The 57671-nt window shown below is 40.3% G+C and carries 56 protein-coding genes and 1 pseudogene (2 of these 57 cut by a window edge); 25 read left to right on the top strand and 32 right to left on the bottom strand.

Features of this window, described 5'->3' with window-relative positions; translation table 11 throughout:
* The 3 genes from RMZ42_RS17990 to RMZ42_RS17980 all read left to right on the top strand — a co-directional run.
* Nucleotides 1–1948, top strand: partial view of a ribonuclease R family protein gene (locus RMZ42_RS17990; RefSeq protein WP_322672662.1) — the 3' portion only. Its footprint begins 113 nt before the window's first position; 1948 of the gene's 2061 nt are visible here — the last part of the coding sequence; its start codon lies off the left edge, out of view; its stop codon occupies nucleotides 1946–1948.
* Between the two features lie 58 nt (nucleotides 1949–2006).
* Nucleotides 2007–2978, top strand: coding sequence for an alpha/beta hydrolase (locus RMZ42_RS17985; RefSeq protein WP_322672661.1), 972 nt, complete (start codon nucleotides 2007–2009; stop codon nucleotides 2976–2978).
* 362 nt (nucleotides 2979–3340) lie between these two features.
* Nucleotides 3341–4183, top strand: a complete 843-nt coding sequence (locus tag RMZ42_RS17980; RefSeq protein ID WP_322672660.1) for a 2-isopropylmalate synthase — start codon at nucleotides 3341–3343, stop codon at nucleotides 4181–4183.
* A gap of 74 nt (nucleotides 4184–4257) precedes the next feature.
* On the opposite strand, the gene RMZ42_RS17975 is transcribed toward RMZ42_RS17980, so the two are convergent.
* From RMZ42_RS17975 to RMZ42_RS17965, 3 genes are all read right to left on the bottom strand, one after another.
* On the bottom strand, nucleotides 4258–4590 hold the full coding sequence (locus tag RMZ42_RS17975; protein ID WP_322672659.1) for a hypothetical protein: 333 nt from the start codon (nucleotides 4588–4590) through the stop codon (nucleotides 4258–4260).
* An 82-nt stretch (nucleotides 4591–4672) separates the two neighbouring features.
* A complete protein-coding gene (locus RMZ42_RS17970; protein WP_322672658.1) occupies nucleotides 4673–5020 on the bottom strand; it encodes a hypothetical protein in 348 nt (115 codons plus the stop codon).
* A 104-nt stretch (nucleotides 5021–5124) separates the two neighbouring features.
* A complete protein-coding gene (locus RMZ42_RS17965) occupies nucleotides 5125–6723 on the bottom strand; it encodes a B12-binding domain-containing radical SAM protein (protein WP_322672657.1) in 1599 nt (532 codons plus the stop codon).
* A 328-nt stretch (nucleotides 6724–7051) separates the two neighbouring features.
* Here RMZ42_RS17965 and RMZ42_RS17960 point away from each other — a divergent pair, with 328 nt between their 5' ends.
* Nucleotides 7052–7765 (top strand): hypothetical protein, encoded by a 714-nt coding sequence (locus RMZ42_RS17960; protein ID WP_322672656.1) that lies wholly within the window; start codon nucleotides 7052–7054, stop codon nucleotides 7763–7765.
* An 8-nt stretch (nucleotides 7766–7773) separates the two neighbouring features.
* Here the strand turns inward: RMZ42_RS17960 and RMZ42_RS17955 are convergent, their stop codons facing one another.
* From RMZ42_RS17955 to RMZ42_RS17945, 3 genes are all read right to left on the bottom strand, one after another.
* Nucleotides 7774–8727: an NAD(P)-dependent oxidoreductase gene (locus RMZ42_RS17955; protein WP_322672655.1), complete on the bottom strand. Its 954-nt coding sequence runs from the start codon at nucleotides 8725–8727 to the stop codon at nucleotides 7774–7776.
* Between the two features lie 202 nt (nucleotides 8728–8929).
* Nucleotides 8930–9991: a uroporphyrinogen decarboxylase gene (gene hemE, locus RMZ42_RS17950; RefSeq protein ID WP_322672654.1), complete on the bottom strand. Its 1062-nt coding sequence runs from the start codon at nucleotides 9989–9991 to the stop codon at nucleotides 8930–8932.
* A gap of 365 nt (nucleotides 9992–10356) precedes the next feature.
* On the bottom strand, nucleotides 10357–11040 hold the full coding sequence (locus RMZ42_RS17945) for a PEP-CTERM sorting domain-containing protein (protein WP_322672653.1): 684 nt from the start codon (nucleotides 11038–11040) through the stop codon (nucleotides 10357–10359).
* 807 nt (nucleotides 11041–11847) lie between these two features.
* Here RMZ42_RS17945 and RMZ42_RS17940 point away from each other — a divergent pair.
* Nucleotides 11848–12585 carry a hypothetical protein gene (locus RMZ42_RS17940; RefSeq protein WP_322672652.1) on the top strand — a complete coding sequence of 246 codons (738 nt, stop codon included), beginning with the start codon at nucleotides 11848–11850 and terminating at the stop codon, nucleotides 12583–12585.
* Between the two features lie 33 nt (nucleotides 12586–12618).
* Nucleotides 12619–13242, top strand: coding sequence for a hypothetical protein (locus RMZ42_RS17935; protein ID WP_322672651.1), 624 nt, complete (start codon nucleotides 12619–12621; stop codon nucleotides 13240–13242).
* 106 nt (nucleotides 13243–13348) lie between these two features.
* Here the strand turns inward: RMZ42_RS17935 and RMZ42_RS17930 are convergent, their stop codons facing one another.
* The 7 genes from RMZ42_RS17930 to dacB form a co-directional block, all read right to left on the bottom strand.
* Nucleotides 13349–14668, bottom strand: coding sequence for an ABC transporter substrate-binding protein (locus tag RMZ42_RS17930; RefSeq protein WP_322672650.1), 1320 nt, complete (start codon nucleotides 14666–14668; stop codon nucleotides 13349–13351).
* A gap of 52 nt (nucleotides 14669–14720) precedes the next feature.
* Nucleotides 14721–15023: a glycosyltransferase gene (locus tag RMZ42_RS17925; RefSeq protein WP_322672649.1), complete on the bottom strand. Its 303-nt coding sequence runs from the start codon at nucleotides 15021–15023 to the stop codon at nucleotides 14721–14723.
* Nucleotides 14995–15366: a glycosyltransferase family 4 protein gene (locus RMZ42_RS17920; RefSeq protein ID WP_322672648.1), complete on the bottom strand. Its 372-nt coding sequence runs from the start codon at nucleotides 15364–15366 to the stop codon at nucleotides 14995–14997. The genes RMZ42_RS17925 and RMZ42_RS17920 overlap by 29 nt, the downstream gene beginning before the upstream one ends.
* Nucleotides 15367–15439: 73 nt before the next feature.
* Nucleotides 15440–16099, bottom strand: a complete 660-nt coding sequence (locus RMZ42_RS17915; RefSeq protein ID WP_322672647.1) for a glycosyltransferase family A protein — start codon at nucleotides 16097–16099, stop codon at nucleotides 15440–15442.
* 230 nt (nucleotides 16100–16329) lie between these two features.
* Nucleotides 16330–16674 (bottom strand): FkbM family methyltransferase, encoded by a 345-nt coding sequence (locus RMZ42_RS17910; RefSeq protein ID WP_322672646.1) that lies wholly within the window; start codon nucleotides 16672–16674, stop codon nucleotides 16330–16332.
* Between the two features lie 130 nt (nucleotides 16675–16804).
* A complete protein-coding gene (locus tag RMZ42_RS17905) occupies nucleotides 16805–17707 on the bottom strand; it encodes an LD-carboxypeptidase (RefSeq protein ID WP_322672645.1) in 903 nt (300 codons plus the stop codon).
* Between the two features lie 29 nt (nucleotides 17708–17736).
* A complete protein-coding gene (dacB, locus tag RMZ42_RS17900) occupies nucleotides 17737–19206 on the bottom strand; it encodes a D-alanyl-D-alanine carboxypeptidase/D-alanyl-D-alanine-endopeptidase (RefSeq protein ID WP_322672644.1) in 1470 nt (489 codons plus the stop codon).
* 213 nt (nucleotides 19207–19419) lie between these two features.
* On the opposite strand from dacB, the gene RMZ42_RS17895 reads away from it, so the two are divergent.
* Together RMZ42_RS17895 and RMZ42_RS17890 are read left to right on the top strand one after the other, a co-directional pair.
* Nucleotides 19420–20022, top strand: a complete 603-nt coding sequence (locus RMZ42_RS17895; RefSeq protein WP_322672676.1) for a hypothetical protein — start codon at nucleotides 19420–19422, stop codon at nucleotides 20020–20022.
* A gap of 514 nt (nucleotides 20023–20536) precedes the next feature.
* Nucleotides 20537–21895, top strand: a complete 1359-nt coding sequence (locus RMZ42_RS17890) for a sensor histidine kinase (protein WP_322672675.1) — start codon at nucleotides 20537–20539, stop codon at nucleotides 21893–21895.
* A gap of 44 nt (nucleotides 21896–21939) precedes the next feature.
* Here the strand turns inward: RMZ42_RS17890 and RMZ42_RS17885 are convergent, their stop codons facing one another.
* The 5 genes from RMZ42_RS17885 to RMZ42_RS17865 all read right to left on the bottom strand — a co-directional run bounded on the left by RMZ42_RS17885 (nucleotide 21940) and on the right by RMZ42_RS17865 (nucleotide 26013).
* Nucleotides 21940–22464, bottom strand: a complete 525-nt coding sequence (locus RMZ42_RS17885; protein WP_322672643.1) for a hypothetical protein — start codon at nucleotides 22462–22464, stop codon at nucleotides 21940–21942.
* Between the two features lie 8 nt (nucleotides 22465–22472).
* On the bottom strand, nucleotides 22473–23660 hold the full coding sequence (locus tag RMZ42_RS17880; protein ID WP_322672642.1) for an AAA family ATPase: 1188 nt from the start codon (nucleotides 23658–23660) through the stop codon (nucleotides 22473–22475).
* A 93-nt stretch (nucleotides 23661–23753) separates the two neighbouring features.
* A complete protein-coding gene (locus tag RMZ42_RS17875; protein ID WP_099101175.1) occupies nucleotides 23754–23972 on the bottom strand; it encodes a type II toxin-antitoxin system HicA family toxin in 219 nt (72 codons plus the stop codon).
* Nucleotides 23973–23974: 2 nt separating this feature from the next.
* Nucleotides 23975–24319, bottom strand: coding sequence for a type II toxin-antitoxin system HicB family antitoxin (locus RMZ42_RS17870; protein WP_322672641.1), 345 nt, complete (start codon nucleotides 24317–24319; stop codon nucleotides 23975–23977).
* Nucleotides 24320–24411: 92 nt separating this feature from the next.
* Nucleotides 24412–26013: an alkaline phosphatase gene (locus RMZ42_RS17865; RefSeq protein ID WP_322672640.1), complete on the bottom strand. Its 1602-nt coding sequence runs from the start codon at nucleotides 26011–26013 to the stop codon at nucleotides 24412–24414.
* Between the two features lie 259 nt (nucleotides 26014–26272).
* On the opposite strand from RMZ42_RS17865, the gene RMZ42_RS17860 reads away from it, so the two are divergent.
* On the top strand, nucleotides 26273–27175 hold the full coding sequence (locus tag RMZ42_RS17860; RefSeq protein ID WP_322672639.1) for an ABC transporter ATP-binding protein: 903 nt from the start codon (nucleotides 26273–26275) through the stop codon (nucleotides 27173–27175).
* Between the two features lie 2 nt (nucleotides 27176–27177).
* On the opposite strand, the gene RMZ42_RS17855 is transcribed toward RMZ42_RS17860, so the two are convergent.
* Entirely contained in the window at nucleotides 27178–27858 is a 681-nt protein-coding gene (locus tag RMZ42_RS17855; protein WP_322672638.1) for a tetratricopeptide repeat protein, read from the bottom strand.
* Between the two features lie 650 nt (nucleotides 27859–28508).
* On the opposite strand from RMZ42_RS17855, the gene RMZ42_RS17850 reads away from it, so the two are divergent.
* On the top strand, nucleotides 28509–28835 hold the full coding sequence (locus tag RMZ42_RS17850) for a YbjQ family protein (protein ID WP_196528493.1): 327 nt from the start codon (nucleotides 28509–28511) through the stop codon (nucleotides 28833–28835).
* Nucleotides 28836–29192: 357 nt separating this feature from the next.
* Entirely contained in the window at nucleotides 29193–29825 is a 633-nt protein-coding gene (locus RMZ42_RS17845; RefSeq protein ID WP_322672637.1) for a hypothetical protein, read from the top strand.
* Nucleotides 29826–30056: 231 nt separating this feature from the next.
* On the opposite strand, the gene RMZ42_RS17840 is transcribed toward RMZ42_RS17845, so the two are convergent.
* Both RMZ42_RS17840 and sufR read right to left on the bottom strand, forming a co-directional pair.
* The gene (locus tag RMZ42_RS17840) at nucleotides 30057–30317 is read right to left on the bottom strand and encodes a hypothetical protein (RefSeq protein ID WP_322672636.1); all 261 of its coding nucleotides are present in this window, start codon (nucleotides 30315–30317) and stop codon (nucleotides 30057–30059) included.
* Between the two features lie 87 nt (nucleotides 30318–30404).
* Nucleotides 30405–31088 (bottom strand): iron-sulfur cluster biosynthesis transcriptional regulator SufR, encoded by a 684-nt coding sequence (gene sufR / locus RMZ42_RS17835; RefSeq protein WP_322672635.1) that lies wholly within the window; start codon nucleotides 31086–31088, stop codon nucleotides 30405–30407.
* Between the two features lie 410 nt (nucleotides 31089–31498).
* Here sufR and sufB point away from each other — a divergent pair, with 410 nt between their 5' ends.
* The 7 genes from sufB to RMZ42_RS17800 all read left to right on the top strand — a co-directional run bounded on the left by sufB (nucleotide 31499) and on the right by RMZ42_RS17800 (nucleotide 38348).
* A complete protein-coding gene (sufB, locus tag RMZ42_RS17830) occupies nucleotides 31499–32938 on the top strand; it encodes a Fe-S cluster assembly protein SufB (RefSeq protein ID WP_229459601.1) in 1440 nt (479 codons plus the stop codon).
* 89 nt (nucleotides 32939–33027) lie between these two features.
* Nucleotides 33028–33819: a Fe-S cluster assembly ATPase SufC gene (gene sufC, locus RMZ42_RS17825; protein ID WP_322672634.1), complete on the top strand. Its 792-nt coding sequence runs from the start codon at nucleotides 33028–33030 to the stop codon at nucleotides 33817–33819.
* Nucleotides 33819–35189 carry a Fe-S cluster assembly protein SufD gene (gene sufD / locus RMZ42_RS17820; RefSeq protein WP_322672633.1) on the top strand — a complete coding sequence of 457 codons (1371 nt, stop codon included), beginning with the start codon at nucleotides 33819–33821 and terminating at the stop codon, nucleotides 35187–35189. Before sufC ends, sufD begins: the two co-directional genes overlap by 1 nt.
* 15 nt (nucleotides 35190–35204) lie before the next feature.
* Nucleotides 35205–36467: a cysteine desulfurase gene (locus RMZ42_RS17815; protein ID WP_322672632.1), complete on the top strand. Its 1263-nt coding sequence runs from the start codon at nucleotides 35205–35207 to the stop codon at nucleotides 36465–36467.
* Between the two features lie 268 nt (nucleotides 36468–36735).
* A complete protein-coding gene (locus RMZ42_RS17810) occupies nucleotides 36736–37365 on the top strand; it encodes a Uma2 family endonuclease (RefSeq protein WP_322672631.1) in 630 nt (209 codons plus the stop codon).
* Nucleotides 37366–37604: 239 nt separating this feature from the next.
* Nucleotides 37605–37829 (top strand): hypothetical protein, encoded by a 225-nt coding sequence (locus tag RMZ42_RS17805; RefSeq protein ID WP_322672630.1) that lies wholly within the window; start codon nucleotides 37605–37607, stop codon nucleotides 37827–37829.
* Between the two features lie 90 nt (nucleotides 37830–37919).
* Entirely contained in the window at nucleotides 37920–38348 is a 429-nt protein-coding gene (locus RMZ42_RS17800) for a hypothetical protein (RefSeq protein WP_322672629.1), read from the top strand.
* A 97-nt stretch (nucleotides 38349–38445) separates the two neighbouring features.
* Here RMZ42_RS17800 and RMZ42_RS17795 read toward each other — a convergent pair.
* Nucleotides 38446–38781 (bottom strand): annotated as a pseudogene (locus RMZ42_RS17795) (hypothetical protein); the annotation flags it as partial.
* Nucleotides 38782–39337: 556 nt separating this feature from the next.
* On the bottom strand, nucleotides 39338–39820 hold the full coding sequence (locus RMZ42_RS17790; RefSeq protein ID WP_322672628.1) for a tetratricopeptide repeat protein: 483 nt from the start codon (nucleotides 39818–39820) through the stop codon (nucleotides 39338–39340).
* Nucleotides 39821–40061: 241 nt separating this feature from the next.
* Between RMZ42_RS17790 and RMZ42_RS17785 the strand changes: the two genes are divergently transcribed.
* Both RMZ42_RS17785 and RMZ42_RS17780 read left to right on the top strand, forming a co-directional pair.
* A complete protein-coding gene (locus RMZ42_RS17785; RefSeq protein WP_409882213.1) occupies nucleotides 40062–40217 on the top strand; it encodes a hypothetical protein in 156 nt (51 codons plus the stop codon).
* 530 nt (nucleotides 40218–40747) lie between these two features.
* Entirely contained in the window at nucleotides 40748–41152 is a 405-nt protein-coding gene (locus RMZ42_RS17780; RefSeq protein WP_322672627.1) for a DUF2294 domain-containing protein, read from the top strand.
* Here the strand turns inward: RMZ42_RS17780 and RMZ42_RS17775 are convergent.
* Together RMZ42_RS17775 and RMZ42_RS17770 are read right to left on the bottom strand one after the other, a co-directional pair.
* Nucleotides 41133–41516, bottom strand: a complete 384-nt coding sequence (locus RMZ42_RS17775; protein WP_322672626.1) for a response regulator — start codon at nucleotides 41514–41516, stop codon at nucleotides 41133–41135. The two genes, RMZ42_RS17780 and RMZ42_RS17775, sit on opposite strands and share 20 nt — an antisense overlap.
* Nucleotides 41517–42015: 499 nt before the next feature.
* Nucleotides 42016–43320: a CCA tRNA nucleotidyltransferase gene (locus tag RMZ42_RS17770; protein WP_322672625.1), complete on the bottom strand. Its 1305-nt coding sequence runs from the start codon at nucleotides 43318–43320 to the stop codon at nucleotides 42016–42018.
* Nucleotides 43321–43406: 86 nt separating this feature from the next.
* Between RMZ42_RS17770 and RMZ42_RS17765 the strand changes: the two genes are divergently transcribed.
* A complete protein-coding gene (locus tag RMZ42_RS17765; protein ID WP_118167283.1) occupies nucleotides 43407–43655 on the top strand; it encodes a Ycf34 family protein in 249 nt (82 codons plus the stop codon).
* 32 nt (nucleotides 43656–43687) lie between these two features.
* Here RMZ42_RS17765 and RMZ42_RS17760 read toward each other — a convergent pair whose 3' ends face one another.
* On the bottom strand, nucleotides 43688–43858 hold the full coding sequence (locus RMZ42_RS17760) for a hypothetical protein (RefSeq protein WP_322672624.1): 171 nt from the start codon (nucleotides 43856–43858) through the stop codon (nucleotides 43688–43690).
* A gap of 97 nt (nucleotides 43859–43955) precedes the next feature.
* Here RMZ42_RS17760 and RMZ42_RS17755 point away from each other — a divergent pair, with 97 nt between their 5' ends.
* Nucleotides 43956–44102 (top strand): hypothetical protein, encoded by a 147-nt coding sequence (locus RMZ42_RS17755; RefSeq protein ID WP_322672623.1) that lies wholly within the window; start codon nucleotides 43956–43958, stop codon nucleotides 44100–44102.
* A 160-nt stretch (nucleotides 44103–44262) separates the two neighbouring features.
* On the top strand, nucleotides 44263–44919 hold the full coding sequence (tsaB, locus tag RMZ42_RS17750; protein WP_322672622.1) for a tRNA (adenosine(37)-N6)-threonylcarbamoyltransferase complex dimerization subunit type 1 TsaB: 657 nt from the start codon (nucleotides 44263–44265) through the stop codon (nucleotides 44917–44919).
* Nucleotides 44920–44950: 31 nt separating this feature from the next.
* Here the strand turns inward: tsaB and RMZ42_RS17745 are convergent, their stop codons facing one another.
* Nucleotides 44951–45868: an AEC family transporter gene (locus RMZ42_RS17745; protein ID WP_322672674.1), complete on the bottom strand. Its 918-nt coding sequence runs from the start codon at nucleotides 45866–45868 to the stop codon at nucleotides 44951–44953.
* Between the two features lie 102 nt (nucleotides 45869–45970).
* On the opposite strand from RMZ42_RS17745, the gene RMZ42_RS17740 reads away from it, so the two are divergent.
* On the top strand, nucleotides 45971–46774 hold the full coding sequence (locus RMZ42_RS17740; protein ID WP_322672621.1) for a M15 family metallopeptidase: 804 nt from the start codon (nucleotides 45971–45973) through the stop codon (nucleotides 46772–46774).
* An 80-nt stretch (nucleotides 46775–46854) separates the two neighbouring features.
* Here RMZ42_RS17740 and RMZ42_RS17735 read toward each other — a convergent pair whose 3' ends face one another.
* The 3 genes from RMZ42_RS17735 to mrdA (RMZ42_RS17725) all read right to left on the bottom strand — a co-directional run bounded on the left by RMZ42_RS17735 (nucleotide 46855) and on the right by mrdA (RMZ42_RS17725) (nucleotide 52113).
* On the bottom strand, nucleotides 46855–47892 hold the full coding sequence (locus RMZ42_RS17735; protein ID WP_322672620.1) for a serine hydrolase domain-containing protein: 1038 nt from the start codon (nucleotides 47890–47892) through the stop codon (nucleotides 46855–46857).
* A gap of 193 nt (nucleotides 47893–48085) precedes the next feature.
* A complete protein-coding gene (gene mrdA / locus RMZ42_RS17730; protein WP_322672619.1) occupies nucleotides 48086–49924 on the bottom strand; it encodes a penicillin-binding protein 2 in 1839 nt (612 codons plus the stop codon).
* A 341-nt stretch (nucleotides 49925–50265) separates the two neighbouring features.
* Nucleotides 50266–52113 (bottom strand): penicillin-binding protein 2, encoded by a 1848-nt coding sequence (gene mrdA, locus RMZ42_RS17725; protein WP_322672618.1) that lies wholly within the window; start codon nucleotides 52111–52113, stop codon nucleotides 50266–50268.
* 309 nt (nucleotides 52114–52422) lie between these two features.
* Between mrdA (RMZ42_RS17725) and RMZ42_RS17720 the strand changes: the two genes are divergently transcribed.
* Nucleotides 52423–53550: an ABC transporter ATP-binding protein gene (locus RMZ42_RS17720; RefSeq protein ID WP_322672617.1), complete on the top strand. Its 1128-nt coding sequence runs from the start codon at nucleotides 52423–52425 to the stop codon at nucleotides 53548–53550.
* A gap of 98 nt (nucleotides 53551–53648) precedes the next feature.
* On the opposite strand, the gene RMZ42_RS17715 is transcribed toward RMZ42_RS17720, so the two are convergent.
* Nucleotides 53649–55547, bottom strand: a complete 1899-nt coding sequence (locus RMZ42_RS17715) for a PAS domain S-box protein (RefSeq protein ID WP_322672616.1) — start codon at nucleotides 55545–55547, stop codon at nucleotides 53649–53651.
* A 315-nt stretch (nucleotides 55548–55862) separates the two neighbouring features.
* Nucleotides 55863–57671, bottom strand: the final stretch of a protein-coding gene (locus RMZ42_RS17710) for an AAA family ATPase (protein ID WP_322672615.1). The gene runs 3975 nt beyond the window's last position; the window shows 1809 of its 5784 coding nt (coding positions 3976–5784); its start codon lies off the right edge, out of view; it ends in the stop codon at nucleotides 55863–55865.

The raw sequence follows: 57671 nt of genomic DNA, 5'->3' as shown, positions 1-57671 counted from the left end.
CCACAGCCTCGCGCCTAGACAAATAACCTATACAGTTACCAAAGAGACTTATAAGGCTTCTGAAATTGCCAGCTTTTTGGAGCAGATCGAGCCTTATTTAGACCCATCTAGTTTAGAAGTGGCTTGGGAATTACTGGTTGAAGATGGGGAAACAGTTACCCCAGACCAAATGGCGAATCTGCTATTTTCAGAATCAGCCGCGCCTGCTTGTTACGCCGCCTATTGCTTGTTATCAGACGACAAACTTTATTTCAAGCAAAAAGGAGACGCTTACGAGCCGAGAACTGCTGCTCAAGTGGCAGAACGCAAGCACCAACTAGAAGTAGAGGCACTAAAAGCTAAAGGACAGCAGGAATTTTTAACTCGTGTAGAGCAGGCGCTCAAAGGTGAAGCAGTAGAATGGCAGCGCCACGATCGCCAGCGTTTAGAAGGACTAGAAAAATACGCAGCGCTAATAGCTGACACCGTGCGGACGGGGGTTAATTATGACTCGTTGGCTCGCGCTTATCCGCCCAGCGCTCCAGTATTAGAAACTATGACCATGCTGGGGCGGCCCACAACACCCCAAGGAGCCTTTCAACTATTGGTGGATTTGGGTTGCTGGAGTCCTTATGAAAACTTGTTCCTGCGTCGTTCTTCAATTCCGATTCAATTTCCTCATAAGGTATTAGAAGTGGCGCAACAGCGTTTGGATTTCCCGCCGATTGACTCAGATACAAACCGCCTTGATCTGACTCACCTGAAGGTTTACACCATTGATGATGAAACTACCACAGAGATCGACGATGGTCTAAGTTGGGAAGTACTGCCTGATGGACGGGAACGGTTGTGGGTGCATATCGCCGATCCCACTAGATGGTTAGTACCGGAAGATGAATTAGATTTGGAAGCCAGAAAGCGCGGTAGTACAGTCTATTTGCCGACGGGAATGATTCCCATGTTTCCAGAAGTGTTGGCAACTGGGCCAATGAGTCTGATCCAGGGAAAGGTTTGTTGCGCCCTCAGTTTCGGGATTATTTTAGGGACAAGTGGGGGAGTAGAAGATTACAGCATTCATACCAGCTTGATTAAGCCGACTTATCGCCTCACCTACGAAGATGTAGATGAAATGCTGCAATTACGGGTGCAAGCAGAACCGGAAATTGCTGCGATCGCCACTTGGGCACAGCGGCGCAAAGCTTGGCGTTACGCTCAAGGGGCAATTAGCATCACCATGCCCGAAGCGACGATCAAAGTCAAAGGTGAGGAGATCCACATTGATATCTTGGACGATTCCCCATCGCGGCAATTGGTAGCAGAAATGATGATTGTTGCCGGTGAAGTTGCGGCTCGTTATGGTAAAACTCATAACATACCTTTGCCATTTCGCGGTCAACCGCAACCAGAATTACCTCCAGATGAGGAATTGCTTCTACTTCCAGCCGGATTTGTTCGCGCTTGCGCCATGCGTCGTTGTATGCCCAAGAGTGAAATGAGCATTACGCCTTTGCGTCATGCTGGTTTGGGCTTGGATACTTATACTCAAGCAACTTCTCCCATCCGCCGCTACAGTGACTTACTCACCCACTTTCAAATTAAAGCTCATTTGCGGGGTGAAGTTCTGCCATTTTCCGCAGATCAACTTAAAGAAGTGATGATGACTGTCACCAGCATCACCCAAGAGGTGACGATGGTGGAACGCCAAACTAATAGATATTATGCTCTAGAGTATTTACGCCGTCATCCAGAGGAAACTTGGGATGTAACAGTATTGATGTGGTTGCGAGAAGACAGTAACTTAGCTCTAATTTTGTTAGAAGATTTGGGCTTGCAGTTGCCAATGGCTTTCAAACGTTCTGTGAAGTTGGGCGAACAGATAGTGGTGAAAGTTAGCCACGCCGATCCACAAAAAGATATGATCCAGTTTCAAGAAATAATTTATCAAGAAGCTCAAACAGCGGCGAATTAACTACATAAGCTACGCTATAAAAAACTCCAACCACTGCACCCGTCATCAAACAAGAGGAATGATGCAAGCAATAAATCATCGCTTGATTGAGACTAACGGCATCAAAATGCATATTGCTGAACAAGGTCAAGGAAACCTTGTAATCCTATGTCATGGCTTTCCAGAATGCTGGTACTCTTGGCGACATCAGCTTGTAGCCCTTGCAGAAGGTGGATTCCATGTTGTTGCGCCCGATATACGTGGTTACGGGCAGACAGACCAACCAGAGTCAGTTGAGGCATATAATATATTGGAGCTAACTGGCGATATCGTTGGGCTGATTCATGCTCTCGATCAAGAACAAGCCATCATCGTCGGGCACGATCAAGGTGCAACTTTAGCTTGGCATTGTGCGTTGTTACGTCCAGATTTGTTTAAAGCGATCGCTTTACTAAGTGTCCCTTATCGCGCTAGAGCCTGGGAAAGTAGACCGCCAACAGAAATGCTAAAACGGATGTCGGGTGAGCAAGAGTTTTATATGTTGTATTTCCAGGAACCTGGTAAAGCAGAGGCAGAACTAGAAGCTAACGTTCGTAAGTCTCTTCGCATGATGCTCTATTCTGCCGCCGGGGATGCACCTCCTGAAGAAAGATGGCGGTTTGTGTTCGACAAATCAGAAAAATTTCTAGACACTTTAACAGAACCAGAGCAGCTTCCGAGTTGGTTGAGCGAGCAAGACCTTGATTTTTTCACCCAAGAGTTTGAGCGAACCGGATTTCGAGGCGGGTTGGCTCGATATCGAAACCTGGATAGAGATTGGGAACTCACGCGCTTTTTGAGTGGCGCAAAGCTCCAACAACCTGCTTTGTTTATTGGGGGAGAGTTCGATGCAGTCGTAACGAGAAATCGAGAACTCGTTAACAACTTAGAAAAAACAGTGCCGAACTTGAGAAAAAAGCTATTGCTGCCAAACGCCGGACATTGGATTCAGCAGGAACAACCTGCTGAGATTAATCGGTTGCTGATCGAGTTTTTAACGAACCCGGCATAACCAATCTCTTGCAGCAGGCAAAGTTCCTTCGTCTATCGTTTAAGTTCTTTCGCAGCCGCTACTGATGTTTGACTCTGAGTTTGTAAGTAATGTGAGTTCGGGACAAGCTCAAAGCATGATTTTATCGTTGGCTGAAACTCCTATTGCTTCGTATAACTAGCAGTAAAATCGTTTTAACCCGAACTGAGGTTAACTACTTTGTCATTCGTAATACTTGCCAGAAGCTAGTATTATCAATTACGAATCATTTTAACCTTGCTCCAATTCCTGTCGGTTACGATATCAGGTACATTGAATGAGGTACTAGTTATGATGTCTAGCAGAATTGCATTTGAAAAAAGCGATCGCTATCTCTAGCTAATATGTCAGAAAATAATCACAAAATAATTATTTTTGATACCACCATGCGTGATGGAGAATTGACGCCTGGGGTAAAAATGAATTTGCAACAAAAAATCATCATCTCCCAACTGCTTGAAGAAATGGGAGTAGATATTATTGAAGTTGGTTATCCAGCAAGTTCTGAAAAAGATTTTGATGAAGTCTTTAATATTTCTAAAATTATTAAAAATTCTATTATTTGTGGGCTAGCTAGTTCCAATTCAGATGAAATAATCATTCTTGCTGAAGCAATTAAACCAGCAATCAGAGGTAGAATTCACACTTATACTCCGGTAAATCTGAAAAATCAGTCTAAATTAACCAAACAAGAAGTATTAGCAACAATCAAAGAGAGTGTTTCTCTAGCACGCAATTACTGTGATGATGTAGAATGGAGCGCTTTTGATGCTCCCAGAAGTGAGCCAGATTTTTTGTGTAAATCTATTGAAACTGCAATCAAGAGTGGTGCTACTACTGTTAGTATTCCTGATAGCTTAGGTTTGGCATCGCCAGAAGAGTTTTTGCAACTTCTGCAAATGATTTTTAATCGAGTGCCCAATATTAACGAAGTTGTAGTTTCAGTACACTGTCATGATGATTTGGGCATGTCGATAGATAATTCACTCATTGCTTTAAGTTGCGGCGCGAGGCAAATTGAATGTGCAATTAATGGTTTGGGTGCGAGGAAAGGTAATGCAGATTTAGCGAAAGTTGTAACAGAGGTTTTAAAACAAGACAAGTATCAACTTGAAATTAACACTTTGTTAATCAGTAAAGCAGCAGAGCTAATTTTTGAAATAACTGGGATTGCAAAAGCAAAATAGTTTTTATAGGGTGTGTTACGCCAAAGGCTAATGCACCACTTGACTGAATTAAGAATTATTGATGTTTATCTTTGCTATGATCGCGGCTTTTCTGGCATAGGATGAGATGATGGTTGGACAACTTCATTACCTGGGTCTACTGCCTCTGCTCCTCTTGAAGCTTGTCTTATAGCATGAGATGATGGTTGGACAACTTCATTACCTACCAAGATATTGGTATTAGTACTGTTATTCAAACTATTCACTAGTTTTCTACGAAGTGACTCTAAAAACATAGTATCATTACCAAGATCGGAAGCTTCGTCCTCATCGATATCTTCGATTTGATTGAGTCGTTCTTGATATTTCTCAATCAGGCCATCGATGGCTTCAATGATAAACTTTATGTCCTTAAACGACAGATTCATTGTAATTTACCTACATAAAATAGCTTTATGCCACAAAAAATTCAACTAAATTCAAAATAAAAAATTTATAATTTTGTTAGCATTAACTTATTTTATAAAATAATTCATCTACCAATTTCAAGGCTGCTTTGTATTCATCTATCAACATCGCTCTAGAAGGTTTCCATAACCAGTGGTTATCGTGGTCATTTACCAATTCTATTTGCTCTGGAATTTCAGTATTGGATTCTAATTTCCACCAGTTTTTGCCATATCCTTGAGTGGTAAATGTTGATACCCCTCCGGGCGATGTCCCGTCTGGTAAAGTAGTCATGACCCAGACTTGACCATCTTTATTATAGGTGGCAATATCTTTATTAGGTCTAACATTCTCCATTCTAGGAGAATTAGCATTACCTTGCCGATAGAGTGCGATTGGTGTTTTTGCCATTCAGTAAGTGTCAATTTATGACTATCATACTTTGAATAGCATACTGGTTTTAATAACGGCTAATAAGTAATTTTTTCACTTTTACCTATTAACCGTTACTACATTTAACTAACTACTGCTTCAGCTTTTTCCTCAGCTTTTTCCTTAACTAGCACATAAGGCGTTTCTACACCTTGTGCTAAATATTCAGCTAGCTGACTTTCAATTTGATCGCGGACAATTTGGCGATACTCTAGAAAATGTTCGTTATGGGCACAAACGGCGATGTAATGTTCAATAACTCCAGGGTTACGTTTGAGAATGCTAAATAAATGATGCCAGAATTTCCAACGGGTTTCCCGTTTGATTCCTTGTCGCCAAATCACAATCAGCAACGCTTTTATAACTACCCACTCTGGCATTTTCGCTGGCGCTTTCCAACTCGGCAAGCCCATCATCAAGAAGCAGCGATAGGTACGATCCAAATATTGTACTGGGTCGTATAAAGTACAGAATGCCTCAATATATTCTCTGGCTAGTTCTTCCAGGGGACGAGTGGGCAGGAAGTTCATCAATGTTGTTTGGTTGATGTTTCCATCTTGATTTTCCCGTAATCTTCCTTCTTTTTTCAGGCGATGCCAAAGCGCAGTGTTAGGTAACGCTTGCAACATGGCAAAGGTAGTTGAGGGAATTGCTGCTTGTTCAGCAAAGCGGACAATGCGATCGCCTGCGCCTGCTTTTTCGCCATCAAACCCGATAATAAACCCAGCCATTGGGCGCAATCCCGCTTTAGTAATAGTTTGCACTGCCTCAGTTAGAGAACTGCGAGTATTTTGAAACTTCTTAGTCATTTGCAAACTATCCTCATCCGGTGTTTCGATTCCCAAAAACACCGCCGAGAAACCGCACTCAACCATCAACTCCAACATTTCTGGATCTTGTGCTAAGTCAACTGAAGCTTCCGTATCAAATCGGAAGGGATATTTGTGTTCTGCCATCCAGACTTTTAACTCTTTCAGCAACAACTTTACATTTCGCTTGTTGCCAATAAAGTTGTCATCCACCATGAACACACCCCGCCGCCAACCCAATTCATAGAGGTAATCTAACTCTGCTAAAAGTTGGGCTGGGGTTTTGGTGCGTGGTTTGCGCCCGTAGAGAACAATAATGTCGCAAAATTCGCACTGGAAGGGACACCCGCGCGAAAATTGCACCGACATCATGTCATAAGCGTTCAATTCTAATAAATCAAAACGGGGTATTGGTGTACTGGTGACATCAGGTTTTTCTGTGGCGCGGAAAGTGCCAGATGTGTCTCCCCTTTTTATTGCCTCAATAAACATGGGCAGCGTGATTTCCCCTTCATCCAGAATCAGAAAATCTGCGCCAACATTTTCAACTTCGTGAGGTACAGAGGTGGGGTAGGGGCCGCCAACTGCGACTAACTTGCCACGTTTTTTTGCTTCCTGGATTTGTTCAAGTAAATCTTGCTTCTGGACAATCATCGCAGAGAGGATTACTATATCTGCCCATGCCCATTCTGCTTCTGTTGCTGCACGGATGTTGCGATCGACCAGCTTGAATTCCCATTCTTGGGGCAAAATCGCGGCTACTGTTACTAAACCCAGAGGTGGTAATAAAACCTTGCGATCGACTAACTCTAGGATTTTTTCATAAGACCAAAAGGTTTTGGGAAATATTGGATACACTAACAAGATTCGCATGTAGTATCAATCCTCACACTTTGATTGTTATCCCACTCTAACGAAAATAAAGAGTTATTGACTTTTTATTAAAGTTGTTTTATTTTACCATTCATATTTTTAACTCAAATGGACGACTAGTACAGCACAGCGTAAATCCAACCACCATCTCAATTAACCAGACAAGTTGCTCTGAGCAACTGGTTAAAGGTAGGTAAACTTTCGCCACAGTTTACTAGGATTTCCTTAAAAAGACTCCCACATATATAAGAATTATTGTCATTTAGCTGTATCGTGAAAAGAGAAGCAAATTAGAAAACAAGTGTAGGCTTCCGAATAAATCAATCAGATGATCGCACAATGGCTCTCAAAAGCTTTTGCACAAAGTTTCAGGATTCTCCTTGCCGTTACATTTGTCAGTACTACATTTCCTGTGGTTGCATCCGAAGATAAATCTAGTTCTAGTAATCAACGTAATCTCCTTCAAACTGAGATTACACAGCAGGATCTCAAAATCATCGATCGATTAGTAGCTATTGCTGAACGCAACTCAGCCCAAGTGCTGGAAACAAAAGCTGCAATGGGATTGAATGCTTTTAGAGATGTCTTAGCTATCGAATTATCTCCGGCTCTAAGTACGATCTCAACATCACCGGATTCCCCATCTGAGCGCTCAAACAGTTTTTCCTTAACCGTTACAGTTGACCCGATTAAATTCATTAGTACTTTTGGGCAGCTTCCTGTTTTGCAAGCTCGTTGGAAGGAAGCTAGACAGCAAAAAAGATTAGCTATCGTGCAATATTATGTTGCCTATCTCCAAGCCCGTCAAGCAGCTTTAATTGCCACTTATCAAATACAAAAAATTACTGGAAGTTCTGACATTGCCAATCTTTATTCCCAAACAAGTTTTCCTAAGAATGTCAATCATCTTGCTAATCCTGATTACGTTGCAGCTGCAACGTCTTTGTTAGAAGCAAACACACGCGAACGATTGACATTGGAAGAATTGGCAGCTTGTGTCGGCTTATCTTCGCAAGAAATGACCGCTATCATTAGCAAATAATAGATATTTCATACACGTTTAACACCGCTAATTTTCAAAACATCACTCATGGTTGCACAATAATTTGGCAAGCCGAAACTATCGGGATTGATGAATTTTTCGTATGTAAAATGTCGATAGTTCATACAAAACCGATCCCAAGCGGCCATGCGAATGCGGAATAGAACAATAATCAAATTAGCCAATGCTATAGATATGGGAATACGAAAGTAAATCTTTTTGCCCAGATAAGCACAAACTTCTTCCACTGCTTGATTAGCAGTTAATGGTGCTTGACCTAAAACAAGCCTACGTGGTTGATTATCTTTAGCAGGACGATCGATCAGATATCGCACAACAGTGGCAATGTCTCGTCCGTGGATAAAGTGAAAACTGCCATCTGCTTCTAAAAAGCGAATCAAATTGATATATTTTGTCACTTCTGCAATACCAGATGTGACAGCAGAATCAGGTTTATTCGCATCACCGCCGAATACTACAGTGGGAAAAACTGTGGTAATTTTGGGTGCGATCGCCAATTTTTCTTTTTTCTCTAAACACTCATATTTAGAACGGATATAATCTGTCCCAATTTCCCCGGCTTCTTTTAATGGTTGATTGTAGCGATCCAAAACGCTAGCTGTCGAAAAATAAATTACCTGTTGGCAACGTTCTGGATCTAACAGTTCCAGTAACTCTATAGTCTTGACGACATTAATATCAAATGTTTGCTCGCCACCCCAAGCTGTGGCTGTGAGTACGGCTGTATCAATTGTGTATAGCAAATCGGCAAACTGGCGAATATTTTGCATATCACCTTGCAAAACGTTGATACCTGAACGAGCATTAGTATCAACTTGCAGTTTGCTTGGGTTCCTAACTAGTAGATACAGTTCGTGATTTGTTTCTTTAATTAAGGCTTCTGTTAAATAATGACCTACACAACCACTTGCACCAGTCACTAAAATCCGTTTCTGGCTCATAATAAGATTTTAATAAGTTAGGAGTTAGGAGTTAAGAGTTAAGAATTAAGTTAAAAGTTCCCTATCAGGAGTTATTTATAAAGTTAGGAGTAAGAAGTGAGGAGTTAAGAATAAAAGATAACTTTGTACCTCGCAACTCATAACTTGCAACTCATAACTCATAACTCATAACTCATAACTCATAACTCATAACTCATAACTCCTAACCCTTAACTCCTGCAAGATTCAATTCCTTTGCAGTTTCAAAAAAGAAAGCGACATTTTCTTCTGGAGTTTCTGGTAAAACACCGTGACCAAGATTGAGAATATGACCCCAATTACCGGCTTTGCGAACCGTATCGAGGATGCGATCGCGAATAAACTGTTTAGAGCCGAATAACACGCCTGGGTCAAGATTTCCTTGAACTTTCATTTGCTTACCCAATCTGGCTCTTGCATCTGCCATATCCACTGCCCAGTCTACACTGACAATATCAGCGCCAGATTGTCCCATTCTTTCCAACACACCCGCACTACCGCTAACTAGCAAAATCAAAGGTGTATCGGGATGGGTTTGCTTGACTTGCTGGAAAACTCGCTGCTGATAGGGCAGAGCAAAAGTATCATAATCTTGAGGACTCAATTGACCCGCCCAAGAATCGAACATTTGCACAACTTGAGCGCCAGAGTCAATTTGGTAGCGGGCATAGATGGCGATCGCATCTGCTAATTTAGCTAATAATTGATGCAGTATCACCGGGTCTGAAAATGCCATGTTTTTGATGATGGAGTAGGTTTTAGAACCTTTTCCTTCAACTGCATAAGCTGCTAATGTCCACGGCGCACCCACAAAGCCTAACACCGTTGATTTGTCGCCTACTTCCGAACGTAGCGCTTGCAATATTGTCTTGATAAATGGTAGAGCTGCTTCTGGTTCTAAAGGATGCAGACGTTCAATTTGTTCTTGAGTGCGGAGGGGCGAGTGAATGATTGGCCCTTTACCTTCGGCAATATCCATGTCAATGCCCAAACCAGGTAATGGGGTGACAATATCAGAAAATAAAATTACTCCGTCTGGTTGGAAAGCTCTCCAGGGTTGCAAGGAAACTTCAATTGCTACATCTGGAATTTCGGAGCGATCGCGAAACGAAGGATACTTTTCTCTTAAGTCTCGATATGCTTTCATATATCGTCCCGCTTGTCGCATCATCCATACAGGGGGACGATCTACTACTTCACCACGAGCAGCCCGTAAGAGATGAGGAGTCGTTGAATAAACACCCATTTATTACTTCATCCTATTTATGCCACTGTTTAGCTTATCATTCTGGGATTACGCTTTTCCAGCAGGTTTTCAGGAAAAGGTGAATAGCAGGGCATAATAGTAATATTTTATAATATTTTGATTATTGGATATAAGCGCTCGGTTGGCTTGACTACAGTATTAATGCCAGCAAGCGCTACAATTTATTGTTTTTTTTTGGCTTATCCCATGAAATTATTGCTTTGAGTCCTAAGTAGAAATACATTTTTCACTTCTGGATCGAGGGAACGGATGAGGAAAACTGCATAACAAATAAAAATGTGTCTCTATGCCATATATAGATAGAGACACATCCTTAAGGTTTTTCAACAGGAATCTGGATAAATTTATCCTTTCAGTGCCACTTTCTTTTGTGAGCGTTTGAAGACCGACATCATACCACAAGCACCTATTGCTAACACACCTAATATTGCATTAGGTTCAGGAACGCTGGCTAGTCTATAGGCGTGGTTATCTGTTTCAAAGGCAACGCCATTTGAGCGCATCACAACTCGGTCAAATGTTTCTCCTGTATCAGCTACAAGATTGATAAACATATTAGCTTGAGAGCTAGTCCAACTACCATTAGCTATAGCAGTTGGCACATCTGCACCACTAAAAGTCTTTAATAACTGATCGCCTTTGTAAATGTCAACAAAGTTATAATCATCTAATGAACCTGCATAAAAACCGAAGTAATTAACAGCTTCTTTGAACTTAATATTGACCAAACCACTGTCGCCTGCAACATTACTACCTACTGGAGCAATTGTTAGAAATTTGGTGTTATCCCCATAAGGTGAGGCGTATTGACTAGATACGCTACCTTGAACAATGTTACTAGTAATATTAGAGTAAGTAACAAATCCATTAGGATCATTTGCTGTGCCATCGTCAAAGGTGACAGTTTTGGCATCAGCGTAGCTAGAAAATGGTCCACTATTGACTTGCAGAGTTACCGCACTAGCTGGATTCGCACTCATAACCACAGCAGTCATTCCGAGTAAAGCCAAAGAGATTTTTTTCAGCATTCTAGTAATAAACCTTGAAAAAGACAAAGATAATTAAGATTGAACTTTTCTTGAAACCTAGCTATGAAAAACTGGGTTCATTACTCCAACAAATTAGAAAAAATCACAAAGATTATTAGGCCTTTATATATGACTTTTGTTGGGTAAAACAAGCTCGAATATATAAGTTGAGCTTGATACTTTGTAATCCTATTTTGATTTTTATAACTCGCAAAAGATACGGTGTATATACTAAAATATTTTTAAAGATTAAGTGAAGGTTATTGTGCAATTGTAGTAGGCAGTACAAACACATCTAAATTACTCTCGATCGCAACCAAGGTTAAAAACCAACAAAAAATCACTATTTACCATTTGGTTTAGTTTCTCAGGCTCAAAGCGATGTCTACGATGGGCTACCCCAATACGGTTCGGTTAACAAATTTATCTGTTGAGGTAAGCTTTTGAGGCAGGGGGAGAAGAGAGGCAGGGGAGGAAGAATTAACTTTTTTCCTCCTCTGCAACGCCAGCCTCCCCGGTCTCAAGAGCTTATCCAAACCGTATTGTGAGCTACCCCTAAATCTTTAGCAGTAAGAATAGGTTAATGAGATTCTATTGAGAATAGACCGTTATTATTGACATAAGATTCTCGCCTTGGGGAAGTGGGGAGTGGCGAGTGGGGAATGGAAAATAAAGACTGTGATTGAGAAATAGAGTAAAACAAGAATCAATATTTAATTGAGGATTGGCCAAACAGGGCATTAGTTAATTCTCCCCCTGCTTCCCTATCTTTGCGATCTCCCTTTTCCCTCACTCCCCTAACTTCTTATGCAAACTGACTCTAACAGTTCCGATCGTGTTGCATCTGCTAATAATGAGCCTAATCCAGGAAAGTATTTGATTCCGCGATCGCAGCGACAGAGGTTCTTTATTCAGTTTACCGTAATGACCCTCATCGGATGGGTTGTCGGTGGCGTTGCCAGTATCGCTTTAGAGAAAATTATTCTCCAAAGTCTCTCATCTAACGTTGCTAATCAACCACAAACATGGAGCATTTTGGTTAGAAGTCTTAGTAACGTTGTATTTGCCGTGATTTTCGCTGCTGACCAAGCTCTTGTGCTTTACCGATATTTACCGGGTTGGCAGTGGCTATTTGCTACTAGTGTCGGTTGGCTAATTGCCAACGGCGTTTCTACAGCCTGGATTAACTACATTTCAACCATTGCCTCATCATCTTCTGAAGATACTTTGATTTTTGGATTTTTGTCTGCGATCGCATATATAATTTCTGGAATTTGGCTAGGGATTTGCCAATGGCTGGTGTTGAGGCGATATACAGCAGGCATTTGGTGGTGGAATTTTTTACCCTCAATCTCTTTTTTCTGGATTACTATTTTGGTTTGGTTGCTTTTTATTATGCAAAATTTGATTCCAGAAACCTACCGTACTCCCATACTATATTGGAGTGGACAAGGACTGACAGCAGCGATTTTAGGAGCCATACCAGCAATTGGTTTGTGTACATTAAAAAGAAATTTACATCCCAAAACTGGAGTTTCTTCCTGACTTTTATCGATATATTCTATAACCTTAATATTTATGACTCGCCCGCGCATTCTCCAACCCGATCAAAGTTATACATTTAGTAAGTATTTTGAATTACCATATACTCCAGCAGATATCTTGGCGGAACTGGGATGTAGTTACGAACGCGCATCGCTACAACTACCACAATATTCAGGCGTAATTGACTATTTAGAATTTTTGCAGCGTTACTTACGGCGCAATATCATGCGCGTAAATCCTATCAGTGAAGCTGCAAAACGTGAAGTTTTAATTGCTCCTATTTTGTTGGAAATTTGCGACCAAACGCAAACTCAACTAAACATTGAGTACCCCATTAATGTTAGCGAACAACTCAAAGGGAGTTTTGATTACTATATTTCATCTTCCAATTCCCTGTTAGTAGTCGAAGCCAAGCAATCCGATTTAAGCTGGGGATTTACTCAACTTGTAATTGAATTGATAGCACTCGACCAATGGACAGATTCGCAAACACCAACTTTGTACGGTGCTGTAACAAATGGAGAAGATTGGCGATTTGGAATATTTTATCGGCAAGATAAACGGGTCATGCAAGATATCAAACTTTATCGCGTTCCAGAAGGTTTGGAAGAATTAGTGCGAGTGCTTATAGGAATTCTTACCAATGCTGGTAGTTAATTACAATAGTTTTCTTTTCTATGAAGTACAAAGCTACAGGTTTGGAGGCAGAAGGCAGCCCCTATAGGACTTCTAGTTAAAAAACAGCACTCACCACTAGTTCTATTTATTTGTCATCCCAAATCAAATCTAAACGCTCTTGTGCTTTCTTGAGGGCTTTTTCAGCAGACTCTCCTAGTACCGTCGCTTCTATAGCTCGACCAAGACTCTCAGAAAGACGGCTATATCCAGCAATTATTGGTTGAGAATGTGCCACAGGTAACTGGTCAAAAAACACTTTTAATACTGGTTTTTCATTAATGAATTGCTGATAAGCTTTGCTTTGAGCCGATGTAAGGGTAACTGGCAAAAAACCCGTCCCTATACTCCATTCGGTTTGGAATTCCTCACTCAAAACATACTCTAAAAATTTGAATGCTGCTTGCTCTCTTACTGGTGTGGTCTTCATTACAAAAAAATTTCCAGTACCTGTGACTGTAGCAGCTTTGACACCTGCTGGTATGGGTAATACCTGATGATCGACCTCAGATTTCATGATTAATGTCCAAGGGCCTGTGATTTGCATTGCAACACGACCTGTAAGAAAAGCTTCCTCTTCATAACCTCGTTCTGGGGCAGAAAGCATTACTGAACCATCTTTTATCAGGTCTTGCCAGAATTGTAAGGCCGCGATCGCACCCGCATTCGTTAAATTGGGGCGATTATTAGTTACAACCTCTCCTTCTGCACCAAATAAAAACGGGAACCAACTAAATACAGTCCATCCTCCTTTTCCTAAAGGCAGTAACATACCATACTGTTCGGGGCGGCCATCCCCATTGCGGTCTATAGTTAATTTTTTGGCAACTTGTCTCAATTCATCCCAAGTCTTGGGTAATTCTGTAATTCCCGCAGCTTCAAAAAGTTTAGGACGGTAAAAAATACCAATATTACTGGTGTGCATTGGCACTGACCAAATGTGACCATCTAACTGCATTTCTGGCAATAAGTTAGGTCTAATGTCTGACTTGAGGGGCGATTTATCCAACCAATCTTCTAAAGGTCGAAGTGCCCCTAATTCCACAAATTGACCTGTATATTCAGGATGGAATGACAGCAGGTCTGGTGGTACATTGGCAACCACTGATGTCAATATTTTTGGTAATTGAGGTTCACTCTCAAAGATAGATTGTACCTGAATATCAGGATGAGTTTGATTAAATTTATCTACTAGTTTTTGAAATATATCTCGATTTGCAGGGGGATTAATAGCTTGCCATAGTGTCAGATGAATTACCCCATCTTCCTTTTGTCTTATCCCCTGACAACTAGATAAGAATATCAGACACAAACTTAGAATTATTCCTAAAATAAAAAACTGCCGAGCCGAATTTATCAAGTAACACCATAAATCTCTAATTCTCTTAGCTAAAAAGTTAGTATTCATACAAATTTTTTAGATATAAACATTAGTAAAATAGTATATTATTCAATTATACTCATTTTGAAATAATTTGCTTTCTTAAAACTTCTAATCTTTCAGCACAGCTAGCCGCACTAAATAATTGTGCAATTTTTTCAGAGCATTCAATCTTCTCTTGAGGAGTTTTTATATGGTCAATAATAGCTTCTGCTAACGCATCTACATTACTTGGTGATATTATTTTCCCACATTTAAGTACTTCAGAAATTTCACGTGGGCCAACTGGGCAATCAGTGGCAATAAACGTTACACCACTAGCTACAGCTTCTACAAGAACCAGTGGTAAGCCTTCAAAATGGGAAGCAAGTATAACAATCACTGTGAATATAGCTAATGTATGGAACAGAGAAACTGCCAGGGATGAATTTAGATAGATAAAATAGTTTAGTAATAAATGCAGTATGACAAACAATAATATCCGGTTTTTGTTCAGCAATAACCCTGCTTAATTTTATCGCTACCCATATTTGGTGTATTATCCCCCCAATAATAAATAGAGTACCTGCAACTTTCATAACAATCACAGTTTTAGCCGCTTTAAAAGATACTATCCATTGTGGCTCTAAAACAGTAAGCACCATAGTAGAGACTTGGTAGCCAGCTTTGGATTGAGAAGAAATTAGCGAATCAGCAACTTTTGGCGCTCCACCAATGTTATTCAAAACTATATGACAAATATGCATAGTTGCAGGTAACGTTATACTGAGTGGATCGAGACAAACTAAATTAAAGTTTTTAGGTTAATGAGCGCTGTTCTAAAACATCCTTGGTAATGCTTGTTTCTGCTCTCGTATAAACGTAGGTTTGTGGTTCTGTAACTTTTTTAGTTTTAAAAATTTTGTCTGCCCGTTTCCAAAAGTCTGTATCTTCTCCATAGGGAATATTATTAAATCCCTGCAATTCAAAAAATACTCGCCTCTTACCAAAAAATGTAGGGCCTAAAACACATTCGCGTAAATTAATTATTTGACCTGGTTGAAAATAATCGGCTACAAAAATCTCTTCTTCAGAGAAAAATCCTCCTTCAATCAAGTCAATTTCTGGATTAGCTTGCATGTATTTAAGTCGCGACTCTAGATGATTGGATTTATATGTATCATCGCTGTCAATAAATGTAATGTATTTGCCAAAGGATGCTTGAACTCCGGCGTTTTTAGAGTACCCCAATTTTTTATTTTGATGTTTTAAATAACGTATATTATTAAATTTTTGCAAATATGGATTGACAATTTCAAAAGTATTATCTTGGCTACCATCATCAACTACCAACAGTTCCCAATCTTTAAAAGTTTGAGCAATAACACTATTGATGCAAATATTCAAATATTTTTCTCGGTTGTAGGTACAAAGTATAACTGAAATTTCGGGACTAAAGTCAAAGACAATAGGACTCATAAGAGTTAGATGTTTAATTTGTAACTAGTTGAAAATTTTCCTAAGTATCTAGGCATAAATAAATTTAAAGTTTGTAGTAAGGACTTTAGTCTTGATAATCCTTGCAGTGAGCAATTTCTCCCTCCCTGCAAATTAGGACTTTATTTTATATTCAATTATGTCTATCTACTTACTAACAACATAGCATCACAACCAAATAATGATACTATTTGTAATTTATTCACTGATATTCAATATGCCATAATCGGCATCAAGCAAGCGATGGCTATACCCACCAATGGCATTGCGCAATACTTGCTGTACAGTAAAGGTAAGTAAATTTTACCGTGATTTACACTAGACTGGTTGATCTCCTCTAAGTTTGCGTAAAAAGTGACTGGCTCATCTTTTGGTGATACAGCAATATTTAGGAGGGTAAGTTGACCATTTTCTATATATAAATTTAGTCGCTTTTTTGTAGCTTCGTAAAGCTCAGGATGAGCCTCAATACCAATAACACGAAAGCCTTTTTTTAAGTAAAACTCTGTATCTTCACCTGTGTGAACGCCGACATCAATTATGAAATTTTTATCCATAAATCACGTTTTCCTTGAATAACCATGCAAGCGTTCAAACATGTAATACTTTACACTATCTATAGTTTTTTATATAGAAATGCTACCAAAAGAAAGTCATTTTCTTGAATTCAGCGGATCTGATTTTAACTTAATGGGGATGCGCGATCGCTAATATTCCCGCATCCCCATCTAAAGTTACCTCTACACCCACTGGTAAGGCTGCATTGGGATTATCGTGGCCAAAAGGCAAATCGGAGACAATGGGAATCCCTAAATCGCCCAAGCGATCGCGCAATACTTCTTCTACACTAAAACTAGATATAGTTGGTGGCGCTTCACAACGAGTAAAACCGCCTAAAGCAATACCCCAGACTTGAGACAAAGCACCACTCAAACGCCACTGTGTCAGCATCCTATCGATGCGATAAGGTGCTTCGGTAACATCCTCGAAGGCCAGAATTACACCATCCAGATGTGGCAAGATTGGTGTACCCAAAAGGTGAGTAGCCACCGTGAGATTACCTGGTAACAAAGTACCAGTAACCACACCACCACCCCAACCGCAACCTTTGAGAGGGGTAAAAGAACCACCTTCTATCCAATCAAATAATCGCTTAACTGACCAATCTGGCTCATCTACCAAAGTTGTCATTACAGGGCCGTGAACGCCGGAAATTCCTGCTGTATAAAGGCTCCATAATAAAGCTGTGATATCAGAAAAGCCTATAAGCCACTTGGGAAGCCCTGAGTTTGGCCAATTCCAATTTTCTAAGATGCGGGTGCTGCCAAAACCACCTCTGGCACAGAGAATACCACGACAATCAGGATCTTGCCATGCTGCTGCTAGCTGGTGACGGCGGTTTTCGTCTGTTCCAGCTAGATAACCCCATTTGTCATCTATCTGGGGACTGATTTCTAATTTGTAGCCACGCGATCGCCAAATTTCTAGACTCTGTTTAAACTCCTCGAATTCTCGCAAAGCACCACTAGGGGCAATTACTCGTAGTAAGTCTCCAGGTTTTAGGGGCGGTGGTAAGATTTTGGCTGGCATGAAACAAGTTAGGAGTGAAAAGTATAATATTAACAATGCTGCAATTGTGTTAACAAGACAACAACCTCATCAATTGCCTGCCGTATAACTGTTGCAGACTGATTTGACTGATTGACGATAATACTAAAAACTAGCGGCTCATATTTCGGCGCATTCATATATCCAGATAGAGAAACTACACCCGTTAACGTACCTGTTTTTGCTTGCACAATACCCTCAGCAGATGTACCTTGAAAGCGGCCTTTCAGAGTTCCACTTTTACCAGCCACGGGTAAAGATGCGCGATATATATATGCAGTTGGGGTTTTTGCCATTCCCCGCAGAGTTTGGACAAAAGCTTCTGGTGTCACTAAGTCACGACGTGATAAACCTGAACCATCGACCAAAATGTAATTAGCTGGATCGACCCCCAATTTAGTTAAACTTGCTTTGACAACTTCTAAACCGACATCAGCACTACTCTGAGTTTTCACTCTGAGTTTTTTCACAGCTAATGCTCTCAACAATGCTTCAGCATAAAGATTATTACTATTTAAATTAGTTTCTGCTAATAATTCAGCTAAAGGTGGCGATTCTACAAATGCTATTTCCTGTTGATTCACGCCACCATTTACTACTAATGTCTGTCCCAAAGTAATTTTTTCTGTTGCTAAAGCAGTACGGAAACGTCGTAAGAAGTAATAATTAGGGTCAACTACAGGCAAATCTATTAAAGATTTTTCAGAATTAGTTGTCAGTTGTCCTTGAATTCGTAATACTGTTCCTGATAATTCGCGGGTGACATTGACGTAGCTCGGTTGATTTTGAGGGACGGTTATTGACTGATTAATTATCCGCCACTGTTTTGCTTCCCCAGGATCGATCCACAGCACTTGCAAAGATTTACCTACAGCCTGTGGTACAAGTTTAAAGCTAAAAATATTTTGATTCAGAATAAAGCTGCTGACTGGTACGCCATCACTTGACTGCACATCTTCCCATTGCCAGGTGGGATTAACAATATCACCTTGAATATAACTATCATCAGCACTCAACTGCTGAATTTGAGTAATACCTTTCTGTTTTAACTGCTGTGCCAATTTTTGCAGTTCTGTATCACTTAAACTAGGATCTCCCCTGCCGACAACACGTAAAACACCATTGCCATTCTGATAAATAGAGGTGCGAATCCGAAAATTAGCACCCAATTCCTGCAACGCGGCTGCTGTCGTCAGCAATTTGAGGTTAGACGCAGGAGTAAAATATTTTTGAGCATCTCGACTGTAAAGAGTTGGCCCCGTTGACAGAGGTTGTATCAAAATTCCCCAGCGTCCCCGACTAAATAAGGGACGATTGATTACAGCATCTATCGCTGTTCCCAGTTGGCTAGAGCAAATTGATTTTGTGGTAGTTGTTGGTGCAACTGGGGTTTGTGCTTTCGCAATAGAACTAAATCCTGTGTGGCTAGTCAAAAATATTAATAAAACACCCAGTGGTTGATTTAAAGTCTTAAGTCTCACCAATTTTCCTTATCCCAAAGACAGATATTTTTACTTTGCAAACAATTTCTTTCCGGAGAGAGAAGAATTGGCTCAGTAAAGTTACTTAATTAGTATAGGGAAGATGTTCACATGTTTCATACATAGGCGATCGCACTAACATAATTTATGGGACTACAAAATCGAAACCCAAGTCAACCTGCATATACAGAAATACGAAATCGAGGCAATGGTGTGAGTACATTTTTATCTGGTGTAGCTGTATTACTCTCTACTTTGGCTTTGGGATGTAGCGGCTATGTAGCTTATGAAGTTTTTACGTTACGGCAGACACTAAATACTACTAGTACAGCCAGTAACACCATTCCCACTCAAGTCCCAAGTCCTACAACTACAATTTCTCCACAAGCAACAGTCTCACCATCGCCAGCTAGTGCTACAACTTCAGCAATTATTAGCCCTGGCCAATTTGTGCAGCCTGCTTTTGGCAAAAAGGCAGAAGTTGAGTTACTTTCAGCAAAACGAATTAAAGATCCAGAAACTGGAAACCGTGATGTGGTAAATCTGCAAATGCGGATTCGTCGCCTTGCCACAGACGGAGTTGTTGGTAGCGATATTATCTCGGTAGCTAGTACAACAGCCCGCAATCCTGAGACTAGCGTAACCTACAAAGGAGTTGCTCTTAATCGCTCAACAGGAACCGTTTCTTTGTTCCAAGTACGTCCACAAGCCTCCGCAGATGCTTATATCTGGCTAAGAGTTCCCGATGGTATCAATAATTTGGACATTTTTGTGCCAGATACAGCCGCATTTAAAAATGTACCAATTTCATCTTAGCTAGCTAACTGATATCAAATAACTCCCCATCTAGGGGAGCTATTTGTCGTTGATTGTACAAGATAATGCTTTACTTCTCTAAACAGTAGCCTGTAACTCTAAGCAGCAGTCTGAAAGATAACCAAATTTTTAAAACCCTTTTTAATTACTTTCTCTTTCACTCCAAGAGCAATTTCGCTGACTGCTATTGATGCAGTTTTAGTGTTATTTATAACTGTGTTTGAAGTTCCTTTATTAACTCTTGCTAAAAGCGTATTCCAAAATAAGTTTAAATAAATAATAATTTTAACATCACAAGGTTAGCAAGTAGGTAACAAAAGATTCTAATTAATATCAATTGTCCAGCATAGAAAAGAACTGGATGCACTAACATCAGCAGTTTTGCAGCATAACTGTAATTTTCAGCAGTAATCAGGGAAATATAAGTTTGATTAACTTTGCAATTATCGCAATGCTGATTCGGGGTGTTATCAGAAATGTTAACTCAAGGTTAAGGATTTAAACTATGTTGGCAATGCATAGCATGACAAATGCTAATAATTTGAACTTGCAATTAGAGTCTACTTTGCAAGAATTACCACTTTGGTCTGTTTACGTCGAAGCAGATAGTCCAGCAAATGATTTGAATACACTCTTTAAGCAAGAGCCTTTACTACCAGGTATTATTCTGGTGAAAAATCATGATTATCTGGGGATGATTTCTCGACAAAGATTTTTTGAACACATGAGTCGTCCCTATAGTTTTCCGTTATTTTCTAAACGACCTGCGATCAATCTGATTAACTTTCTTCAGCCAGAGGTGTGTATAATTTCTGAGGATACGCTCATTGTAGAAGCAAATAAGCTAGCATTGCAGCGAGAACCTCAATTTGTATATGAGCCGATTTTAATAGAAACTCAGTTAGGTAGTTATAAGCTACTCGATTTCCATCATTTACTTTTAGCTTATTCCCAAATTCATATTTTAACATTAGCTCAACTAGAGAAAGTAGAAGAACAATCTAGAATTGCTAAAGTAGGTTTTCGTACCCTGAAGAATAACTATGCGCGATTAATTCAAAATGAAAAAATGGCTGCTTTAGGACAACTCGTTGCTGGCATTGCACACGAAATCAATAACCCTGTGAACTTTATCGCTGGCAACATTGTTTATGCACTCAACTACACTCAAAATTTACTACAATTAATTAGCTTATACCAACACCATTATCCTGCACCAGTAGCAGAAATTAAAGCTGCGATCGCAGAAATGGAACTAGAGTTTTTAACTGCTGATTTCCTCAAGCTTCTTGATTCTATGAAGTTTGGTACTGAGCGTATCCAAGAGATAGTTCTTTCTTTACGCAACTTCTCTCGCCTTGATGAATCTGATAAAAAGATAGTTGATATTCATGAAGGTATTGATAGTACTCTAATAATATTACAAAGCCGTCTCATAAATCAAGAAACAGGTCAGATAATTACTATTGATAAACAATATGGAAATCTTCCTCTAGTAGAATGCTATGCTGGGTTAATAAATCAAGTATTTATGAATATTTTATCAAATGCGATTGATGCGATACTCGAAAGTTTTGAATCAGTTTATTCAACTCTAAAATCACCTGTAATTCGTATTCGTACTGAAGTCACAAATGATCGGCAAGTAGTTATTCGCATTGCCGATAATGGTAGTGGAATTCCCAAGGATATACAAAAGCGATTATTTGACCCCTTTTTCACCACTAAACCCGTCGGTAAAGGTACTGGATTGGGACTATCCATTAGCTATCAAATTGTTGTAGAAAAACATTGTGGTCAACTGCAATGTATATCTAGCGTAAAAGAAGGAACAGAATTTATTATTACAATTCCTGTCGAACTTAATTCCTAATAAGTTAGTTAAAAAATCTCTATTTTGGGTAAATATTAATCGCTCTAGGCTTTTTTGCGAGTACTTCGACGCGTAGGTGCTGGGATAGCTGGTTCATAAGCCTTGAGTCCACCATCGCCCGTAAAAATTTCCACTTGAAAAGTGCTACTGGTTTTGGCGTAATATTCAGCCACAGTCTTAATTGTCGCATCTCCGATAGAAATTTTTATTGATGCCAGAGTAGGCCATTCAGTAGCCAGTTGTTTCAATTGCTCTGAGTTCCAAAGTTCACCTACTTGAGTTTCAAAAACTCCCCAAGGTATAACTCCATCTGCTACTTTCACTAAAATATTACCGAAAGCTTGAGCAATTTCATATCGCTTAGAGTTAGCTTGTGCAATATGATTACCAGTTTCTATAATTGTTGCTATTGGTAGTATAAACTTTGCACCTTGTTTTTCTTCTGCCTGAAAACGGGCTTCAACTCTTTTCTTATCCCATTTATCGTTATCAGAACCACAAGTCTCTTTACCAGGTACACCTAAGTAGACGCAAAGTATGGATGTGTCAATAATCAAAACCTTTCTCATATTTAACTTTATTTATTATCAGAAAGGCTCTTTTCAATTGCACCTTTAGTTGCTAGTTTGCCTAAAGTACCCGATGCTAACAAAAGAGGAAGGTTTTCAATATCTTCTAAAAGCGTAAGTTTGCTTTCTCCAGTTTCTTTATCGCGGTGTGCGACAACCACAAAAGGTACTATCTCTGGGCCTAAAGCATCAAGTAAAGCCGGATTATGGGTAGTTAGTAAAATATCAATTTTTCTTTTGCTGCCAATTTCCCGTAGTATTCTGACTAGCAATTCTGCCCGCGATGGATGAAGTCCGTTGTCTATTTCTTCAATTACTATTTGACTACCTTCGGGTCGTGTAAGTAGTGCTGTAAGAATTGCTAGAAAGCGAAGAGTTCCATCTGACATAGTTCTAGCATCAATTTCTGTAATATGACCAGGTTTCCATTCTTCCTGACAGTAAAGCATGGCATCAGTACCGAATCTACCAACTTTTTCTGCCCATACTTTCTGAATATCTCCTTCCGGCAAATCTTTGATATATCTAGACAGAGTTGCTTCTATCTCGGCTTTATTTTTTTCAGGTAATGTTGCTAGTACTCCTGCCATATTGGATGCATCACTTTCATATATTTCAGAAACTTTCACATAATCACGCATTTTAGATGGAATAGGATTTAAAATAAAAATATTTTCAATAGATTTTAAAATTTGATTAAGTGTTATTTCTACTTGATCTTCTCCATCATCTAAAAAAGAAAAATTAATAACATCTAACTTTTTTTGTAATAAATTATATTCATAAATATGCTTATGTAAAAAATAACTGGTAACATTGTTTTGATCGTATTCTGTGTCTTCTCTAGCAAGTGTAGAATTTTCCAAAATATGAGGAAAAGGTTTTGTCCCTACTGTGATACTATGAATATAATCACTACTATCGTTTTCAAACTGAAGCACTACCTTTAGTGTAAATTTTGTTTCAGTTTGATATGCTGCCCACTCAATACCACCTCGAATGGATGGTAGTCTTTTGTCTCCTGCTAAAGCTACTTCAACCTTTTCACCTTGTATTATTCTCTTCAAAAATTCCAAAGCCTCAACTACATTAGATTTACCACTTGCATTTGTACCAATCAGAACGGTTAAGGGGTCAAGTGGAAGCTCCGCATAACGGAAACTTTTCCAGTTTTCTAGGATGAGTTGCTTAAGCATGACCAACTCCAAAAATTCTAAAATTATATTTTTACTATTACTCTTGATAGCAACTTAGATGCAAATTGCAGAGTTTAATACACCTTTAAAATTTCACTCACCTAACCATTCTTCACGAGAAACTCCAGCTTGTCGCAATAGCCGCGATAATAGACCCACACTAATATCACCCTCATGAGGATTGGTAATAATTACAGTAACATCACCTCGCCGCATTTGTGGGTGCTTTCCTCCCGCATACGGGCCTTCAAAACCTAGCTCTTGCATACGTTTTACTAAATTACGCCAAGAAATAGGGGTTAATCTAGACATTTTTATACAGGTTTGGTCAGTTCATTGAGGTTGATACCAGCAATTACAGGAATCGTTAACCCCAAATGTAACCGTAGCGCCAGCCAGTCACTTAAAGCTTCTCTTAACTCCCGCCTACATCCTTCTAGAGTTTGATGATTTGCCCAGACTCCTTGTAAACTTGGAATTTCACCCCAATAAGTTTGATCGTCTTCAATGATCTCATAAAGCGCTAGTTCCATTGCTTGGTCAATGTAGCTTGCCAGCATAGCAATTAAAAAATCTAATACTTCTCTAAATTTAGCTCCTAACAGTAGCGTAGGCAAAGCCCACCGCAGGCATCGCACAATTTTTTCATCCTTCAACATCTCACTCAAAAAACAGCAAAGCCAGCAGAAAAAGTAAAAAATTGCTTAATTACTCTATCTAACTGGCTACCTCTCATTGTGATTTTGGTGATTTATTTTTCTGGCGGTAAATCTACACTGTAAACAGTCTTTCCAGCCAAGTTACGCAATGTTACCGTCATTACCTTTGTATTTCCATTAATTTTGACTCCTCCAAAGAATTGCAAACCTTCACTTGGCGGTCGATTTGCTTTTGTACCTGGAGGGAGGCTTTGAAATATCAATTGTGGCCCAAAAGTATTTTCTAATTCGTTTGGCCCAAATGTGCCAGAGTTAAGCGGCCCAGCAACGAACTCCCAAAAAGGCTTAAAGTCGGTAAACTTTGCTTTGGCGGGGTTGTAATAGTGAGCTGCTGCGTAATGTACATCAGCAGTTAACCAAACAACATTCTTGATATTCTTGTTTTTGATAAATCGTAGTAAATCGGCAAGTTCTAATTCTCTTCCTAAAGCTGGGCCATCTCCATTAGCCCAAGCTTCAAAATCAGTGCTACCGTCTTTAACTATCAGTCCCAAAGGCATATCACTAGCAATCACTTTCCATGTCGCTTTTGATGACAGCAGTTGCCTTTTCAACCATTCCACTTGGGTTTTGCTCAAGAAATCTGTTTTTTTACTTGGTACTGGCTGATTATTCGGGGAATTTGGCCCTCGGTAGGTGCGCTCATCCAGCATGAAAATGTCTAATAATGGGCCATAGTTGAAAGAGCGATAAATTTTCGCTTTATCTGGATTATTGCTTTCATATCCAATAGGCAGATATTCTAAAAATGCTTGTCTTGCCCTTTGAGCTAGTAAGTTAACATCCTTAACTGTATAACGGTCATCGTTGAGGATAATTTGCCCAGGATACCAATTGTTTCTTGTTTCGTGGTCGTCCCACTGTGCCAATATGGGAACTTCAGCATTGAAACGCTTGATATTTTTATCTAGCAAATTGTAGATATAGTTACCACGATATTCTGTGAGAGTTTCTGCTACTTTTGATTTTTCTGGTGTCGTGATGTTTTTCCAAATAGTGCCGTCGTCTAAAGTTACTTCTGATTGGATGGGGCCATCAGCATAAATATTATCGCCAGAATGAATGAAAAAGTCGGGATGAAGTTGGCGCATAGTTTCGTAAATTTTCATTCCACCAAACTCAGGATTAATTCCCCATCCTTGACCGGCGGTGTCGCCACCCCACACAAAGAATACATCTCGCCCAGATTTGGGGGGTGTTCGGAAAGTACCATAAAAAGGAGCGCTGCAAGTCCGTTGATAATCTAAATCTTGGAAAATCACCCGATAAAATAATTTTTGGTCTGGTGGTAGATTCTTCAGATAAAGTCGTGCTGTAAAGTCGCTATTTTTTAAAGCATTGGGCCCCACAACTCGCTGCACGTTGCGAAAAGATTCGCTGGTAGAATATTCTACAATCATTTTGGCGGGGCGATCGCTCCGGCTCCAAATCACGATACTATCGTTAGATATATCTCCGCTAGCTACACCATAAGGTATGCCAGGACGCATTTTATCAGAGGTGATAATTGCAGGTGCTTCGCCAAAAACTGGTGATTTAGCGACAAAGTTTGTGGAAATAATTCCACCAGCAGTGATAGCTGAATGTAGCAAAAACTGACGCCGATTTAGCTTCAATGGGTGATGAGATTCCATACTAAATAACAGCAACCTTAAACTAAAGTATTACAGGATAAGTGTTTACCACACCTTGTTATGTCAACAAGTAAAGATTGAGTTATCTAAGGGTTAATAAAATATATTTAGTTTGATGTAATCTGAGTGGTAGTCTTGATTTAAGAACTACTGTAAGCAAATTTATCCATGATCGAACAGAAAAGGATACAGAGCAACTAAATTTATTTATCAATTGATTAATTTTTAATTTTTAATTTTTAATTCGGAGCGAAGCGACGTGACTGCTGCTGTCTTTCTAGAAAATGTCTACAAGTTTTACAACAATGTACCTGTAGTCAATGACCTATCATTCCAAATTGAAGCGGGGGAGATATTTGCTTTACTTGGCCCGAACGGTGCGGGTAAATCAACCACAATTCGGATGCTGACTACACTCACGAAACCGTCCCAAGGACGGATAGAAGTAGGTGGATATGATGTGACACGCCAAGCAACGTTGGCAAAACAGAGTATTGGCGTTGTCTTGCAACAAGTCAGTGTGGATAACGATTTAACCGTCTGGGAAAATATGGAACTGCACGGGAGACTACATCACATTAGTAACCCGCAGCGACAAAAATTGATTAATCAATGGCTAGAGTATGTTGAGCTAGCAGAAAAACGTAATGATTTGGTAAAAACCTTGTCTGGGGGTATGAAACGACGGTTGCAGATTGCGAGAGCTTTATTGCATCAACCGCAAATTTTGTTTTTAGATGAACCAACGGTAGGACTAGACCCCCAGACTAGGCGACGCCTCTGGGAAATCATTCGGGATTTAAATAAACAAGGGATGACGATGCTACTGACGACCCATTATATGGATGAGGTCGAATTTTTATGCGATGCCTTTGGTTCTACCAAGCCAGGACGCATCGGTATTATGGATAGCGGTAAGCTGATTTCTTTGGGAACTTTACAACAACTACGTTTTGCTCATGGTGAAGGTTTGGTGATGAAACAATTAGGTGTATCTAATGTCGGAAGTGATAGCGCTCGTAATTGGGAATATCTGTTTTTCCCATCCTTGGAAGCAGCAAATATCTATTTGAATGAACAGCCAGATAAAACTGGAATGATGGTGCGTCCCTCTAATCTGGAAGATATTTTTGTGGAATTAACGGGACGCCAGTTAGATTAACCTCATCCTCCTAACTGCCGCAGCATGGCTTCTACCCTTTCTACGCCATCTGAGTCATTGCGCCGTTTGTACAAGTCACGGGCTTTCTGAAGCAAGCTGTTTGCTTGTTTGGCTTGTCGTCGCTGTTTATACATCGAACCCATCAACTCATAAGTCTGGGCGTTGTTTTTATCCAAGTCGATTGCTTGTTGGTATGCCCAGGTAGCAGCATTATAGTCTCCCATACGCGATTGGGTTACAGCCAATCCTAAATAGGCGTTGACGTTGTTACGGTTGAGTTGTATTGCACGACGATAACCTTCCTTTGCCCCACGTGTGTCGCCCAAATTGGCTTTGATGTAACCCACAGCGTAGTAAAAATCACTATTGTTAGGACTGATGCCGATCGCTTTACGATAAGCTGCTAATGCTGCCTGGTAATTTCCCTGTTGAGCGTATAAATACCCAATACCTGAATGGATTTTAGCATTCTTCGGATCTAAACTAGCTGCTTGCTGATAAACAGCGATCGCACCACCATAATCCCCAGCATTGACTAACCTCCGTCCTTCCTCCAGTAATTGCTTTAATTCTGGGTTTTTGGCTTGCGCCACTAATACCTGAGCTTGAGCTACTGAAGGTATGGTGAAAGCAAAACATCCTAGTAACACCACACTAAACACGAATGATGTTGGTTTGTACACAGTAAATTTCCTGAAATTTTAGAGGACTTTTTTCTTGTACATTAAAACAAAAATATGGGTTTTTGAAAACTGTATTTATTCGTAGTGATTCAGATGTTAATAGTTCATTTTCTTTTCGTTTACATTTAGCACTACATAACAGAGTTTTTACTGAAGGATGAAGTGCAAGCGATCGAAAGCAGGTGAAGATACCATACATATAAACCAGTACTATAGCAAAACTACACATTTTTTAATCAGTAGTTCTACGTGTTACCCAGAACAACTCACCAGGAATTTGACTTAATCCTAAATTCTGATACAGCAAGCTTATAGGCTTTGACATTTATTCCTATTTTTATTGAATTTAAAAGCTTGCTGACTCTGTATCCAATTTTCTGACATTTTTAATCCTTGATACTACCCTTTGAGAAGTTTTAATTTAGGCATTTACATCCTTTTTTGGTCATTCAAAGATAAGATAAATTTAAACTGTCAAATGTAGGATTAACCTGTTTAGGACAACACTAACCCCAAAGTGCAATCTAAAATTGTATGAGAGGATGTTTATCACACTTGTCTTCTGTAAGAATAGTTACAATTTATTAAAGTATTTTGATAATTACTTTAATAATAAATATTAAGATATATCCCATATTGGAGGTTAATTTATGATTATAACTACCACTGATGTCATTCAAGGAGCCGTGATTGAATCATATTTAGGCATTGTGACAGCAGAAGTCGTCTACGGCAGCAATTTCTTACGGGATTTTTTGGCTGGTATTCGAGATATTATCGGTGGACGCACTGGTAGCTACGAGCGTTTATTTGAGCAGGGTCAACGCAAGGCACTAGAAGAATTAGAACAACGCGCACAACGTTTAGGAGCAAATGCTGTAATCGGGATTGAAATTGATACCGGCACAATAAATATTGACCAGTCAGGAGTGCTTTTGCTGATTACTGCCACAGGCACTGCTGTGAGGATGCGTTAGTTTTTGATGATTTTTATTTTTGACAATCATTACAAAGTTTTAATTAGATTAAGTCTAGTTCATACATAGCTAAAGCTGCTCTATGATAGCTATCTAATACATGATAGCTAGCTAATATTTGCATTTTAAGTTAATAATTTTTATTTGAAAATTTAGAAAAAATTCTTAATGCATAAATAATTACTAAATTATATTAAAAATTGTGAAAGCAAATCTATTTTTCTCACTAAAGATACACCTATTAAATCTTTCTATCGATAGAGATTAAAACAGCTCGTTTAGTTATTTAATTTTAAGCATAAACATGAATATACCTAAGCAGCAAGTTTGCTGAAACAGCACTGGAGAACATAAGCTATGTCATACGTAAATCGGACAGGTAATGACGCTATTCATACTGAGCCTGCGGTAGCGGGCCGAGTAGCCGAATATCACGATCTTGTTCGCTGGGGGCCGATTATCTCTGGTTTGTTGGTTTCCTTAGCTACCCAATTAATTTTGAGCGCTATCATTGGTGCGTTTGCAGCAGGCACAGTTGAAGGTTCAGGTGCGCCCAGAACAATTGCCCCTAACGCTGCGGGTAATGCGGGGCTTTGGTCAACTATCGCTTTACTAATTTCCCTATTTACTGGTGGTTGGGTTACAGCCCGTGCTTGTGGGCCCATGAACCGCAATACAGCGCTTCTGAACGGTGCAATTCTTTGGGCAACGACTTTGGCAGTTAGCTCATGGCTTTTAGCAAGTGGAGTATCTGGTGCTTTTGGTGTTGCTGCTTCTAACGCAGGAGAAGTCATAAACCAGGTACAACAGCAAGGTGGTGTTAATGTACCACAAGCAAACATAAGTGCCCAACAAGCTCGTGAAACGGCAGCTAATTTACGTTCAGGATTGTGGTGGTTTGTGTTTGGTTCTTTGTTGGGTTTAATAGCCTCAATGATTGGAGCCGTAACTGGCGCTCGTAGTCCTCGGACTAACACTTACAATACTTAAACTTAAATAATTGTTTGAAAAATCAAATGTTATTTATAAATAAAAGCACCTTTACAAAGGTGCTTTTTGTTTATAGCACAATACAGTTGTTAAACCTAAAACTCAACTTCTACGTAGGTTGGATTGAGGAACGAAACCCAACATTTCCTTAACTTTGTTGAGTTTTACTTCGTTCTACCCAACCTACAATTTTCTTAACTGAACATAAAATGCAAACTTTACTACCACAGTTCACCATTTTAGATATGAACCTTCAATTCCCTGTTCGCGACGAATTTTTCCATCTTTTTCAAACCAGGCAATTACTTGCTGCGCTGTCAAATCTTCAATAGCAACACCGTACTCTTGGGCAATATGCTTCAAAAGCTTCAGTGATGAAATTGTCAATCTTGTTAAAAACTTTTCTGGGGAAGACAACAACGCCGCATCTACTTTTGCTGACTCTTCCAGGGTTAAAAATTGTGTTGATGGTTGCTGTGGTGATACATCCATAAATGAAAAAATGAAATGCTATCTCAAAGTTAGTTAGGTATTAGTTATTAAAAAAATGACAAATGACAAATGACAAAGGACTAATGACTAATGACGAATTTGTACTAAATAACCACAACGATGTTCGCCATCAATAATCCAGTGGGTGCGCTCTACGTTACAATCTGGTAAGACGGCTGCAAACATTTCTAATTCGTGACCACAGATGCTAGGAAAAGACTCGGCAACGTTAGAAATGGCGCAGTTATGCTCCATTAAGATAAAGCGATCGCTCTCCAAGGAGTCATTCACATCAACCGGGTGATACTCTGCCATGAAGCCTTCCGCTTTTCTCAACTTTACTAAGTTGGCTACACGTTCTCGCAGTGAACCGTTACCAACGCGATCGCGGTATTCTTTAGCTTTGCGCTGCCACTGTTTCTCTAAAATCGACTTAAATTGATCGTGTCCTACCGTTTCGGCTAAGGTGTCTAGCAGCGAAACCGCAAAATTTCCGCTTGCATCACCAAAGCGATCGCTCATTGTTCGATGCAAGCGATCGCGTCCTTGACGACTCAGCTCATAAAGATGCTGCGGACGCCCCATCCCCGCCGCCTGCACTGATGTCGAGTACAAAACTAGCTCCTCCGTCTCCAAATCTTTGAGATGGCGACGAATAGCTTGAGGGGTAACGTCTAAAACTTCAGCTAGCTCCAAAGCCGTTGCTTTTTCGTGTTTGTGCAGATACTCTAGGATATCTTGCTTGGTTGAGGACTGGTGGGTAGTCGCCATCTTCATGTAGTGCGAGACGTTCAGCGAACGCCCCAAAAATTAATTTCTTTGAAAATTTGACCGTGCCGATTTTGGATTTTGGATTTTGGATTTTGGATTAAAAAAGTTTTCTGGTATATAGCCCGCTACGCGATCGTCAATCTAAAATCCTTGAGCCAAGCACCCTTGTGGTCTGTTTCAATCTAAAATTGCAAATCTAAAATCCAAAATTGTTTGACTTAGACAACATTGTTGTTGTTAATTTAGCGTAAAATGAAGATAGATTAAACAACATAGCTGTTGTTTTACTCTCCACCACTATTCTAGCAGCCGTGTAACCATTCCGTAACGGTAGATGGGAATCGGCTAAAGAAAACCGTCTCCCATCCTTATAGAGAGATTCAAGTTCCGAACACGAGAGATTATTACTGATGAGTGCCACTGTCAAAACCTTAGTCAACCAACCCTACAAGTACGGCTTTGTCACGGACATTGAGGCCGACACTATTCCGCGTGGACTAGACGAGGACGTTATCCGCTTGATCTCCTCTAAGAAGAACGAGCCGCAATTCATGCTGGACTTTCGCCTCAGAGCTTATCGCCAGTGGCAAAAAATGACGGAACCAACTTGGCCTAATGTCAAGTACCCGCCAATCAATTATCAGGATATCATTTACTACTCAGCGCCAAAACGCAAGAAAGAAAAACTAAACAGCTTGGATGAAGTTGATCCAACCCTTTTAGAAACCTTCGAGAAGTTAGGCATTTCCCTATCTGAACAGAAGCGGCTGGCAAACGTCGCCGTTGATGCAATTTTCGATAGCGTTTCTGTCGCCACTACATTTAAAGAAAAGCTAGCGGAAGATGGCGTTATTTTCTGTTCGTTTTCGGAAGCTTTGCAAGAACACCCAGAACTGATCAAAAAATATTTGGGTAGCGTTGTTCCCATCGCTGACAATTATTTTGCCGCCTTGAACGCTGCCGTATTTAGCGATGGCTCTTTTGTCTACATTCCTAAAGGCGTAAAATGCCCAATGGAACTGTCTACCTACTTCCGCATCAACTCTGGTGATACGGGACAATTTGAGCGGACTTTGATTGTCGCCGAAGAAGGTAGTTATGTTTCTTACCTGGAAGGTTGCACCGCACCGATGTATGACAGCAACCAGTTACACGCTGCCGTTGTGGAACTCGTCGCCCTCGACAACGCTGAAATTAAATATTCCACTGTGCAAAACTGGTACGCTGGAGATGCCAACGGTAAAGGCGGTATTTACAACTTTGTCACCAAGCGCGGTTTGTGTCAGGGCGTAAATTCTAAGATTTCCTGGACTCAAGTAGAAACAGGTTCGGCAATTACTTGGAAATATCCTAGCTGCGTGTTGGTGGGTGATAACTCTGTGGGTGAGTTTTACTCGGTGGCGCTGACAAATAATATGCAGCAAGCTGATACGGGTACAAAGATGATTCACGTAGGTAAGAATACCCGCAGCACAATTATTTCTAAAGGAATCTCCGCAGGTAATTCTAGTAATAGTTACCGGGGTTTGGTGAAAGTTAATCCGACGGCTAAAGGCGCGAGAAACTATTCCCAGTGCGACTCGATGCTGATTGGGGATAATGCTCATGCTAATACTTTCCCTTATATCCAAGTGCAAAATAATACTGGGAAAGTGGAGCATGAAGCTTCTACTTCTAAGATTGGGGAAGATCAATTATTCTACTTTGCTCAACGGGGCATTTCAGCAGAAGATGCTATTTCGATGATGGTTAGTGGCTTCTGTAAGGATGTTTTTAATCAGCTACCGATGGAGTTTGCTGTGGAAGCTGATAAGTTGTTGAGTTTGAAGTTGGAAGGCAGTGTTGGATAAATGGAAGCAAGGATAAACACAGGGACATCGGCGTTCTGTGTTTATCTTTTGGAATAACGAACCGCAGAGGCGCAGAGAAGGGAGAGAAGATGATTATTGAAAATAGTGAAGTTGTGCTGTCGGTACGGAATCTGACGGCTAATGTTGATGGGACACCGATTTTGAAAGGTGTGAATCTTGAGGTGCGATCGGGTGAGATTCATGCGATCATGGGGCCGAATGGTTCTGGTAAGAGTACTTTTTCTAAGGTGTTGGCTGGACATCCGGCGTATGAGGTGACTGGCGGTGAGGTGATTTTTCAGGGACAAAATCTGCTGGAGTTGGAACCGGAAGAACGCGCCAGAAGTGGTGTATTTTTGGCGTTTCAGTATCCGTTAGAAATTCCAGGTGTGAGCAATTTGGATTTCTTGCGGGTGGCGTACAATTCCCGGCGGAAGGCGCAAGGTTTAGAGGAAATAGACGCTTTTGATTTTGACGATTTGATTGAGGAAAAGCTGGATGTGGTGAAGATGAATGCCAGTTTTCTCAGTCGGAGTTTGAATGAAGGGTTTTCTGGTGGTGAGAAGAAGCGGAATGAAATTCTGCAAATGGCGTTGCTAGAACCAAAGTTGGGAATTTTGGATGAAACTGATTCGGGTTTGGATATTGACGCGCTCCGAATTGTGGCGAATGGGGTAAATCAACTGGCAACTTCAGAAAATTCTACAATTTTGATTACTCACTACCAACGATTACTCGATTATATTGTGCCTGATTTTGTGCATGTGATGGCACAAGGGCAGATTATTACGAGTGGTGGTAAAGAACTGGCGCTGCAATTAGAGTCTCGCGGTTATGACTGGGTGCTGGAAGAATTTGCAGCTGCTGAGGTGGGTGTGTAATGAATATTCAAGTATCTCCTAGTGCAATACCTAATTCAAATGCAGTCAGTTTGACATCGATGTTAGATAGAGATGATTATCTAAGTGGGTTGTTAAATCAAGTAACGGCAACGAAAACAGAAGGTTGGTTGCAGGAATTACGCCAAGGCGCTGTAAATTGGGTACGTCACTCGATTCTCCCGACTACCCGCGAGGAAGAATGGCGATTTACTGATTTGTCGTCTCTACGAAAGGTGCAATTTAATGTAGAGGCGGGAAATTTTGCGTCTTTAGAATTTAATATTTTGCCAGAGGCGGCTAATAGTCGTTTGGTATTTGTTAATGGCGTTTTTGCACCGGAGTTATCCGCAGTTACAGATTTGCCATCTGGAATTGTGGTGAGTAATTTGGCTGGTTTGTCTGCTGTTGAGCAGGAAGGGGTAGAGCAGTATTTAGCTCAAGCTGAGGGAGCGCAGGAGGTTTTTACTGCTCTCAATACGGCTGGAATAAGTGATGCTGCTGTGGTGTGGGTGAAGAAGAATGTGGTGGTTGAGACACCAATTCATTTGGTGTTTATTTCAGTTGCGGGGGAGACGGCGACGATTTCGCAGCCGCGTTGTCTAGTGGTGGCGGAAAGTGGTTCGCAGGTGACGTTGGTTGAAGAGTATGTGGCAGGCAAGATGCCTACCCCACAAGAGGAAGAAGTTTACTTAACTAACGCGGTTACGGAAGTTTGGGTTGGTGACAATGCCCAAGTGAGTCATACAAGGGTTGAGCAAGAAGGTGCAGAGGCTTTTCATATTGGGAAAACTGCTGTAACCCAAGCTCGTGATAGTCGATATACAAGTCAGGCCATAACTTTAGGCGCAAAGTTGTCACGGCACAATTTGGAGATTTTGCAAACTGGTGAGCAGACACAAACTACTCTCAATGGTTTGACGGTGATTACTGGTAAGCAGTTGTCTGATACTCACAGTGCGATCGCACTTAACTATCCCCACGGTACAAGTGACCAATTGCATAAATGTATTGTAGGCGATCGCGCTCATGCAGTGTTCAATGGTAAAGTTTTTGTACCCAAACCAGCGCAGTTAACAAATGCATCCCAGTTGAATCGCAATTTGCTGCTATCCTCTAAAGCCAGAGTTGATACCAAACCCCAATTGGAAATTACGGCGGATAATGTTAAATGTGCTCACGGTGCTACTGTTAGCCAATTAGAAGATGACGAAATATTCTATCTGCAAAGTCGGGGAATTGATGAAAACGATGCTCGGAAGTTGTTAATTAACGCCTTCGCTGCTGAAGTTATCAACAAAATACCAGTTCCTTCTCTGCGAGAAATCCTTTTAAACACAGTGAATAATCTCAAGTCCCTGACTAATGAGTAATAACGTAATCTACCAATGACTTTTACTCCTACCAAAACCCTTGCTGATAAAGTTCGCGCTGACTTCCCGATATTGCATCAGGAAGTAAACGAGAAACCCCTGGTTTATCTCGATAATGCTGCGACATCGCAAAAGCCTTTATTCGTATTAAATACCCTACGGGATTATTACGAGCAATATAATGCTAACGTGCATCGAGGTGCCCATTCTTTAAGTGCTAAAGCTACTGATGCTTATGAAGGTGCTAGAGATAAAGTTGCCAAATTCATCAATGCTGCATCGCGTCAGGAAATTGTCTACACCCGCAACGCAAGTGAGGCGATTAACCTAGTAGCTTATAGCTGGGGAATGAATAATTTGCAGCCGGGAGATGAAATTATTCTCTCGGTGATGGAACACCACAGTAATATTGTGCCTTGGCAATTGGTGGCACAAAAAACGGGTGCAGTACTGAAATTTGTAGAATTAACATCAGAAGAAACTTTTGATTTGGAACAGTTTAAAAAGCTGATTTCTGAGAAAACTAAGCTGGTGTCAGTGGTGCATATTTCTAATACTTTGGGTTGCATTAATCCAGTGGAAGAAATTGCTGCGATCGCTCACCAATATGGTGCTAAATTCTTAGTTGATGCTTGCCAAAGTGTTCCCCACTATCCTGTAGATGTGCAGAAGATAGATTGTGATTGGTTGGTAGCATCTGGTCATAAAATGTGCGCTCCAACTGGGATAGGATTTTTGTATGGCAAGTTGGAATTGTTAGAATCAATGCCACCATTTTTTGGTGGTGGTGAGATGATTGCAGAGGTGTATTTAGACCATTCAACTTATGCAGAATTACCGCATAAATTTGAAGCTGGTACACCTGCAATTGGAGAAGCGATCGCACTTGGTGCTGCGATCGATTATCTTAGCACTATTGGTATGGATAAAATCCACGCCTACGAAGCAGAATTAACAGCTTATTTGTTCCAACAATTAGAGCAAATTCCCCAAATTAGAATTTACGGCCCCAAACCAAATGCAAAAGGTGAAGGGAGAGCCGCTCTTGCGTCGTTCACAGCCGGAGAAGTCCACGCCAACGACTTATCTACATTATTAGATCAAGAAGGCGTTGCCATCCGTTCTGGACACCACTGCACACAACCATTGCACCGTTACTTAGGTCTTGCTGCAACCGCACGAGCAAGTCTATCTTTCTACAACACCCGCGAGGAAATTGATATTTTCATCAAAGCACTGAAAGAAACTATTGATTTTTTTGCTGATTTCTCTAGTTAAAAGTAGACAAAATTTTAGATGCTGATTGTGCCAGTTATTAACTAACAATAGTTGGCACAATTTTGCTGTTTCGATTATTTGTAGGAGCAACTAAACTGTCATACAGTGACTTTACTTTAATTTGTGTTCATGATATGAAGAAATTTATTCAGCAAAGTAAAACTATAGATAAAATTAATTTGCTGGAATCCTTTAGCACTTGGGTGCGGGAAAAGATAGCTTAAAATCATGAATTAATTACGAATTACAAATTACGAATTATTTTAATATGATTGTCAAGTCAACAGTTGGTGAACAAAGAACAGTGCTATATAACATTAGTTGGGAAACCTTTGAAGCCTTGTTGAGAGATACAGGTGAAGATAGAGGTTCTCGGTTTGCTTACGACTGTGGTGTTTTAGAAATTATGACTCCACTTTTTGAACATGAAAACCCCAAAAGTAATTTTGGTAATTTTATTATTACTTTAGCTGAAGAATTAGGAATTGAAGTGAGAAGTGCTGGTTCTACAACATTGAAGCGGAAAATATCAAAGCGGGGAATAGAACCAGATACTTGCTACTATATCCAGAATGAACTAGCTGTTAGGGGTAAGCAAACTTTAGATTTAGAAAATGATCCGCCGCCTGACTTAGCAATTGAGATTGACATTACTAGCAGTTTAGTTAACAAATTGAGAATTTATTCAGCGTTGGGTGTAACTGAACTTTGGAGATATGATGGGCAAAATTTAAAATTTTATCAGTTGAGAGATGGGCAATATGTCGAGTGTAAGTTTAGTATTGCTTTTCCTATAGTTTCAGTGAGTGAGATAAGCAGTTTTATTGAGCAAAGTAACAGTATGGGTGAAATTGCTTTGCTGAAATCATTTCGTGCTTGGGTGAGGAATAAAAGATAGATACTTAATGCTCGAATGCTACTATCTTACAGTTATTATGGAAACTCTAAATTTCAAAATACAACAGTATTTTTACTGAATAAATTTATATTTTTTTAACAATTGAGTATTAATTCCTAAAATTTACTGATTTTAAAATTTAGTTATTGATTAAAATTGATTTGTAATTGCTAGAAATAGTGTTTACAAATATCTACTTACGCTATTTAATTTTTATTAAATTTTAGTCAAAACTAACTATGGAAATAATATTTATCTTTTTTGGGTGTATATTTATTGTAATTATATATACAGTTGCAGTACAAGTTACACAAGGCAAAGAAATTAATACAATAGAAAATGAACACTTAAAACCAATTCTTGAAAATCTATACAATAATCCCAAAATTGCCTCACAGCATAAAGAATTTTTATTTAAATTGGAAAAGATAGATGCGAAGTTAGATAAATTTAAAGAAAGTTAGCTTGTATATTCACCAAGTGAAAATATTTTAGGATTACTTATCAAGCATTTAGATAAGTATCCCACAGATACATTAGCACATGAGCGTTTTATGAGTATTGTGGAGAGATCAAATCAGATAAGTGAACCTGGATTTAAATTATTAATTCAACATCTAGAAAGAAATTATGATGATCCTTCAGCAAATGAGAGATTTGCACAATGTATTAATAGTTCGCAAATTTTAACAATTGTGATTTTTGAGCCAATTCTTAAATATTTAGACAAATATCCTACAGATCCACGGGTACATACAGTATTTATACAAGGAATAAATAAAATAATATTGGCAGGTAATAATCTAAGTCAAATAGCTTATACCAAGGCGCTAGAAATATTAGAAAAAAATCCAGATAATATAACTGCTAAAAAGTTTGTTTTAGATGTTGGTAGATGGCATTTTGGAAAATTAAGGTCTGGTAAAGTAACTATTTATGATGAACAGGCTATCCAAAATGATATTGCTGTACGGTCAAGTTAATAGTGAATTTAGTTTATTAATCTTGAGTAACCTCTCAATAAGCTATCGTATTCTTACAACCATATCCTAAACTTAAGTACGATCGCACCCCACAAAATCAACTCAAAGAATCTGGATCTATCCCCAACCTTCGCAATTCTTCTGCTAGCCTTTGAGTGCGTTGTTCAGCAGTGGTAGCGCGTTGTTCGGCAGCGATCGCTCGTTCTTCTGGTGTTAAATATTTGACTCCTTCTTTGTCATACCAATACAACCAATCCCGCGTAATTCCCTGATAGGTTCCCCATTCATAACCAATTGGTAAACCTATCTCTGATAATCAAACGAAATTTCCTGGTTGCAATACATATTCACTATTTACAAAGCGATAAACTTCTAAAGCTGGTTTTCTCCGGCGTTGGCGATTGTAAACAACATAATACAAAACCTCTATATCCTCTTAGTCTCTCGATTTTGACAACTCATTTAGGATTGCTATAGTTAGAAAAACCTTTAGCTTAACAGAGCAAAAGATAAGCTCAGTAAGAATTTGAATTGCTGTGTTGGGATGTGCAATAAGACACCAGGGGTCTTTCTTGAAAATTGCTGTAACTGTGGCTATGGCATTCACGGTGTAAATACCATAAATCATAAAGAAATTCTACCGAACCCTCATCAACAATTGAGTACCGCCGATAACCTAGAGACCACTCCTCCTTGATAGTTACATCTAAACTGTAGTCTTTGTAAATACCAGTGGCAAAGGCGCAGCCCGTCCTAGACATCGTTTAGTAAAATCCACCATGTTTTGCTTGTGCTATCTAGTTTGTACTTAAGTTAACTTTATTCAACCGAGAATTGTTAGTTGACAGTTGATTACTGTTAGTACAAGCAGCAATAACGCTGCTATTAATTCAGCTAGAAGCGTATTGAATAAAACTATGGCGAGTAAGGCGATGAATTGTTGTTGATGAGGATGATAACAGATTCGTAAGACAGTATGATGCTCTCTCCTATCTGCCGTTGTAGCTGAATCTAAATGTACATTCTAGAATCAACTTTTGATTCACTAGGGAATAGGGCTGAATTTCTAAAGCACGTTGAAAAGCTCGGATAGCTTGACTATACTCTCCTATTGCTGCATAGCATAAGCCCATACCATGAAGCGCCCCAAAATGTATTGGATTTATCTGTACAACCATCTGACAATCAGCCAGAGATTTTTGATAATCGCCAATACTGTAATAGAGGAAAGCTCGACGATTCCAAGCTTCGGCAAAATCTGGCTGGTCTTTAATTAATGCTGTCAGCGCTATTTCAGCTTCAGCAATTTCACCTGCATCCAGTAACTTTTGACTGCGGTCAATTATTTCCAGCCCATAGATTCCCTTTTGCTGAAACCAGATCCGCCAGATTTTTCTGGTTGCCTTGTCGCGCACTGTGGCATCCGGGTTTTTCAACTCTTCAAGTAAGGAATTGATAAATAAAGAATCCATGAATTTGAGATCAGTGAATATACCTTTGTATTAACTTTCTCACAAAATACATCGATTAAATCATTTTTAAAGTCATCTTTAAATTAATCTTGATTAATTGCTAATTATGAAATTTATGTGTGATTTATTGTGTTCAACAATATGACTAATACCATACTAGATATTTAGAGTCATAAAAATAAAAACTGACTTAGGTAGCTAGCAGCTTTCTTTGGCGACATCAATATACTAGAACTGCAATATGCAGTTAGATAAAGGTTGTTTGCAGGTAGATGGCAAGATTATGAAACCAGGTGGTAATTTGGTTATTACCAAAGCCGCAGTTGAGCCAGTTTGGTATTTACCAGGAATTACTAAGCGCTATGAAATTACACAATCACAGTTGCTTTGCCCGTAAAGAATGTGATGAGCTTCTAAAAATTAATGCCGAATATGTTGTATTAGTTTTTCACAAATTATCTTAGTAGCTAATATACTCTTTAATAGAACCTAAATTTATCTGCTTACTAGCTGCACCGGAAGGTATAGAGAGTCTTGTGATATACATTACATTCCGATGTAATATTATATGCCTCTGTCATTGATGACCATTTGGATAAACATCGCTAATTAAGTACTGGGTTATGAGATACAGGCACGGTGGGCTACACCTAAGCTTACATAACACAAAATAAGCTGATTAGCTCAATCGAATGACGCTCAAATCCAGTTATTAACCTAACACTGCACAAATCGTAAGTTAACAAATTTTACTTCATTAAATATGGCAATATTCTTAAATAAATACATACTAAATACATCACATTGATACAGTAACTTTATATAAAATGGTGATTATTTTTCTGAGTTATTCCATAATCATCTATAATGTTGGATAATTTAATTAATTTTTCGATTAAAACGATAAATATTACATAGTAGGTACTAATGATACAACCGACTATCGCACAATTAGAAACAGAAATATCAAAGCAAATCATAAAATTATATAATGAAAGATTAGGAAAGTCTCCTAGCCAAATCATTTGTCATTTTTTTGATACTGAAATCGTAATTTCTATAGAAAACTCGGTTACTCAAGCTGAACAAACTTTACTGAAAGGAGGTTATGATACTTTAGCTGAACAAGTACGATTATATTTAGAAAAAATAATTAAACCAGATTTAAAAAATTTGATTGAAGAAATTATTGGTCAACCTGTCCTTTACCTGATGACAAATACAAATTTAATAACAGGTCGTACTGGGATTGTTGTAATTCTCAAAGAATTACCCGAACTTCGTAATCCCGAACCTATTCCCAAGATAAATATTAGGAATTTAGCTGACTGATGTGGCGACTGATTACCACTTCTAATTGATTAAAATCATAAGGTTTAGTAATGCAATCATCAAATGCTGTGAGCATTGTGAAGCGCTCGTTTTGTACTGTTGTTATAGGTGTGACTGCAATGATTGGAATGGTAGCAGTTTTTGAGTCATCTTTGAGATTGTCAATGACTCGGTTCGCACTCAAATTAGATAGCTTCATATCTAGCAGAATTAAATCTGGTTGATGAGTTTGTGCCAACATCACAGCCCTCACCCCTTGTTTGGTACAAATACATGAAAAATTTAATATTCCTAGATGAGAATTAAGTAGCTCTAAATCATGTAAACTCTGTTCTACAACCAAAATTAAACGCTGTTCATTCATAAGCAGTTAGTCCTGTCCAAGAAAAGCTATTCATCAAAACTTCACCCATCAGGAAAACCTGAAAGTCTTTGTTTATAGCAAGTGTTTAATTGAATGTACCAATAACCAACTAAAGCATAAAAATCAATAGCTTAATATAAGTTCATTCAGTTGTCCATCAGTGCTAATTAGGAAATAACATCGTAAAGCAGTTATAACATCAAGCAAATATTAGCATAATTGATGTATGTAATTGCAAGGATTGATCGTAAGAGCTGATTCGTGAAGAGAATCTGAAGAGTACTCAAATCCTTGCTAGGTCTGAGTTTCAGCGAATAAGTGCTGTATTGACTGAAATTACTGAAACCTTTATTAAACAAGTTCTTTACTTGAGTTTACAAATTAGCTCTAAAGATCGGTATTTTAACCCTGTTTTGTCACTCTTGGAAAACAATAATCGAAGCAAGATTTTGAAACTTTGATTGAGTCAACCTTTGAGCCTCAAATTAATTAAGTATATTTAACCATCAAGTAACTGACGTGCATAAGCGATCGCCTCTGTTGGAGTTGAAAGTTTCCCCTCAGCTTGTGCTACGCCAATTTCAGTTAGCAGTTGACCGATAATTGGCGAAGCTGGAATATCTAATGTTGTAATCAACTCCTTCCCGCTTACTAGGGGAGTGGGATGAGCGATCGCATCATTAGGGTTAAGGTAGCGGTCGATCAAAGGTGCTAAGATTTGGTAGCTCATTGCTTTAGTTTCCACTGCTGTCTGTAGTGGCTTGTCGCCAGATATTGCCTCTAGCAAATTATTAATTGCTACAGCTAGCACTACCGTAGTCGGGAACACAATATCTGCATCATGAAACAAAAAGTATTGTTCTCGCAACGACATATCAACTACTTGAAATTGCGGTAACAGTTTCAAAGCAGTAGTTACACCTCGGATTTCGGCACGACTATAAGTTAGTTCCTGTAGTTCTATTTCTGCTAATTCTGGATCTGGGTTGACGAGACAAGCAAGTTTGGCAATACCTAGCCAAGTAGTTTTAATACTATCGCGGACATATTGTTGCAGTTGTACGCCTAGTTGTTGCCAATTTTCTGTGAGTAAGGCGGCAGCTGTGTCAACTGCTGCTAGTTTGAGCAAGCTTTCACGGGTGGCATTTTTGAAGAAAGGGGCAAGTAAACCATCTTCCCAAGCCATTGTAATCCAAGGAGTACCTTGAGAATTAGCCAGTAAATAGCCAATTTCTACCCTAACTCTTTCGGCTGCAACTTTGCTAAGATGTGATGCCAAAGAACGAATTGCGGCTTGGGTAGCTGGCTCAATAGTAAAACCTAGTTGGGCGGCTTGGCGATAACCCCGCATTAACCGCAAAGGGTCATCTTTTAGGTTCGCAGGTGATACCATTCGCAAAATGCCCTGTTCTAAGTCTAGATAACCTTGCAGAGGATCGATAATTTTTTGCGTATGAGGATTATAAGCGATCGCATTTACCGTAAAGTCCCGTCTGTGCAAATCAACTTCTAAACTATCTCCTTCCTGTTGGGCAAAGTCAGCTGTAGCGTGGGGAAAAACCACACGCGCAATTTGTCGTTCGGCATCGAGTAACACAAAACCAGCTTTGTAATGATGAGCGATCGCTCTGGCTACCTTTACCGCCTTAAATGGTATAACAAAATCTAGATCCAGATATTCACGAGTTCTGCCCAGGATCGCATCTCGGACAGCACCACCTACCATGTAAGCGGGTTGTGGCAAGAATTCCAAGCTAAAAGGCCAATTTTCGGGAGCGAGGGTAGAAGGAATTGATTCGTGCATTGTAATAAAAATCAACCCAGCAACTCATGAATAACAGTTGGGCTTAAGTTAGATTAACAATAAAGGCCCCTGGAGTTGGTTCTATTATGTGTATTTGCGTGAACTGCCACTATGTAGACAGCTGTGTTACCTATCATGCCGTAGAAGGGCAGCACCAACAGCCTCACTTGACTGAAACACCAAATTTTGATCCGAATGAACCTTCTATCAATGTCAACATTCGGACAAAAGATGATGTGATTGAAATGGAATGGGATGTTGTTGGTTGTCTGAGCTTTAAACGGGAAACAGGTAAGTGGTCGAAATTGCGTCCTGGTGAATTAGTGCCGACTTGATAGAAAATGATTGGTGTATGTTACAGGTATTTTCAGCTAAATAGACCACGCGGTAGGGGCGCAAGACTTTGCGCCCCTACAACATATATGGTTAAATACATGATTTCTGCTGTAATGAGATTTTGTCCATCAGCGATCGCGAATTCATGATACAGAAACGAGATGTCAGGAAAGCGATCGTAGAAGATAAAAAAGTCAGCCAAGAGAAAACAGCATGACCCTCACACGCAACGCCTATTTACAAAGGCAGGCAGTGAAATAGAGGAAACAAAGGCACGAACTGAGCGATTAGAAGCACTCATGCTAAAGCTTGACCGCAATTTTGAGGAACAAAAATCTCAGTTTCAGGAGTTTCAACTGACTACAGGTGCTGCCTTAGAGCGAATTGACCGAGTTTTGGACTATCTATTGAGACAGCAAGGCGGTAATCTAAATCCCCCATCCTAGCCGCGATCGCTATTAGAAAGTCAACAGCATTGGCTCTCACAAACCTTGTAACAAGACTGTTTGACTGATTATTACTCAGTAGTTTTTCAATTAAGAACCGCTATGTTATATGCTTAAATAAATCACGTTAACTCTATAAAAATAGATATTTTAAGTAACTTTGACAACGGAACTAGAAAACCTTGCAATAAATAAATACGCTTTAGCACTACACACCACCACTCCCGAATTAGGTTTGGCAATTAGTAATTTTGCAGGTGAAACTCGCTTTCAAATTTGGAATCTGGGGCGCGATCTATCTAGCTTAGTGCATCAATATTTAATTGAATTTATCAAACCGCAAACTTGGGCAGATTTGTCTTTTATCGCAGTTGCCAAAGGCCCTGGTGGCTTTACGGGAACTCGGATTGGCGTTGTTACTGCTCGGACTTTAGGGCAACAGTTAGATATTCCTGTATTTGCGATTTCAACTTTGGCTGCGGTAGCTTGGTCACAAGCAAGCAAAAGTCAAAATCCAAAAACTATTGCTGTGGAAATGCCAGCACAACGAGGTCAAATTTTTGCTGCTATTTATCAGTTTCAGCCAGATACTTCTAAACTAAAAGTGTGTTTGTCAGATAGAGTGTTGACACCAGAAGCCTGGCAGGAAACTTTAGCAAATTGGAACACTAATTATCAGCTGATTCAAGCCCAATCTGGGTTAGCAGCGACGGTGACAAGTATTTTGGAATTAGCTAATCTCGATTGGCAAGAGGGCAAATTTCCTAATTGGTCAGAGGCTTTGCCATATTATGGACAGCATCCTGTAGAACTTTAACTGATATGTATCACACTGTATAAATCCCAAATCAAAACAGCCACAGCCAAAATGGGAGAGTAACCAGTAATACTATAGCCCCAGCAGCTAAGGCAGTAACTGCCAGATCGCGATCGAGATTGAATGTCTCAGCAATTACCAGTGTGGCAAAAGCTGGAGGCATAGCCATTTGTAGCACGATTATTTTTGCGATCGCCCCAGTTAATCCAAATAGGGGTAAAATGCTACCCAATATCAAAGGAACTAGCAACATTTTGATTCCTAAGCTCATCCCTGCTTGTGGTAAACTACGCCAAGATTTGAGCAACGCCAGACGCATTCCAATTAATACCAGGGATAAAGCTACACTACTCCAAGCAAATTTTTCTAACCAGAATTCTGCAACTGTGGGAATTGTCACCTGCCGAAACAGTAAGCCAAATCCGAAACCCCACAGAGCAGGATTAATTAAAATCGCCCTAGTAATCTGCCAATGATTCTGGACGCTACCTCCAAAACTAGCTGCTAGCAACACACCCAGAGCATAAGTTCCTGGGAATGTACCTAGTAAATCGTAAAATAACGCCCAAGCAAAGTATTCCTTGCCTACCATTGCCAAGGTAATCGGAAAACCAAGATAACCAGTATTACCTAACATTGCGGCTAATATCAAGCTAGCCTGAGTTGATGGTTGGGAAACAGTCTTTCTAAAATAGGCTTGGCCTTTTATCCCTAACCAAGCAAAAAATGCTCCTAGTAAAATAGCTAGGTAAGCGATCGCAGGTGCAATCCAAATTTGCCCTGATAAGCTAGATTGACGCAAAAACGATACTATGCTTATGGGTACTCCCACCCAAAAAAGAAACAGTCCTAAACGTGTAGGAACTGTTACAGGTAGTTTGCGTCCCAGGATAAAACCTACCAGGACTAATCCTCCCAGCTTGACGTATAGTTCTAAAAGGTTTGTCAAGATTGCGCCTAAGAACCACAGATGTAAAATGCTACCTGTTACGTCTACTTTTGTCCAGTGCAAAATCTGTTATGGCTATTCCACAAAAACAGGAGTTTACCCTTGAATAAGGCAGGGTTTTCTGGAAAACCGCAAAACTCATCGAATGACTTTGGTGATGATATTCCAGTGGCTGTACGCGATACCCCTGTTGCAGCACCTAAAATTTGGTTGCAACCCCGAATTATTTTGATTGGGGGAGTAACAGGATTTGTCCTGCTATCTTTAATTAGCGGTTTGTGGTTTTTCGTGACTGCACCCAAAAAAACCGCCGATTCTCAATCTTTACCAGCTACTTCTGCTCCGGCGACGACCGCAGCATCTAATAATTCTAGCGATACTGTGTTAGGGCATTTTCCATACCCAGAAGCCCCTGAGTCAGAACTAGTAACCATCTCCGCAAATAGGGGCATTAGAATGCGAAAAACTGCTGCCCAAAAATTTGAGGAGATGGTAGCAGCAGCCCGGAGTTCAGGTGTAATTGTAGTGCCAATTTCTGGCTTTCGCTCAGTCAAAGACCAAGAGCAGTTGTTTTTTGCTGTCGGTGCCCAGCGAAATCAAACGCCAGCAGAACGAGCCGCCCTCAGCGCTCCTCCTGGTCATAGCGAACATCACACAGGTTATGCAGTGGATGTTGGAGACGGATCGGTACCAGCAACTAATCTTCAAACTAACTTTGACAATACCAAGGCTTATCGGTGGCTACAAGCAAATGCAGCGCGTTTTGGCTTTGAAATGTCATTTCCCAAAGATAATGCTCAAGGTGTAAGTTATGAGCCTTGGCACTGGCGTTTTGTAGGCGATCGCAATAGTTTAGAAATGTTTTACAAAGCCAGAAACTTGAAACCAGCTAAGATATCACAATAGGAGCGAAAATAATTCGTAATACTTCGGCTACGCTCAGTACAAGTTCGTAATTCGTAATTCGTAACTATTACCTCTGCTTCTCATAATGGAGGCTGAAGTATTACTTCTTTAAGGGCTGGATAGTAGTATTCAGCAATTTTTTTTGCGATCGCATCTGGTCGGGAAATTTTATCTAGATTGCAAAGTAAAATTACGGTAATTTTGTCATCAATAAGGCGGGTAATGTTACTTGCAAATCCTAAAATTGACCCATTATGACCAACTATTCGGCGATCGCCATAATTAAATACCCACCAACCTAAACCTGCAACATATCTCAATTTTTCCCAATCATCACCCTGATTGGGAAAATGAGGAGTCCACATCAAATTCAGGGTTGATTGCTTTAGCAAAGTTTCACCACAAAGCGCCTGTTCCCACTTCACCATATCTTCCACACTGGAAAGTTGACCTCCAGCAGAATAGGTAACTGAGGGACTGTAATAAGGTTTGTTAACAAGCTTGCTGTTTACCAACCGATAACCAGCAGCCCGGTGCGGCACTATGTCACTGGGATTATTCATCACGGTTGCATTCATTCCCAAAAAAGCAAAAATGCGCTCTTGTAACAAATCTCCATAAGATTGTCCAGTTACTTTTTCTAGGAGCAAACCCAGTAGATAGTAGCCTGTGTTGTCATAGGCGCTAAACTCACCCGGTTGGAACTTGAGGGGTAAGTGAGTAACTAGAGCCAAAATTTCAGACTTAGATAAATCAAGATGAGTAATTTCCCAGTAGTTTGGGGCATCGGTATAGCTAGGAATTCCAGACTGATGAGACAGAATATGCCCGATTGTGACATTTTGCCACGTTAGGGGTAGATAATCGAGATAGTCTGCGATCGCATCATCTAGCGAAATTACCCCTTGTTCCACCAGCATCATTACGGCTGTAGCGGTGAAAGTTTTACCGACAGACGCAATTTCATAAACTGTATTTTCAGTAGCTGAAACAGAGTGTTCAACATTCGCCAGTCCATAGCCCTTAACTAAAACAGGTTCACCTTCCTGCACCACTGCAACAGAAAGCCCCGGAATTTGATTTTGAGTCATTACAGCTCGAATATAGTCGTCAACCATAATTGACCTGATTTTTGTTTGGCGACGTGGAGATGAAGGAGCAGGGGAGCAGAGGGGCAGGGGAGCAGGGGAGCAGGGAGCAGGGAGCAGGGGGACAAGGAGATAAACAAAACTCCTAACTCCTAACTCAGCACTCAGCACTCCTAACGCCCAATGCCCAATGCCCCATGCCCCATGCCCCCATACCCTACGTTTAATTTCGTCTGCTATTTCCTGGATTTTCAGGCACTGGTTTCTGATACTTACCTGGATACTTGCGCTGGAAATATTCCTCCATAATTTGTAAGATCATCGGCGCAGCAATGCTACCACCACCACCACCGGAATGTTCAGCAAATGCTACGATCGCAACTTCTGGCTGTTCAGCAGGTGCATACGCTCCAAACCAAGCGTGATTTTGCTTAACACGGCCTTTCCACGCTTCAGCAGTGCCACTCTTACCAGCCACTGCGGGAACTGTTGGCTGCTTCAAAGCTTTACCCGTACCTTCAGCTACTACTTTCCGTAGTCCCTGACGGAGAACACTTATAGTTGTCGGCTTCATATTTAAAGATGCTCGCCAGCTTTTTGCTTGTTCATTGTCTTTAAGCAAATGCGGCTGGACTCGATAGCCACCATTAGCGGGCACGGCAAACATGATCGCGACTTGTAAAGGTGTCGTTTGTAAAGCACCTTGACCAATTGACATATTAATGCTATCGCCTACAGTCCAAGGTATCTTCCAAGTTTTCTGCTTCCATACTTCATCTGGCACTAAACCCTTTGCTTCTTCGTTGACAAACTCAAAACCAGTTTTTTTACCAAATCCATACTTGCGAGTCCACTCAATTAAAGTTGGGCCGCCGACTCCGCGACCAATTTGATAAAAGAAGGTATCACTACTCCACTGTAATGCTCCGACAAAACCCAATGGCCCGAATCCGGCGTGATTCCATTCGCCAAATCGGGTGCCGCCAAAACTCAAAGAACCGTAAGTTTGCAGGACTGTGCTAGGAGAAAATTTACCTGATTCTAGACCGGCTGTAGTGGTGACAATTTTGAAGGTGCTAGCGGGTGGAAAGGCGCTGAGGGCGCGATTCACCAAGGGATGATCGGCACCTTGGACAAATTCCCAATCTTTTTGGGTGAGTTTCTGCTTTGAGAAAATATTTGGGTCAAAGGTGGGGTGAGATACCATTGCTAAAACGGCACCGTTCTTGGGGTCAAGGGCAACGATCGCACCGTCGCGATCGCCTAAAGCTTTTTCTGCTGTCTTTTGCATATTTAAATCTATGGTCAAATGCAAATCGTTACCAGGTTTTGCCTGTTTCTCTCCCAAAACCCGGAGCGGGCGACCTGCACCATCCACTTCTACTTGCTGACCGCCCCATTCGCCCCGCAGAGTTTTCTCATAAGCTTTTTCAACTCCCATTTGACCAATTACATCACCCAATCTGTAGCCTTCTTGCTTCTTTTCTTTTAACTGATTGCCGGTCAGTTCTCGCGTATAACCTAATACATGGGCTAATTCCTTGGCGTGGGGGTAATAACGAACGGCTTCTGTATGAATTTCTACGTCTTTAAGTTCAGTTTGATACTCTTTCAATGCTGTGATTTGCGCTTCGTTCAAGTCACGAGCAATTCGGATCAGTGAAGAAGAGTTAGCACCTGCCTCTTCTAGTTTCTTTTCCATCTCTTCTTGGGGAACGTCGAGAATTTGAGATAGACGCGCTCCCACTAATGACCACGCTGGCTTGGTATGTGCCATCGGCCACAAATATACAGAGCGAGGATAGCGAGTACTGGCTAAAAGTTTGCCGTTGCGGTCAAAGATATTGCCTCGTTCTGGTTGTTTGGGGATCATCCGAATTCGATTTGATTCGGCTCGTTTTCGGTGGCTTGCTCCTTCAGTAATTTGCAAATATGCCAAGCGAATGCTGATTCCTGTCAGCATCAATAGAGTAAATATAATTAAAAATATCGGCTGGAAACTTTGTCCCACAGTACGTGTATTTTTTTGTCCGCCAAGTGGAGATGGTTTAAGGTAAGTCATAAGGAAAAGAGGATTGCAAAATTAAGATTATTTGTAAATAACTCTGCTAAATTTTTAACAGGTATTTAAGGGCAAACTAATTGGCAGTAATTAATTGTTTTCAATTGATACCATAAGCTCATCTCTTCTATTGTCTCGACCAAAAGCTTCTTAAATTTTGAACTTTGCACACTAGTGGTCTATCGCATTAATTTTGATGAGTTTGTAGTAAGCACAAAGCGTGCTTAAAAATCTAGGACTAAAGTTAAAGTCGTTACTACGAACTTGTTCGCCCTTCAAAACTAATGGGATAGACTAGAAAATCTGACGCTGTATATCTGTTTAACTTTTGCTTTGCAGAACTAATCTCCAGTGCTATGTCCTGAACTTTGAGTTTTAGCTTCTGATGGGTCAGGCTGAGGTTTTTGATACTTACCTGGATATTTGTGCTGAAAATAAGCTTCTAGTACTTGTAAAACCATCGGCCCGCAAATAGTACCACCATGTTCGCCAGTATTTTCCCCAAAGGCCACAACCACAATTTCTGGCTTATTACTGGGCGCATAAGCACCAAACCATGTATGATTTGGGCGACCAACACCAGCTTCAGCTGTGCCACTCTTCCCAGACGCTGGGGCAATTGTCGGCACGTCTAAGCGCTTACCAGTGCCTTCACTCACCACCTTTCGCAGTCCGTCGCGGAGAACTTTGATAGTTGTCGCTTTCATATTTAAAGATTCTCGCCAACTTTTTGCTTCTTCGTTATCTTTAAGCAAATGCGGTTGAACTCGATACCCACCGTTAGCAGGGACAGAAAACATAATCGCCGATTGTAGAGGTGTGACTTGCAAAGCGCCTTGACCAATTGACATATTAATGGTGTCGCCAACAGTCCAAGGCATTTTGAAAACTTTCCGCTTCCATGTTTCATCTGGAACCAAGCCTACTGATTCTTCATCACGAAATTCAATACCAGTTCTTTGACCAAACCCGTATTTACGGCTCCATTTGATTAGAGTTGGGCCGCCAACTTTTCTGCCAACTTGATAGAAGAAAGTATCGCTACTCATAGCGATCGCTCTGGGAAATCCTAATGGCCCGAATCCGGCGTGATTCCACTCACCAAATGTCACCCCACCCACGGTAAGAGAACCAAAGGTTTGTAGTATTGAGTCAGGAGAAAATTCACCTGATTCGAGTCCAGCTGTCGTAGTCACAACTTTAAAAGTACTGGCGGGTGGAAAGGCGCTCAGAGCGCGATTGACCAAGGGATGATCTTTACCTTGGACACTTTCCCAATCTTTTTGAGAAAGTTTTTGTTTGGAAAAGATATTTGGGTCAAAGGTGGGGTAAGATACCAACGCTAAAACAGCACCATTATTTGGATCGAGTGCTGCGATCGCACCTCGGTGATTTCCCAAAGCTTTTTCGGCTGCCTTTTGCACATCCAAATCTATGGTTAGGTGCAAATCATTACCAGCTTTTGCCTGTTTCTCCCCGATAACCCGGATTGGTCTACCCGCACCATCCACTTCCACTTGCTGACCGCCCCATTCGCCCCGTAGAGCTTTCTCATAAGCCTTTTCCACACCCATCTGACCGATGACATCTCCCAGTCGATAGCCTAACTCCTTCTTGCCTTTTAACTGGTCGGCGGTCAACTCTCGTGTATAACCTAGTACGTGCGCTAATTCCTTGCCGTGGGGATAATAACGTACAGAATCTGTATTAATTTCCACTTCTGGGAGTTCATTTTTATACTCCTTTAATGCCGTAATTTCTGCTTCATTTAAATCGCGAGCAACCCGAATGAGTGAAGAAGAATTAGCACCAGCTTGTTCTAATTTCTTTTCCATCTCATCTTGGGAAATGTTAAGAATTTGCGCTAGACGCGGGCCGACTACAGACCAGGAAGGCTTAGTATGCGCCATCGGCCACAAATATACAGAGCTAGGATAGCGAGTGCTAGCTAAAAGTTTGCCATTCCGGTCAAAAATATTGCCCCGTTCTGGTTGTTTGGGAATCATCCGAATTCGGTTTGCTTCAGCTCGTTCTCGGAGTTTTGGCCCATCAACTATTTGCAAGTAAGCCAAACGAGCCTCAATCCCACTGGTCATTAATAGGGTAAATACGATTAAAAATATTGATTGGAAACCACGTCCAACTGTACGTGTATCTTTTTTACTACCAAGTGATGGGAATAAGGACATAAGTATTAATTCAAAATTCAAAATTCAAAATTCAAAATGAATAAATGCAATTCTAGCCAGCCTTTTAGCAATTGCTAAGATGCAATTTTAAGACTTGTTAACTTAATTACAGATTATTTAAATTAGAAGTTTAGTATATAAGTTTACCATTGGCTTGATTTTATTACTGAGTGCGAAATAATCGGGCGAGTATATTCTTGAACAATTGTTTTTGGCGGATACAATAAACCAAAGTGTCAAATATAGTCTGCCCAAAAGACTAGAGCAATTGACAAAATAACGTAAGATCGCGGCATTCTACTGAGGATTATGGCTCAAATCGTCATGCAAAATCAGAGGGGGATAACAACTTTTCAGCCACTTGATGTTGAACTGCGTAACGTCTTCAAGTTTTTTAACCAAGAACCAGCAGTAAATGGCATTGATTTGGATGTCAGACAAGGAGAATTTTTTAGTATTTTAGGTCCCTCCGGTTGTGGTAAAACAACAACACTGCGCTTAATTGCTGGGTTTGAAATTGCTGACGCTGGCAAGGTGTTTATTCAGGGTCAGTCCATGACTAATGTGCCCCCTTACCGCCGACCCGTCAATACTGTATTTCAAAGTTACGCTTTATTTAACCACCTGAATGTCTGGAATAACATCGCTTTTGGACTGCGGCTAAAAAAAATACCCAAATCGAAAATTGAAGCTAGAGTCCAAGAAGCTTTAAAACTGGTGAAAATGGAAAGTTTGCGATCGCGCTTTCCCAATCAACTTTCTGGTGGTCAACAGCAGCGAGTCGCTTTAGCAAGGGCCCTAGTCAACCGTCCCACCGTGGTACTACTGGATGAACCTTTAGGGGCGTTAGATTTCAAACTACGTAAAGAAATGCAGGTTGAGTTATCAAATTTACACAAAGACTTGGGGTTAACCTTTGTGATGGTGACACACGACCAAGAAGAAGCATTGTCATTGAGCGATCGCATTGCCGTGATGAATCAAGGCAAAATTGAACAAGTTGGCACTCCCAGCCAAATTTACGAACGTCCCTGTACATCTTTTGTTGCTGATTTTATTGGTGATACTAATTTATTCAGTGGTGAAATCGTCGCGGTAGACTCCTCTAATATTAAAATTTCCACAAAAATGGGACTATCAATTGTTATTAGCCGCGCTGAGAATACACCAACTGAATTATCACAAGCTGTAGTAGTGAGTGTGCGTCCAGAAAAAATACAGCTTTCGCTTTATCCACCTAATTTGCCAGTTAACTGCTTTGAAGGACGGCTTGTTAACGTTATGTATTTGGGCACACACGTTAATTATGTTATGGAATTAACAAATGGCATTAGGATTAATGTGTTGCAACCTAATACTTTGGGTACTTTACCAGACCGCGACACACTTATCTACGCCTGGTGGGCAGAAACTGATTGTTTAGCTATTAGTCAATAGTTAGTGGTCATAGAAAGCGGTGGCAAGTCAGTCAACCTTATGGAAAAGGAGTACAACCGCCCCACAAGGGATATAACCTTACAGTTGCAAAAAAAACCTTAATGCTGAATTGGAATTGTAATTACAAACTCCGTTCCTGCTGCTGGTGATGAATGACATTCCAGTTTGCCACCATGTGTTTCTGTAATGATTTGATAACTGATAGACATTCCCATACCTGTGCCCTTACCCACAGGCTTGGTGGTGAAAAACGGATTAAAAACTTGTTGTTGAATCTGTTCTGACATACCTATTCCATTATCAGCGATCGCAATTCTTACCCAACTGGAATCTATCACTGATGTCCGAATGGCGATCGTGGGAGTTAACAACCCAGATGTGAAATTGTCTATTCTTAATTGTGCATTCTCAATTGTCCATTCTTCTAAAGCATCAATGGCATTCGCTAATATATTCATAAATACCTGATTGAGTTGTCGACCATAGCATTCCACTAAAGGTAATGTGCCGTAGTCTTTGATGACTTGAATGGCTGGAAGCTTTGTTGTTTCTTGCAAGCGATGTTGCAATACCATTAAAGTACTGTCAATGCTTTCGTGAATGTCTACTGCTTTAAACTCGGCTTCATCTATGCGTGAGAAGGTTCGTAACGACAGCACAATCTGACGGATGCGCTGAGTACCAACTTTCATCGAACTCAATATTCTTGGTAAATCTTTTTGGATGTACTCTAGGTCAATTTCCTCACACAAAGCCTGAAATTCCGACTTATTACCAGATTGCTGCTGATGGTGAATTATTCGCAACAGGTCTTGAGTATATTCCTCTATATAGGTGAGATTACCGTGAATAAAATTAACGGGGTTGTTGATTTCGTGGGCAACTCCAGCCACAAGTTGACCCAAACTAGACATTTTTTCTGCTTGAATCATTTGTGCTTGAGTTTGTCTGAGTTCTTGAAGAGTTTGTGCTAAATTTTCCGTTTGTTGTCGCAGTTGGTCTTCCATCTGTTTGCGTTCACTGATATCCCTGGCGACACAAACAACGGTGTTTTCAGTCATTCTGGCAATATTCGCCTCAAACCAAACCTCTTGCTCGCCTATAGGCAAGCTATATTCTACCTTCACAGTTTTTTGAGTTAAGAGTGCTTGTTGAATAGAGTTGAGAAAAGAATCTGCACAAGCAGAGGGTAAAACCTCATATATTTTTGTGCCCAGCAGTTCCGCAGGAGGTTGGTAGAGTAAGGGCGCACCACTAGGAGCGATTTTTAAGTATCTTCCTTCGGCATCCAAGACAAGAATTACATCCTGCATAGCGTTGAACAAAGCGAGCAATTCTGCTTGCGAGGCTTTGATTAATTCTTCAGCTTGTTTGCGACTGCTGATATCGCTAATAGCGCCATGAAGACCAATAATTTCACCATCTGAATCGAAAATTGGCGAAGCCACTGACCTCATCCAGCACCAATTTCCATCCTTTTTTTGGTGGCGAAATTCTATTGCGATTCGCTGCCCCTTGGTTTCCACCATTTCTTGGATTTTTCTCTGGGCTAGGGGGAAATCATCAGGATGAAGCAGGGGGGCAAAGGGTTGACCTAGTAGGTCTGAAGGTTCCCATCCTAAAACATTTTTATATTGTGGTGAGACATAAGTAAAAAGACCTTCCACTGACATAGAAAAAATCAGGTCGCTGATATTTTCCACGAGTTGGCGATACTTAGCCTCACTCTCAGCCAAAGCAGTTGCCGCCGCTTGATGATGCCGTCCGCTAATTTTATTTGCTGATTCTACAAAGGTAGAATTATCTGCCAATTTCGACTGTAATTCTATCAGTTGTAAATCCTGTGGGACTTCATTAGTAACTAATTCCCAAATTTGATGTTGTTCTGCTAACAGTGTAGTTGAAGAAAGGTTTTGCAATGCTTCTAGCTGTTGCAGTAATTGGGTATTTTGCTGACGTAAAAGCAATATCTCTTCATTGATTTTTTCAGTACACATATTCAACTCCGATTCAGTTTACTTAGAGCCAGTCCTGAGTTAGGCAGGACTTATACCAATTCAAAATTCAAAATTCAAAATTAAGAAAGTGAAAATTAGCATAGGTTTTATGATTTGCATCTGTATCATATTTTTTGTGAATTGATATTCCGTAAAAATTGCTAAAAGCTTAATTTATCCAACTGCCTTTTCTTCCAGAGGCTTCCGCTAAGGTAAAGCGTCTCAGAAAATGCCTTTTCTGCATGAACGCTACGCGATCGCCTGCAAGTAGGGTGACAGAATCTTCTTAGCTAAAGTTGGTCTACTCAGTACTGTTTATTGCCGCACTGGAATTGTGATCGCAAACTCTGTACCTTTTCCTGGCAAGGAGTTACAGTGTATTGAACCCCCGTGTTTTTCCACAACAATTTGACGGGCGATCGCCAACCCCAAACCCGTACCTTTCCCCACGGATTTCGTAGTAAATAAATTGTCAAAAATCTTTTGTTTTATCTCTTCACTCATTCCCTTGCCATTATCAGCAATGGCAATTTTTACATAGTTATTTTCGATTGAATTTGTAATAGTAATTTGGTTGGGATTAGCTTTGATATCTTGAAGATTGCGCCCGGTATTCGATTCATCTAACGCATCAATGGCATTGGCTAAGATATTCATAAATACCTGATTTAATTGCCCAGGGAAGCATTCAACTTGAGGTAGATTACCGTAGTTAGTGACAACTTCAATTGCGGGACGTAGTTCATTTGCTTTGAGACGATGCTTGAGAATGAGAATAGTGCTATCGATACCTTCGTGGATATTAAACGGCACTTTGTAATCGCGATCGGCACGAGAGAAAGTGCGTAAACTGGTGCTAATATTTTTGAGTCTGTCGCACGCCATTGTCATCGAATCGAGCATTTTGGGCAAGTCTTCTAAGGTATATTCCAAGTCAATTTCTTCGGCATGGTCGAGGATTTGTTCGCTCTTATCGGGTAAAGTTTCTTGATAGAGTTTTAAGTGTTCGATAATATCAGTAAACGTTGGTTTAGCTTGTTTGAGACTGGCAGCAATAAAACCGAGAGGATTATTCATTTCATGGGCGACACCAGCAACTAAGTTACCCAACGCAGACATTTTCTCACTTTGAACAATTTGTAATTGAGCTTGTTGCAATGCCAGTTCTGCTTGCTTGCGATCGCTAATATCCAAAAACAATCCATCCCAAACTAGCGTTCCATCCACACGCCGTTCAATTCTAGATTCGCCGTGAATCCACTTGACGATTCCTGATGGAGTGACGATTCGCCCCTCCCAGCGCCAGTGAGATACAGTTTGAACGGTGTCAGTACTTGATTCCTGGTAAGAAGCCACATCATCAGGATGTACCATTTTGTCAAAAAACTTCGCATCGGCAGCAGCTTGCTCTGGCGTAATTTCGTACAAATTGTAACAGTCAGCACTGATGTAGTTTAACGATAGGATTCCATCAGCACTCATCTGGTATTGAAAAACCACCCCAGGCACGTTGTCTACAAGTTTTTCAAAACGAGAGTTACTCGCACTCAATTCGGCAAACGAGCGCTCTAATTGTTGGGTATATTCTAAGGAACGTTCGTAAAGTCGGGCATTTTCCAAGGAAATGGCAGCTTGAGCGCAAAGTAAGTTGAGAAGTTCGACGCGATCGCTTGTAAATGCCCCCGTTGCTAAGTTATTTTCTAGATACAAAATGCCCATCAACTTGCCTTGATGCAAAATCGGGCTGCACAAGATACTTTTCGGCTGCTGACGCACGATATAAGGATCGTTGGCTAAAGTCGGATCGGCAGTTGCATTCATTAGCACAACAGTTTGCCTATCATGCAAGACTTTGTAAATCAGTCTGTGGGGAATGTCCTGACTATCTTCAATGGGAATACGCTGCAAGACAACTGGCTTTGAACCTGTGGTAATCGATCCTTTAATTAACAAGCGCTCCTCTCGCAACAGCATAAACACGCATTTATCAGCCCCAGCATTTTCAATGACGATCTCAAGCAATGATGAAAGCAGTTTTTCAAATTCGATTTCACCTGAGATACTATGAGAAGCTTTGAGAATGGCAGCTAAATCTAAAGCAACAGATGCATTACTACTGTCGGA

Source organism: Nostoc sp. DedQUE05, assembly GCF_034530955.1.
Classification (GTDB): Bacteria; Cyanobacteriota; Cyanobacteriia; order Cyanobacteriales; family Nostocaceae; genus Nostoc.
The sequence above is the reverse complement of the archived record's forward strand: the minus strand, read 5'-3'. Positions and strand labels throughout refer to the sequence as shown.

What these genes read in the sequence shown, in the direction of transcription:
- RMZ42_RS17775 (WP_322672626.1), bottom strand. Translation starts at nt 41,516, where the DNA reads ATGAATGAACAGCGTTTAATTTTGGTTGTAGAACAGAGTTTACATGAT.
- RMZ42_RS17720 (WP_322672617.1), top strand. Translation starts at nt 52,423, where the DNA reads ATGGCTCAAATCGTCATGCAAAATCAGAGGGGGATAACAACTTTTCAG.
- RMZ42_RS17945 (WP_322672653.1), bottom strand. Translation starts at nt 11,040, where the DNA reads ATGCTGAAAAAAATCTCTTTGGCTTTACTCGGAATGACTGCTGTGGTT.
- RMZ42_RS17975 (WP_322672659.1), bottom strand. Translation starts at nt 4,590, where the DNA reads ATGAATCTGTCGTTTAAGGACATAAAGTTTATCATTGAAGCCATCGAT.
- RMZ42_RS17755 (WP_322672623.1), top strand. Translation starts at nt 43,956, where the DNA reads ATGCTAAAGCTTGACCGCAATTTTGAGGAACAAAAATCTCAGTTTCAG.
- RMZ42_RS17875 (WP_099101175.1), bottom strand. Translation starts at nt 23,972, where the DNA reads ATGTCTAGATTAACCCCTATTTCTTGGCGTAATTTAGTAAAACGTATG.
- mrdA (WP_322672618.1), bottom strand. Translation starts at nt 52,113, where the DNA reads ATGTCCTTATTCCCATCACTTGGTAGTAAAAAAGATACACGTACAGTT.
- RMZ42_RS17870 (WP_322672641.1), bottom strand. Translation starts at nt 24,319, where the DNA reads ATGTTGAAGGATGAAAAAATTGTGCGATGCCTGCGGTGGGCTTTGCCT.
- RMZ42_RS17780 (WP_322672627.1), top strand. Translation starts at nt 40,748, where the DNA reads ATGATACAACCGACTATCGCACAATTAGAAACAGAAATATCAAAGCAA.
- RMZ42_RS17880 (WP_322672642.1), bottom strand. Translation starts at nt 23,660, where the DNA reads ATGCTTAAGCAACTCATCCTAGAAAACTGGAAAAGTTTCCGTTATGCG.
- RMZ42_RS17810 (WP_322672631.1), top strand. Translation starts at nt 36,736, where the DNA reads ATGATTGTCAAGTCAACAGTTGGTGAACAAAGAACAGTGCTATATAAC.
- RMZ42_RS17930 (WP_322672650.1), bottom strand. Translation starts at nt 14,668, where the DNA reads ATGAATACTAACTTTTTAGCTAAGAGAATTAGAGATTTATGGTGTTAC.
- RMZ42_RS17955 (WP_322672655.1), bottom strand. Translation starts at nt 8,727, where the DNA reads ATGAGCCAGAAACGGATTTTAGTGACTGGTGCAAGTGGTTGTGTAGGT.
- RMZ42_RS17915 (WP_322672647.1), bottom strand. Translation starts at nt 16,099, where the DNA reads ATGAGTCCTATTGTCTTTGACTTTAGTCCCGAAATTTCAGTTATACTT.
- sufR (WP_322672635.1), bottom strand. Translation starts at nt 31,088, where the DNA reads ATGGCGACTACCCACCAGTCCTCAACCAAGCAAGATATCCTAGAGTAT.
- RMZ42_RS17905 (WP_322672645.1), bottom strand. Translation starts at nt 17,707, where the DNA reads ATGCCAGCCAAAATCTTACCACCGCCCCTAAAACCTGGAGACTTACTA.
- sufC (WP_322672634.1), top strand. Translation starts at nt 33,028, where the DNA reads ATGATTATTGAAAATAGTGAAGTTGTGCTGTCGGTACGGAATCTGACG.
- RMZ42_RS17845 (WP_322672637.1), top strand. Translation starts at nt 29,193, where the DNA reads ATGTCATACGTAAATCGGACAGGTAATGACGCTATTCATACTGAGCCT.
- RMZ42_RS17960 (WP_322672656.1), top strand. Translation starts at nt 7,052, where the DNA reads ATGATCGCACAATGGCTCTCAAAAGCTTTTGCACAAAGTTTCAGGATT.
- RMZ42_RS17980 (WP_322672660.1), top strand. Translation starts at nt 3,341, where the DNA reads ATGTCAGAAAATAATCACAAAATAATTATTTTTGATACCACCATGCGT.
- RMZ42_RS17805 (WP_322672630.1), top strand. Translation starts at nt 37,605, where the DNA reads ATGGAAATAATATTTATCTTTTTTGGGTGTATATTTATTGTAATTATA.
- RMZ42_RS17815 (WP_322672632.1), top strand. Translation starts at nt 35,205, where the DNA reads ATGACTTTTACTCCTACCAAAACCCTTGCTGATAAAGTTCGCGCTGAC.
- RMZ42_RS17965 (WP_322672657.1), bottom strand. Translation starts at nt 6,723, where the DNA reads ATGCGAATCTTGTTAGTGTATCCAATATTTCCCAAAACCTTTTGGTCT.
- sufB (WP_229459601.1), top strand. Translation starts at nt 31,499, where the DNA reads ATGAGTGCCACTGTCAAAACCTTAGTCAACCAACCCTACAAGTACGGC.
- RMZ42_RS17800 (WP_322672629.1), top strand. Translation starts at nt 37,920, where the DNA reads ATGAGTATTGTGGAGAGATCAAATCAGATAAGTGAACCTGGATTTAAA.
- RMZ42_RS17765 (WP_118167283.1), top strand. Translation starts at nt 43,407, where the DNA reads ATGTGTATTTGCGTGAACTGCCACTATGTAGACAGCTGTGTTACCTAT.
- RMZ42_RS17840 (WP_322672636.1), bottom strand. Translation starts at nt 30,317, where the DNA reads ATGGATGTATCACCACAGCAACCATCAACACAATTTTTAACCCTGGAA.
- RMZ42_RS17890 (WP_322672675.1), top strand. Translation starts at nt 20,537, where the DNA reads ATGCATAGCATGACAAATGCTAATAATTTGAACTTGCAATTAGAGTCT.
- RMZ42_RS17865 (WP_322672640.1), bottom strand. Translation starts at nt 26,013, where the DNA reads ATGGAATCTCATCACCCATTGAAGCTAAATCGGCGTCAGTTTTTGCTA.
- sufD (WP_322672633.1), top strand. Translation starts at nt 33,819, where the DNA reads ATGAATATTCAAGTATCTCCTAGTGCAATACCTAATTCAAATGCAGTC.
- RMZ42_RS17715 (WP_322672616.1), bottom strand. Translation starts at nt 55,547, where the DNA reads ATGTGTACTGAAAAAATCAATGAAGAGATATTGCTTTTACGTCAGCAA.
- RMZ42_RS17785 (WP_409882213.1), top strand. Translation starts at nt 40,062, where the DNA reads ATGCAGTTAGATAAAGGTTGTTTGCAGGTAGATGGCAAGATTATGAAA.
- RMZ42_RS17850 (WP_196528493.1), top strand. Translation starts at nt 28,509, where the DNA reads ATGATTATAACTACCACTGATGTCATTCAAGGAGCCGTGATTGAATCA.
- RMZ42_RS17935 (WP_322672651.1), top strand. Translation starts at nt 12,619, where the DNA reads ATGACTCGCCCGCGCATTCTCCAACCCGATCAAAGTTATACATTTAGT.
- RMZ42_RS17885 (WP_322672643.1), bottom strand. Translation starts at nt 22,464, where the DNA reads ATGAGAAAGGTTTTGATTATTGACACATCCATACTTTGCGTCTACTTA.
- hemE (WP_322672654.1), bottom strand. Translation starts at nt 9,991, where the DNA reads ATGGGTGTTTATTCAACGACTCCTCATCTCTTACGGGCTGCTCGTGGT.
- RMZ42_RS17970 (WP_322672658.1), bottom strand. Translation starts at nt 5,020, where the DNA reads ATGGCAAAAACACCAATCGCACTCTATCGGCAAGGTAATGCTAATTCT.
- RMZ42_RS17735 (WP_322672620.1), bottom strand. Translation starts at nt 47,892, where the DNA reads ATGGTTGACGACTATATTCGAGCTGTAATGACTCAAAATCAAATTCCG.
- RMZ42_RS17770 (WP_322672625.1), bottom strand. Translation starts at nt 43,320, where the DNA reads ATGCACGAATCAATTCCTTCTACCCTCGCTCCCGAAAATTGGCCTTTT.
- RMZ42_RS17985 (WP_322672661.1), top strand. Translation starts at nt 2,007, where the DNA reads ATGATGCAAGCAATAAATCATCGCTTGATTGAGACTAACGGCATCAAA.
- RMZ42_RS17790 (WP_322672628.1), bottom strand. Translation starts at nt 39,820, where the DNA reads ATGGATTCTTTATTTATCAATTCCTTACTTGAAGAGTTGAAAAACCCG.
- RMZ42_RS17940 (WP_322672652.1), top strand. Translation starts at nt 11,848, where the DNA reads ATGCAAACTGACTCTAACAGTTCCGATCGTGTTGCATCTGCTAATAAT.
- mrdA (WP_322672619.1), bottom strand. Translation starts at nt 49,924, where the DNA reads ATGACTTACCTTAAACCATCTCCACTTGGCGGACAAAAAAATACACGT.
- RMZ42_RS17910 (WP_322672646.1), bottom strand. Translation starts at nt 16,674, where the DNA reads ATGGATAAAAATTTCATAATTGATGTCGGCGTTCACACAGGTGAAGAT.